Annotated in this window: 54 protein-coding genes, 1 tRNA gene and 1 pseudogene (2 of these 56 only partly in view); 36 read left to right on the top strand and 20 right to left on the bottom strand. The window is 64.8% G+C overall.

Annotated features, from left to right (window positions below):
* The 4 genes from QTI04_RS17200 to QTI04_RS17185 all read left to right on the top strand — a co-directional run.
* Positions 1-211 carry the 3' end of a tripartite tricarboxylate transporter substrate binding protein gene (locus QTI04_RS17200; protein ID WP_286599869.1) on the top strand. 770 nt of this gene lie to the left of the window's left edge, so the window shows 211 of its 981 coding nt (coding positions 771-981); its start codon lies off the left edge, out of view; its stop codon occupies positions 209-211.
* An 89-nt stretch (positions 212-300) separates the two neighbouring features.
* A complete protein-coding gene (gene kdgD, locus QTI04_RS17195) occupies positions 301-1,212 on the top strand; it encodes a 5-dehydro-4-deoxyglucarate dehydratase (RefSeq protein WP_286616690.1) in 912 nt (303 codons plus the stop codon).
* Positions 1,213-1,255: 43 nt separating this feature from the next.
* Positions 1,256-1,702: a nuclear transport factor 2 family protein gene (locus QTI04_RS17190; RefSeq protein ID WP_286616689.1), complete on the top strand. Its 447-nt coding sequence runs from the start codon at positions 1,256-1,258 to the stop codon at positions 1,700-1,702.
* A 163-nt stretch (positions 1,703-1,865) separates the two neighbouring features.
* Positions 1,866-3,302, top strand: a complete 1,437-nt coding sequence (locus tag QTI04_RS17185; RefSeq protein WP_286616688.1) for an aldehyde dehydrogenase family protein — start codon at positions 1,866-1,868, stop codon at positions 3,300-3,302.
* 1 nt (position 3,303) lies between these two features.
* Here the strand turns inward: QTI04_RS17185 and mog are convergent, their stop codons facing one another.
* Positions 3,304-3,882 (bottom strand): molybdopterin adenylyltransferase, encoded by a 579-nt coding sequence (mog, locus tag QTI04_RS17180; protein ID WP_286616687.1) that lies wholly within the window; start codon positions 3,880-3,882, stop codon positions 3,304-3,306.
* 125 nt (positions 3,883-4,007) lie between these two features.
* Positions 4,008-4,664, bottom strand: coding sequence for a ribosome biogenesis factor YjgA (yjgA, locus tag QTI04_RS17175; protein WP_286599875.1), 657 nt, complete (start codon positions 4,662-4,664; stop codon positions 4,008-4,010).
* 58 nt (positions 4,665-4,722) lie between these two features.
* On the opposite strand from yjgA, the gene pmbA reads away from it, so the two are divergent.
* Genes pmbA through QTI04_RS17155 form a run of 4 tightly spaced genes read left to right on the top strand, consistent with a single transcriptional unit; the run spans position 4,723 to position 8,085 of the window.
* Positions 4,723-6,093 carry a metalloprotease PmbA gene (pmbA, locus tag QTI04_RS17170; RefSeq protein WP_286616686.1) on the top strand — a complete coding sequence of 457 codons (1,371 nt, stop codon included), beginning with the start codon at positions 4,723-4,725 and terminating at the stop codon, positions 6,091-6,093.
* A gap of 41 nt (positions 6,094-6,134) precedes the next feature.
* A complete protein-coding gene (locus QTI04_RS17165; protein ID WP_286616849.1) occupies positions 6,135-6,869 on the top strand; it encodes an energy-coupling factor ABC transporter ATP-binding protein in 735 nt (244 codons plus the stop codon).
* Entirely contained in the window at positions 6,862-7,455 is a 594-nt protein-coding gene (locus QTI04_RS17160; protein WP_286616685.1) for an energy-coupling factor transporter transmembrane protein EcfT, read from the top strand. The genes QTI04_RS17165 and QTI04_RS17160 overlap by 8 nt, the downstream gene beginning before the upstream one ends.
* A gap of 39 nt (positions 7,456-7,494) precedes the next feature.
* Positions 7,495-8,085 carry a biotin transporter BioY gene (locus QTI04_RS17155; protein WP_286616684.1) on the top strand — a complete coding sequence of 197 codons (591 nt, stop codon included), beginning with the start codon at positions 7,495-7,497 and terminating at the stop codon, positions 8,083-8,085.
* A 19-nt stretch (positions 8,086-8,104) separates the two neighbouring features.
* Here QTI04_RS17155 and QTI04_RS17150 read toward each other — a convergent pair whose 3' ends face one another.
* The 10 genes from QTI04_RS17150 to nirB form a co-directional block, all read right to left on the bottom strand.
* Complete coding sequence (locus QTI04_RS17150) at positions 8,105-8,563, bottom strand: DUF6314 family protein (RefSeq protein WP_286616682.1); 459 nt, start codon at positions 8,561-8,563, stop codon at positions 8,105-8,107.
* The gene (locus QTI04_RS17145; RefSeq protein WP_286616681.1) at positions 8,563-9,015 is read right to left on the bottom strand and encodes an NUDIX domain-containing protein; all 453 of its coding nucleotides are present in this window, start codon (positions 9,013-9,015) and stop codon (positions 8,563-8,565) included. Before QTI04_RS17145 ends, QTI04_RS17150 begins: the two co-directional genes overlap by 1 nt.
* A gap of 2 nt (positions 9,016-9,017) precedes the next feature.
* The gene (locus QTI04_RS17140) at positions 9,018-9,467 is read right to left on the bottom strand and encodes a GatB/YqeY domain-containing protein (protein ID WP_286599881.1); all 450 of its coding nucleotides are present in this window, start codon (positions 9,465-9,467) and stop codon (positions 9,018-9,020) included.
* A 107-nt stretch (positions 9,468-9,574) separates the two neighbouring features.
* Positions 9,575-9,787 (bottom strand): 30S ribosomal protein S21, encoded by a 213-nt coding sequence (gene rpsU / locus QTI04_RS17135; protein ID WP_007833691.1) that lies wholly within the window; start codon positions 9,785-9,787, stop codon positions 9,575-9,577.
* Positions 9,788-9,884: 97 nt separating this feature from the next.
* Positions 9,885-11,123: an NAD(P)/FAD-dependent oxidoreductase gene (locus tag QTI04_RS17130; protein WP_286616680.1), complete on the bottom strand. Its 1,239-nt coding sequence runs from the start codon at positions 11,121-11,123 to the stop codon at positions 9,885-9,887.
* A 22-nt stretch (positions 11,124-11,145) separates the two neighbouring features.
* The gene (gene cobA / locus QTI04_RS17125; protein ID WP_286616679.1) at positions 11,146-11,934 is read right to left on the bottom strand and encodes a uroporphyrinogen-III C-methyltransferase; all 789 of its coding nucleotides are present in this window, start codon (positions 11,932-11,934) and stop codon (positions 11,146-11,148) included.
* Entirely contained in the window at positions 11,931-12,863 is a 933-nt protein-coding gene (gene ybiB / locus QTI04_RS17120; protein WP_286616678.1) for a DNA-binding protein YbiB, read from the bottom strand. Before ybiB ends, cobA begins: the two co-directional genes overlap by 4 nt.
* Positions 12,864-12,961: 98 nt before the next feature.
* Positions 12,962-15,763 (bottom strand): nitrate reductase, encoded by a 2,802-nt coding sequence (locus QTI04_RS17115; RefSeq protein ID WP_286616677.1) that lies wholly within the window; start codon positions 15,761-15,763, stop codon positions 12,962-12,964.
* 9 nt (positions 15,764-15,772) lie between these two features.
* A complete protein-coding gene (nirD, locus tag QTI04_RS17110) occupies positions 15,773-16,153 on the bottom strand; it encodes a nitrite reductase small subunit NirD (RefSeq protein WP_286616676.1) in 381 nt (126 codons plus the stop codon).
* Between the two features lie 11 nt (positions 16,154-16,164).
* Complete coding sequence (nirB, locus tag QTI04_RS17105; RefSeq protein ID WP_286616675.1) at positions 16,165-18,624, bottom strand: nitrite reductase large subunit NirB; 2,460 nt, start codon at positions 18,622-18,624, stop codon at positions 16,165-16,167.
* A gap of 64 nt (positions 18,625-18,688) precedes the next feature.
* On the opposite strand from nirB, the gene QTI04_RS17100 reads away from it, so the two are divergent.
* Complete coding sequence (locus tag QTI04_RS17100) at positions 18,689-20,401, top strand: bifunctional protein-serine/threonine kinase/phosphatase (RefSeq protein ID WP_286616674.1); 1,713 nt, start codon at positions 18,689-18,691, stop codon at positions 20,399-20,401.
* A gap of 140 nt (positions 20,402-20,541) precedes the next feature.
* On the opposite strand, the gene QTI04_RS17095 is transcribed toward QTI04_RS17100, so the two are convergent.
* Positions 20,542-21,801, bottom strand: a complete 1,260-nt coding sequence (locus QTI04_RS17095; protein WP_286616673.1) for a nitrate/nitrite transporter — start codon at positions 21,799-21,801, stop codon at positions 20,542-20,544.
* 254 nt (positions 21,802-22,055) lie between these two features.
* Here QTI04_RS17095 and QTI04_RS17090 point away from each other — a divergent pair, with 254 nt between their 5' ends.
* Complete coding sequence (locus tag QTI04_RS17090; RefSeq protein WP_286616672.1) at positions 22,056-23,330, top strand: type IV pili methyl-accepting chemotaxis transducer N-terminal domain-containing protein; 1,275 nt, start codon at positions 22,056-22,058, stop codon at positions 23,328-23,330.
* 33 nt (positions 23,331-23,363) lie between these two features.
* Here QTI04_RS17090 and QTI04_RS17085 read toward each other — a convergent pair whose 3' ends face one another.
* From QTI04_RS17085 to QTI04_RS17070, 4 genes are all read right to left on the bottom strand, one after another.
* A complete protein-coding gene (locus tag QTI04_RS17085; RefSeq protein ID WP_286616671.1) occupies positions 23,364-24,173 on the bottom strand; it encodes an ABC transporter ATP-binding protein in 810 nt (269 codons plus the stop codon).
* Positions 24,170-25,081 carry a nitrate ABC transporter permease gene (gene ntrB, locus QTI04_RS17080; RefSeq protein WP_286599898.1) on the bottom strand — a complete coding sequence of 304 codons (912 nt, stop codon included), beginning with the start codon at positions 25,079-25,081 and terminating at the stop codon, positions 24,170-24,172. Before ntrB ends, QTI04_RS17085 begins: the two co-directional genes overlap by 4 nt.
* 10 nt (positions 25,082-25,091) lie before the next feature.
* Positions 25,092-26,336 (bottom strand): CmpA/NrtA family ABC transporter substrate-binding protein, encoded by a 1,245-nt coding sequence (locus QTI04_RS17075; protein WP_286616670.1) that lies wholly within the window; start codon positions 26,334-26,336, stop codon positions 25,092-25,094.
* A gap of 332 nt (positions 26,337-26,668) precedes the next feature.
* Positions 26,669-27,925, bottom strand: coding sequence for a nitrate regulatory protein (locus tag QTI04_RS17070; RefSeq protein ID WP_286616669.1), 1,257 nt, complete (start codon positions 27,923-27,925; stop codon positions 26,669-26,671).
* Between the two features lie 93 nt (positions 27,926-28,018).
* Here QTI04_RS17070 and tsaD point away from each other — a divergent pair, with 93 nt between their 5' ends.
* Positions 28,019-29,068 (top strand): tRNA (adenosine(37)-N6)-threonylcarbamoyltransferase complex transferase subunit TsaD, encoded by a 1,050-nt coding sequence (gene tsaD, locus QTI04_RS17065; protein ID WP_286599902.1) that lies wholly within the window; start codon positions 28,019-28,021, stop codon positions 29,066-29,068.
* Here the strand turns inward: tsaD and QTI04_RS17060 are convergent.
* Entirely contained in the window at positions 29,016-29,753 is a 738-nt protein-coding gene (locus tag QTI04_RS17060; protein ID WP_286599904.1) for an alpha/beta hydrolase, read from the bottom strand. The genes tsaD and QTI04_RS17060 overlap by 53 nt on opposite strands.
* A 199-nt stretch (positions 29,754-29,952) precedes the next feature.
* Positions 29,953-30,324: an Hsp20/alpha crystallin family protein gene (locus tag QTI04_RS17055; protein WP_286599905.1), complete on the bottom strand. Its 372-nt coding sequence runs from the start codon at positions 30,322-30,324 to the stop codon at positions 29,953-29,955.
* A gap of 125 nt (positions 30,325-30,449) precedes the next feature.
* Between QTI04_RS17055 and QTI04_RS17050 the strand changes: the two genes are divergently transcribed.
* The 25 genes and pseudogenes from QTI04_RS17050 to QTI04_RS16930 all read left to right on the top strand — a co-directional run bounded on the left by QTI04_RS17050 (position 30,450) and on the right by QTI04_RS16930 (position 54,255).
* Entirely contained in the window at positions 30,450-31,730 is a 1,281-nt protein-coding gene (locus QTI04_RS17050; protein ID WP_286616668.1) for a branched-chain amino acid ABC transporter substrate-binding protein, read from the top strand.
* A 13-nt stretch (positions 31,731-31,743) separates the two neighbouring features.
* Positions 31,744-32,916: pseudogene (locus tag QTI04_RS17045) on the top strand (pyridoxal phosphate-dependent aminotransferase); the annotation flags it as partial.
* A 185-nt stretch (positions 32,917-33,101) separates the two neighbouring features.
* Complete coding sequence (gene rpsO, locus QTI04_RS17040) at positions 33,102-33,368, top strand: 30S ribosomal protein S15 (protein WP_007837783.1); 267 nt, start codon at positions 33,102-33,104, stop codon at positions 33,366-33,368.
* Positions 33,369-33,575: 207 nt separating this feature from the next.
* A complete protein-coding gene (pnp, locus tag QTI04_RS17035) occupies positions 33,576-35,885 on the top strand; it encodes a polyribonucleotide nucleotidyltransferase (protein WP_286599907.1) in 2,310 nt (769 codons plus the stop codon).
* Between the two features lie 84 nt (positions 35,886-35,969).
* Complete coding sequence (locus QTI04_RS17030) at positions 35,970-36,968, top strand: NAD(P)H-quinone oxidoreductase (protein WP_286616667.1); 999 nt, start codon at positions 35,970-35,972, stop codon at positions 36,966-36,968.
* 11 nt (positions 36,969-36,979) lie between these two features.
* Positions 36,980-37,729, top strand: coding sequence for a triose-phosphate isomerase (gene tpiA / locus QTI04_RS17025; protein ID WP_286616666.1), 750 nt, complete (start codon positions 36,980-36,982; stop codon positions 37,727-37,729).
* Positions 37,730-37,767: 38 nt separating this feature from the next.
* A complete protein-coding gene (secG, locus tag QTI04_RS17020; protein WP_286616665.1) occupies positions 37,768-38,220 on the top strand; it encodes a preprotein translocase subunit SecG in 453 nt (150 codons plus the stop codon).
* Between the two features lie 120 nt (positions 38,221-38,340).
* A tRNA-Leu gene (locus tag QTI04_RS17015) sits at positions 38,341-38,425 on the top strand.
* A 59-nt stretch (positions 38,426-38,484) separates the two neighbouring features.
* Positions 38,485-38,844 (top strand): NADH-quinone oxidoreductase subunit A, encoded by a 360-nt coding sequence (locus QTI04_RS17010; protein ID WP_028248911.1) that lies wholly within the window; start codon positions 38,485-38,487, stop codon positions 38,842-38,844.
* A 15-nt stretch (positions 38,845-38,859) separates the two neighbouring features.
* Positions 38,860-39,339 (top strand): NADH-quinone oxidoreductase subunit B family protein, encoded by a 480-nt coding sequence (locus QTI04_RS17005; protein ID WP_012748606.1) that lies wholly within the window; start codon positions 38,860-38,862, stop codon positions 39,337-39,339.
* 13 nt (positions 39,340-39,352) lie between these two features.
* The gene (locus QTI04_RS17000) at positions 39,353-39,961 is read left to right on the top strand and encodes an NADH-quinone oxidoreductase subunit C (protein WP_286616664.1); all 609 of its coding nucleotides are present in this window, start codon (positions 39,353-39,355) and stop codon (positions 39,959-39,961) included.
* Positions 39,961-41,214, top strand: coding sequence for an NADH-quinone oxidoreductase subunit D (locus QTI04_RS16995; RefSeq protein WP_286616663.1), 1,254 nt, complete (start codon positions 39,961-39,963; stop codon positions 41,212-41,214). The genes QTI04_RS17000 and QTI04_RS16995 overlap by 1 nt, the downstream gene beginning before the upstream one ends.
* 7 nt (positions 41,215-41,221) lie before the next feature.
* Positions 41,222-41,737 carry an NAD(P)H-dependent oxidoreductase subunit E gene (gene nuoE, locus QTI04_RS16990; RefSeq protein ID WP_286616662.1) on the top strand — a complete coding sequence of 172 codons (516 nt, stop codon included), beginning with the start codon at positions 41,222-41,224 and terminating at the stop codon, positions 41,735-41,737.
* Positions 41,734-43,077 carry an NADH-quinone oxidoreductase subunit NuoF gene (gene nuoF, locus QTI04_RS16985; RefSeq protein ID WP_286616661.1) on the top strand — a complete coding sequence of 448 codons (1,344 nt, stop codon included), beginning with the start codon at positions 41,734-41,736 and terminating at the stop codon, positions 43,075-43,077. Before nuoE ends, nuoF begins: the two co-directional genes overlap by 4 nt.
* Positions 43,078-43,094: 17 nt before the next feature.
* On the top strand, positions 43,095-45,245 hold the full coding sequence (nuoG, locus tag QTI04_RS16980; protein ID WP_286616660.1) for an NADH-quinone oxidoreductase subunit NuoG: 2,151 nt from the start codon (positions 43,095-43,097) through the stop codon (positions 45,243-45,245).
* On the top strand, positions 45,242-46,318 hold the full coding sequence (gene nuoH, locus QTI04_RS16975) for an NADH-quinone oxidoreductase subunit NuoH (protein ID WP_286599916.1): 1,077 nt from the start codon (positions 45,242-45,244) through the stop codon (positions 46,316-46,318). Before nuoG ends, nuoH begins: the two co-directional genes overlap by 4 nt.
* 11 nt (positions 46,319-46,329) lie before the next feature.
* The gene (gene nuoI, locus QTI04_RS16970) at positions 46,330-46,872 is read left to right on the top strand and encodes an NADH-quinone oxidoreductase subunit NuoI (protein WP_286616659.1); all 543 of its coding nucleotides are present in this window, start codon (positions 46,330-46,332) and stop codon (positions 46,870-46,872) included.
* Between the two features lie 23 nt (positions 46,873-46,895).
* The gene (locus QTI04_RS16965; RefSeq protein WP_286599918.1) at positions 46,896-47,543 is read left to right on the top strand and encodes an NADH-quinone oxidoreductase subunit J; all 648 of its coding nucleotides are present in this window, start codon (positions 46,896-46,898) and stop codon (positions 47,541-47,543) included.
* Positions 47,540-47,848 (top strand): NADH-quinone oxidoreductase subunit NuoK, encoded by a 309-nt coding sequence (gene nuoK / locus QTI04_RS16960; RefSeq protein WP_028248920.1) that lies wholly within the window; start codon positions 47,540-47,542, stop codon positions 47,846-47,848. Before QTI04_RS16965 ends, nuoK begins: the two co-directional genes overlap by 4 nt.
* A 10-nt stretch (positions 47,849-47,858) precedes the next feature.
* On the top strand, positions 47,859-49,883 hold the full coding sequence (gene nuoL, locus QTI04_RS16955) for an NADH-quinone oxidoreductase subunit L (RefSeq protein ID WP_286599919.1): 2,025 nt from the start codon (positions 47,859-47,861) through the stop codon (positions 49,881-49,883).
* Positions 49,884-49,909: 26 nt separating this feature from the next.
* Positions 49,910-51,385: an NADH-quinone oxidoreductase subunit M gene (locus tag QTI04_RS16950; RefSeq protein ID WP_286599920.1), complete on the top strand. Its 1,476-nt coding sequence runs from the start codon at positions 49,910-49,912 to the stop codon at positions 51,383-51,385.
* A gap of 24 nt (positions 51,386-51,409) precedes the next feature.
* Entirely contained in the window at positions 51,410-52,897 is a 1,488-nt protein-coding gene (gene nuoN / locus QTI04_RS16945) for an NADH-quinone oxidoreductase subunit NuoN (RefSeq protein WP_286599921.1), read from the top strand.
* A gap of 9 nt (positions 52,898-52,906) precedes the next feature.
* Positions 52,907-53,212, top strand: a complete 306-nt coding sequence (locus QTI04_RS16940) for a DUF2818 family protein (protein WP_286616658.1) — start codon at positions 52,907-52,909, stop codon at positions 53,210-53,212.
* Between the two features lie 4 nt (positions 53,213-53,216).
* Complete coding sequence (locus tag QTI04_RS16935; protein ID WP_286616657.1) at positions 53,217-53,810, top strand: NUDIX domain-containing protein; 594 nt, start codon at positions 53,217-53,219, stop codon at positions 53,808-53,810.
* 7 nt (positions 53,811-53,817) lie between these two features.
* Positions 53,818-54,255, top strand: coding sequence for a DUF1178 family protein (locus QTI04_RS16930; protein WP_286599924.1), 438 nt, complete (start codon positions 53,818-53,820; stop codon positions 54,253-54,255).
* A gap of 34 nt (positions 54,256-54,289) precedes the next feature.
* On the opposite strand, the gene QTI04_RS16925 is transcribed toward QTI04_RS16930, so the two are convergent.
* A protein-coding gene (locus tag QTI04_RS16925) for an ABC transporter transmembrane domain-containing protein (protein ID WP_286616656.1) crosses the window boundary here: on the bottom strand, positions 54,290-55,771 show its 3' portion. It continues 303 nt past the right edge of the window; 1,482 of the gene's 1,785 nt are visible here — the last part of the coding sequence; its start codon lies off the right edge, out of view — the gene reads right to left on this strand; the stop codon is at positions 54,290-54,292.

The following is a 55,771-nucleotide window of genomic DNA, read 5'->3' as shown; positions in this document are numbered from 1 at the left end:
GCTGGCCCCTCGCGGCACGCCGGACGCACTGGTTCAGCGGCTGAACAAGGAGCTGGTCACGATCATCCGTTCCCCCGACATCCGCTCGCGCCTGGCCGGGCAGGGCGCCGAAGTCGTGACCATGACGCCGTCCGAGCAGGAGCAGTTCTTCGAGAAGGAACGCTCGCGCTGGGCCAAGGTCGTCAACGCTGCCCAGATCAAGCTCGACTGAACGCAGGCCCTATCGCGTCTCGCCCTGTCCGGCGCGCGGCGCCGTCTCCCGGACCTTTCTCCCCGTCCCACTGTCCCTCCACTTTCGAAATGAATCCTCAAGAACTCAAATCCATCATGGGCTCCGGCCTGCTTTCGTTCCCGCTCACCGACTTCGATGCCGACGGCACCTTCAACAAGAAGGGCTACATCGAGCGCCTCGAATGGCTGGCTCCCTACGGCGCGAGCGCGTTGTTCGCTGCGGGCGGCACGGGCGAATTCTTCTCGCTGACCGGCGATGAGTACCCAGGCATCATCCAGACCGCGGTCGACACCTGCCGCGGCAAGGTGCCGATCATCGCGGGTGCCGGTGGCCCCACGCGCTTCGCGATCCAGTGCGCGCAAGCGGCCGAAAAGGCGGGCGCGCACGGCGTGCTGCTGCTGCCGCACTACCTCACCGAAGCCGGCCAGGAAGGCCTCGCCGCGCACGTCGAAGCCGTTTGCAAGAGCGTGAAGTTCGGCGTCATCGTCTACAACCGCGGCCAGAGCAAGCTCTACCCCGCCACGCTCGAAAAGCTGGCCGAACGCTGCCCGAACCTCGTCGGCTTCAAGGACGGCATTGGCGACATCGAATTGATGAGTTCCATCCACCTGCGCATGGGCGATCGCTTCGCCTACCTCGGGGGCCTGCCGACGGCGGAGGTCTACGCAGCGGCCTACAAGGCACTGGGCACGCCGGTGTATTCATCGGCCGTGTTCAACTTCATCCCCAAAACCGCGATGGACTTCTATCATGCGGTCGCAAAGGACGACATCGCCACGCAGCACCGCCTGCTCAAGGACTTCTTCATGCCGTACCTGGATATCCGCAACAAGGGCCAGGGCTACGCGGTGAGCATCGTGAAAGCCGGTGCCAAGATCGTCGGCCACGACGCAGGGCCGGTGCGTACGCCGCTGACCGAACTCAAGTCGAACGAATACGAAGCCCTGGCGGTGCTGATCGACAAGCTCGGCCCGCAGTAAGTTCTTTTCGCCGATCCAGAATCACAACAGAAGGAGACAAGGAATGCTGAAGAAACTTATCTTGGTCGCTGCCGCAACCGCGGCTTTCGCGGGCTGCACGACCCTGCGTGCCAAGGACCCGACCGCCGAGCCGGCCGTCGCCGCGGCGGCAGAGAAGCTGCGCGTGGCGATGATCGACCCGACTCCTGCGGCGCTCGACGCCCTGGTCGCCGACGATCTGAGCTACGGCCATTCCGGCGGCAAGGTCGACACCAAGGCGAGTTTCATCAGCGACCTGATGGACGGCAAATCGGACTTCGTGAACATCACGATCACCGAGCAGATCATCAACGTGATCGACAACGTGGCGATCGTCCGGCACACGCTCACGGCCGACACCAACGACTCGGGCAAGCCCGGCAAGGTCAGCATCAAGATCCTCGGCGTCTGGCAGAAGCAGGGCGACAACTGGAAGCTGCTGGCCCGCCAGGCGGTGCGCCCACCACAGTAAGCAAGCAGCGGACGCACCCCCGCGAAAGACTCCCTCCGGGCAACGCTGGGAAGCGGTCCCGCAACCCCTGTCCGGCGGGGTGAACCGTTACCCTTTGCCATTTGCGAGCAGGGCCGCCCATGCGGCCCTGCTCATTTTCCGACCGACTCCAAGGACTCCAGCCATGCAGAACTTCGACAACCTCATCAATGGCGAATGGCTCGCCGGTGTCAGCTACAGCGCCAACACCAACCCGAGCAACCTTTCGGACGTGCTGGGCCAGTACGCCCAGGGCGACGCGAACCAGGTGAATGCCGCGGTCGCGGCCGCCACCGCGGCCTTCCCCGCCTGGTCCACCGGCGGCATCCAGGCGCGATCCGAAGCGCTCGACAAGATCGGCAATGAAATCCTTGCGCGCAAGGAAGAACTCGGCACGCTGCTCGCGCGTGAAGAAGGCAAGACCAAGGCCGAAGGCATCGGCGAGGCCACGCGCGCGGGCCAGATCTTCAAGTTCTTCGCCGGCGAATGCCTGCGGCTTTCGGGCGAAGTCATCCCCTCGGTCCGCCCCGGCATCGGCGTGGAGATCACCCGCGAACCGGTGGGCGTCGTGGGCCTCATCACGCCGTGGAACTTCCCGATCGCGATTCCCGCGTGGAAGATCGCCCCGGCGCTGGCCTTCGGCAATTGCGTGGTGCTGAAGCCCGCCGACCTCGTGCCCGGCTGCGCTTGGGCGCTGGCGGAGATCATCAGCCGCTCGGGCATTCCAGCGGGTGTGTTCAACCTCGTGATGGGCCGTGGCAGCGTCATCGGCGATGCGTTGGTCAGCCACCCAGGCATCCACGCGATCAGTTTCACCGGTTCGGTGGGCGTGGGCCGCAACATCGCGGTGCAATGCGCGACCAATCACAAGAAGGTGCAGTTGGAGATGGGCGGCAAGAACCCGCAGGTGGTGCTGGACGACGCGGACCTGAACCAGGCCGTCGAACTCAGCGTGCAGAGCGCGTTCTATTCGACCGGCCAGCGCTGCACGGCATCGAGCCGGCTGATCGTCACCCAAGGCATCTACCCCAAGTTCATCGAGGCGATGAAGGCGCGCATGGCCAAGATCAAGGTGGGCGACGCGCTTGCACAGGGCACGGACATCGGACCGGTCTCTAGCGAGAGCCAGTTGCAGCAGGACTTGAACTACATCGAGATCGGTCAGGGCGAAGGCGCCACGCTGGCCGCGGGCGGCGAGCGGCTCAAGCTCGACACCGAAGGCTTCTACATGTCGCCTGCGCTGTTCAGCGAATCCGTCGCCAGCATGCGCATCAACAAGGAAGAGATCTTCGGTCCGGTCGCCAGCGTGATCCGGGTGAAGAACTACGAAGAGGCGCTGGCCACGGCCAACGACACGGAGTTCGGACTCTCGGCAGGCATCGCGACCACCAGTCTGAAGTACTCGACGCACTTCAAGCGCCACAGCCAGGCCGGCATGGTGATGGTGAACCTGCCGACGGCGGGGGTCGACTACCACGTGCCCTTCGGCGGCCGCAAGGGATCGAGCTACGGCCCGCGCGAGCAGGGGCGCTACGCGCAGGAGTTCTTCACTGTCGTGAAGACGGCCTACACGCTGGCTTGAGTCACCGGGTGCGGATCGCGGTCTTGGGGCGGAAAGCCTTGCAGACCGCGTCGTCGGTTTCCAGGTAGGGCCCGCCGATCAGGTCGATGCAATAGGGCACTGCAGCAAAAATGCCCTGTACCGTCTGGGTGCCGTCCGCGTTCTTCAGCCCTTCGAGCGTTTCGGCGATCGACTTGGGCTGGCCCGGGAGGTTGATGATCAGGCTCTGGTTCCTGATCACGGCGACCTGCCGCGACAGAATCGCAGTGGGCACGAAGCGCAGGCTGATCTGCCGCATCTGCTCACCGAAGCCCGGCATTTCCTTGTGCGCCACGGCGAGCGTCGCCTCCGGCGTCACGTCGCGCAGCGCCGGCCCGGTGCCGCCGGTCGTCAGCACCAGCGAACAGCCTGCGTCGACCAGTTCGATCAGCGCTGCGCTGATGCCGGCCTGATCGTCAGGGATCAGGCGCGACTCGAAGGTGATCGGATTGCGCAGCGCGCGCTGAAGCCATTCCTGCAGCGCGGGCAGGCCCTTGTCCTCATAAAGGCCGCTCGATGCGCGGTCGCTGATTGACACGATCCCAATACGTACGGATTCCACCGAAGCCTCCTACGCCAGACTAAAAACACCGCGGAACCGGCTTTGCCGGGCCGCTGGTGTTGCCCCCGGTGAGGGGGTGGGCGGCCACACGAAGTGGGCAAGCCTGGGGGAGAGCCCAAGTCCAGTCATGCATCTTCCTCGCGCGACTGAGCGGCGGCTTCGGCCGCGTGGTCGTCCGCGCCATGCACGCCCAGTTGTGCGCGTACGAGCTGGAACACCTCGCGGTAGGCCTTGCCCTGGCGCGGTGCTTCTCCGGGCGGGCCGGCCTTGATGTCCTTGCGCGCCTGCCGGATCAGGGCGCGCAGTTGCTGGGCGTCGGTGCCGGGGTGGGTTTCGATCCAGCCGCCCAGCGCGTCGTCGTCAGCGATGAGGCGATCGCGCCACCGCTCGGCGTCGTGAAGCACGGCGGTTTCCTGCGCGGGGCCGCGGTTCTGCTCGTCGAGCGCCGAGCGGACCGTGTCGAGCGTGGCGGCGTCGAGGCCGCGCATCAGCTTGCCGATGAACTGCATCTGGCGGCGCTTGCCCTCGAAGTTGGTGATGCGTTTGGCTTCTTCGATCGCGTCCTTCAGCTTGTCGCCGAGGTCGAGCTTGTCGAAGAGCCCGGCGCGCAGCGCGAGCAGCGCTTCGCCGAGCGCCTGAAGTTCGGCGCTTTCGCGTTTGAGGTCGGTCTTGCTTGCCGCGTCGGTGCCTTTGAGCTCACGCTTGAGTTCAAGGTCGAGTTCGCTGCCTTCGGCGACGAACTGGCCGCGGACGAAGTAGCCTTTTTTAGGTTTGCGGGACATAGAGGCAATCGTTGGCCGCACCATCGGGAGCTGGGGGCGCAAGTATCATAGCCAACACATGACCACATCTTCCTCGCGCGCCGATTCCGGCTTCGCCTACAGCCGTTCTTTCTTCGAAAACCTGGTCGACTCGGCCTTGGCCCACGCCAGGAAGCTCGGAGCGACCGATGCCGGCGCCGAGGCGTCCGAGGGCTGCGGCCTGAGCGTCTCCGTGCGCAAGGGCGAGCTCGAGAACGTCGAGCGCAACCGCGACAAGTCGCTCGGCGTCACCGTGTACGTCGGCCACCGCCGCGGCAATGCCAGCACTTCCGACTTCTCCGAGGCGGCTGTGGCGCAGACCGTTCAGGCGGCCTACGACATTGCGCGCTTCACGGCCGAGGATCCGGTCAGCGGCCTGCCCGACGAAGCCGATATCGCCAAAGAACAGCCCGATCTGGACCTGTTCCATCCGTGGGACGTCACCAGCGAGCAGGCCGCCGCGATGGCGCTCGAATGCGAAGCGGCCGCTTTGTCGACCGACAAGCGCATCACCAACAGCGAGGGCGCGGGCGTCTCGGCGCAGCAGAGCCACTTCTTCAGCGCTCACACGCGCGGCTTCCGCGGCGGCTATGCCAGCTCACGGCATTCGATCTCGGTGGCGCCGATCGCCGGCAAGGGTGACGAGATGCAGCGTGACGCCTGGTACAGCTCCATGCGTTCGGCCGAAGAGTTGGCGAGCCCGCAAGCCGTCGGCCGCTATGCGGCTGAGCGTGCGCTGAGCCGCCTCAAGTCGCGCAAGATCAAGACGACCGAGTGCCCGGTGCTGTTCGAGTCGCCGCTGGCGGCCGGATTGCTCGGTGGCCTTGTGCAGGCCACGAGCGGTGGCGCGCTCTATCGCAAGAGCAGCTTCCTGCTCGATTCGCTGGGCAAGCCGGTGCTGCCCAAGCACATCGACGTAGTGGAGGATCCGCACGTGCTGCGCGGCAAGGGCAGCTCGCCCTTCGATGACGAAGGCGTGGTCACGCGCAAGCGCAAGGTGGTCGATGGGGGGCGGCTCGAAGGCTATTTCCTGAGCACCTATTCGGCGCGCAAGCTGGGAATGAAGACCACCGGCAATGCCGGCGGCTCGCACAACCTGACGCTGACCTCGCGGCTCACGAAGAAGGGTGACGACCTCGATGCGATGCTCGCCAAGCTCGGCACCGGCCTGCTGGTGATCGAGCTGATGGGGCAGGGCGTCAATTACGTGACGGGCGACTACTCGCGCGGCGCGAGCGGCTTCTGGGTCGAGAAGGGGCGGATCGCGTTCCCGGTGCAGGAGATCACCATCGCCGGCAACCTCAAGGACATGCTGATGGGTATCGAAGCCGTCGGCGCCGATGCGTACAACTACGGCGCAAAGACCACCGGGTCGCTGCTGATCAACCGGATGAAGGTCGCAGGGAGCTGAGCTTGGTTGCGCCGGCCGGCTGCCCGGCGCGGCAGCCGGCCCTGTTCGGGCCTGTCGCGCCACATGGAGTTCGCATCGAGGCGGTGACGCTGGTGCGCGGCAACGAGCGGGTCTTCGACGATCTGACGCTGAACCTCCAGGAGGCGCGGATCGGGCTGATCGGTGACAACGGGGCCGGCAAGAGCAGCTTGTTTCGTCTCATCAGCGGGCTTGATGCGCCACAGCAGGGACGCGTCGTCCTGTCCGCCAACGAATCGCAGGAAGACCGTCGCCGGCGGCCATCGCCGCACGTGGGGCTCATGTTCCAGAACCCCGACGACCAGATCATCTTTCCGACCGTGGCCGAGGAGTTGGCCTTCAGCCTGACGGCGCGCGGGCAAACGCGGGATGTTGCACGGCAACAAGTGCGCGAGTTCCTCGCACGGCGCGGAATGGACGCCTGGGCCGGACGTGCCATCGGCGAGCTGAGCCAAGGCCAGCGGCAGCAGGTGTGCCTTTTGGCCCTGCAGATCAGCGAACCGGCGACGCTGCTGCTCGACGAGCCGTTCGCGAGCCTCGATCTGCCGAGCCAGGCACGGCTGGCCGCGCAACTCGAAGCGACGCAGCAGCAGGTCATCCTGTCGACCCACCTGCTCGAACACGTGCACGGTTTCGAGCGCGTTTTGTGGCTGGAACGCGGCAGCGTGTGCGCCGACGGTCCGGGTCGCGAGGTCTGCGAGGCCTATGCCGAGTACGTGCGCCAGCGTGTGCGGGCCGAACAGGGCAGGCATGCGTAGCCTTTATTCGGCGCAGCGCACCTGGCTCCACGCGATCCCGGCGTGGATCAAGCTCGTGCTCCTGTCCGTGTGCGGCACGCTCCTGGTGCTGGTCGACCGGCCGATGTACCTGGTCGTCGCCTGCGTCGCGGTGCTGCTGGTCTTCGTCTCTCTCGGGCCGGCCGCATGGCGACGCCTGCGCATGCTGGGTGGCGTGGCCATCGCCGGCGGACTGATCCTCGTCTTTCACTGGGCACTGGGCACCACCTGGCTCGGCGCGGCGAGCGCCCTGCGGCTCGCCAGCGCGGCCACGCTGGCCCTGATGCTCACGTTGAGCACGCGCTTCGAGGACCTGCTGGCTGTTCTCGAGGCCATCCTGCATCCGTTGCAGCGCATCGGCGTTCCGACCGAACGGATCGCGCTCGGGCTGGGGCTGATGCTGCGCTTCGCCGAGAACTTCTATGTCCAGTGGCAGCGGCTCGACGACGCCTACCGTGCCCGCACGGGCCGCGGTGGCGGTCTGCGGCTGTTGGCGCCGCTGACGATCCGCACCCTCCAGACTGCCGAGCGCGTGGCCGATGCGCTGGCCGCGCGGCTGGGCCGATGAACCCCTGGTCTCCCGCCCCGATTCACGACTGACCTTTCCATGACCTCGAACTCAACCCTCGCTTCATCCCGATCCCTTTCCTACATCGCGCTGTTCGCGGCCTTGATGGCCGTGTTCGGCCTGATCCCGAAGGTCGACCTGCCCTTCGGCGTGCCCATCACTCTGCAGTCGCTGGGTGTGATGCTGGCGGGCTGCCTGTTAGGGCCGCGCCGCGGTTTCCTCGCCATCGCGTTGTTCCTGCTCGCGGTGGCGCTGGGCCTGCCCCTGCTGCCCGGCGGCCGCGGTGGGCTGAGTGTGTTTGTCGGGCCGACTGCGGGATTTCTGCTCGGATGGATGTTCGGCGCCTTCGCCTGCGGCCTGACGATGCGCCTGCTGGCGCATCGCCTCGACGGTGCGACCGGCGCGGGCCTGCTGGCGTCGGCCTTCCTGTCCTGTGCGGTCGGCGGAATCGTCGTGGTCTATGCCTTCGGTATCGTCGGGCTCTCGTGGGTCGCCAGCATGCCGCTGTCGAAAGCGGCGCTGGCGATGCTGGTCTTCATCCCCGGCGACTTGATCAAGTGCGGCATCTGCGCGATGGTCGTGCAGACCGTGATGCGAGGCATGCCGGGCTGGCGTCTGGGACGCGATTGACGCGACGTTGCAGACGGAGCTATGGCGCCCGGCGACGCCTGAAAACCGTCGCCGAAACGTAGTCCTTGCGCGGCCCGCGTACCGTGTGCCGGATGGTGAAGCTGCCGTCGACGAGGAAGCGGTAGGCGCTGTCATAGGTGTCGGGCGTGCACAGGTGGGTGGCCGAGCCGGCCAGTGCGTCCGCGTCGCGCACGATCCTGATGCGATGGAAGAGGCGGGGCGGCTCCTCCTCGAAGTAGACCGCGAAGCCGCCAGCGGCGCGCTCGAAGCGGTATTGGCGATGAGCGTCGAGCTCCTTGCCGTCGGCCAGCCGGATTCGGCCGTCTTCACGGTACTTCAGCATCGTGGCGTGCTGTGGTGTGAACACCGCGATACCGGCCATGGTGGCCTGCTTCTCGATGGTCCGGACCAGGTCCCAGGTGCCTTCGAGCCCATTGAAGACCTCATCGGCGCTGCCCCACGGGGAGATGCGGGGCATCAGTCCGCGAGGGCTTCCCGAACCTTGCCGATGGCCCGGACGTAGGGGTCGGCAAAGGCGTCCAGCGGGGCATCCGGATCCAGCCAGCTAAAGCTGAAGACGAGACCGTCTTCTTCGGGGCTGCCCATGGCCACATGGTCGAACGCCTCGGGCAAAGGTGCTTGGTGGTGCATCAGGAACAGGTGCCACAACTGCGGATGGCGGTACTTGTTGCCTTCGATGCCAGCCTCGCAGTAGCGATCGATGGTGCCGAGCGGCACCAGTTCTCCGGTGAAGTGGATACCCGACTCCTCCTGCAACTCGCGGCGCACCGCGTCCTCAGGTGCTTCGCCGTGCTCGATGGTGCCTTTCGGCAACTGCATGCCTTTGTCCTCGGGATGGTGGAACACCAGAAGGCGGCCGTTGGCGTCCACCAGGCAGGCACAGGCCTTGAGGACAGGGCTTGGCGTCACGCTCAGCTGCCCGAGAGCGCGGCCTTGACGGCGGCGCTGACCTGGCCCATGTCGGCCTTGCCGGCCAGGCGCGTCTTGACCACGCCCATGACCTTGCCCATGTCGCCCGGGCCCTTGGCGCCGAGCTCGGCGACGATCGCCTTGACTTCGACAGCCACTTCGTCGGAGCTCATGCGCTGCGGCAGATAGACCTCCAGCACCTTGATCTCGGCGGCTTCCTTGTCCGCCAGATCGGTGCGGCCGCCCTGAGTGAACGCGGTCACCGAGTCCTTGCGCTGCTTGACCAGCTTGTCGACGATGGCCACCACCGCGGCGTCGTCGAGCACGATGCGCTCATCGACCTCTTTCTGCTTGAGGGCGGCGAGCAGCAGGCGGATAGTGCCCAGGCGCTCCGAGTCCTTGGCGCGCATCGCGGTCTTCATGTCTTCGGTGATCTGGTCCTTGAGACTCATGGCTGGCTTTCGTAGGCGGTCAAAAAACAAAAGCCGCGGCAGGTATTCCTGGCGCGGCTCGGAAGCTGCTGAACCGGGCGTTGGCCTGAAGCCAACGCGGCAGGTGCTTAGTACAGCTTCTTGGGGAGCTGCATGCTGCGCACGCGCTTGTAGTGGCGCTTGACGGCTGCTGCCTTCTTGCGCTTGCGCTCGGCGGTCGGCTTTTCGTAGAACTCGCGGGCACGCAGGTCGGTCAGCAGGCCGAGCTTTTCGATGGTGCGCTTGAAGCGGCGCAGCGCGACGTCGAACGGCTCGTTTTCTTTTACGCGGATGGTGGTCATTTAAGAATCGGTTGGTTGAATTTGGCCTGGGGAAGATCGGGCCCCGGGCCGGGGTTCCTCAACTGAAATGGAGTAGGCCGTTGAGGGGAGGCCAAAGTTAGCCAGACATTATAGCGTCAGCTTTGGAGTCGAGCGCCAGCGCCTGGGCGCACGCATTGGCACTGGCCCAGGCCCACTGGAAGTTGTAACCGCCCAGCCAGCCGGTGACGTCCACCACCTCGCCGATGAAATACAGGCCCGGTTGGTTGGATTCCATGGTTTGCGACGACAAGTCGCGCGTGTCGACGCCGCCCGCCGTGACCTCGGCCTTCTTGTAACCCTCTGTACCGCTGGGCGTGATCTGCCAACGCGTGATGCGCTCGGCCAAAGCGGCTAGCGCGCGGTCGGCGGCCTCGTTGATCGGGCGCTGCAGGGCGGCGTCCTGTCCGACCCAGGCGTCGGCGAGCCGCGATGGCACCAGTCCCGAAAGTTCGTTGCCGATCCGCTTGCGCGAACGCTGTTTGGCCTCGCCGAGCGAGGTGGCGACATCGGTCCCGGGTGCGAAATCGATCGTGAGCGGTGCGCCCGGCCGCCAGTAGCTCGAGATTTGCAGCACGGCCGGGCCCGACAGGCCGCGGTGCGTGAAAAGCAGGTCCTCGAGGAAGCTCATTCGCTCTTTCTTGCCTCCAGTCTCGATGTGCACTGGCAGGGCCAGCCCCGCCAGCCCGGCGTACGGTTCCCAGGCCTCGCCGCCGAAAGTCAATGGCACGAGCGCCGGGCGCGGCGTGACGACGCGCAATCCGAACTGGGTGGCGATCCGGTAGCCGAAGTCGCTGGCGCCAATCTGCGGGATGGAGAGCCCTCCAGTGGCAATCACGAGGCGCGGCGCCTTGACGCTGCCGCGGCTGGTTTCCATCTGGTAGCCACCCTGCTCCGAGAACGCGATGTCGCCCACGCTGCACGGCTGCCAATGAGCGACGTGGCCCGCCGCGCATTCGGCCAGCAGCATGTCGATGATCTGCTGCGAGGGGCCGTCGCAGAACAACTGGCCCTTGTGCTTTTCGTGGAAGGCGATTCCGTGGCGCTGGACCAGTTCGATGAATTGCTGCGGCATGTAGCGCGACAGGGCCGAGCGGCAGAAGTTCGGGTTGTCGCCAATGAAATGCCGCTGCGGCGCGCGTACGTCCAGGTCGCGATTGGTGAAGTTGGCGCGCCCGCCGCCAGAAATGCGGATCTTCTCGGCGATGCGCTCGTTGTGGTCGAGCAGCAGCACCTTCAGCCCACGCTGGCCTGCGAGGGCTGCACAGTACAGGCCCGCGGCGCCCGCTCCAATGACGACGACGTCGAAGCTGCTCAACGTGCCATGTCCATCAGCCGCATCAGGTGCCGAAGCGCGTTGCCGGCACACCGGCGGCAGCCAGGCCGCGCAGCACGTCGCCCACGATGATCACCGAAGGGCTTGCCAGCCCTGCGGCAGCGATATCGCGGCGCAGTCGGGAAAGCGTGGTTGCAATGTGACGCTGTTGCGGCAGGGTCGCGTGCTGGATCACGGCCACCGGCGTGTCGCCCGGCAATCCGTGAAGCAACTGGTCCTGGATGTGCGCGACGCCGGAGACGCCCATGTAGATGACGAGCGTGAGCCGCGCGTCGCGTGCCGTTGCGGCAAGTTGTTGCCAGTCGGTCGGATGCTCCTCGGCCGAATGCCCCGTCTTGGCGTGGCCGGTGACGAACACGACGCCCTGCGCGTGGTCGCGGTGCGTGAGCGGCACGCCCAGCGCCGTGACGGCCGCCAGCCCGGCCGTGATGCCGTTGACGACGCGCGCCTCGATGCCGGCTTCGCGCAGGTGCTCGACCTCTTCGCCGCCCCGTCCGAAGATGAAGGGGTCGCCGCCCTTCAGGCGCACGACGGTCTCGCCTTCGTGCACCGCGGTGATCATCAGGCGCTCGATGAAAGCCTGCGGTGTGCTGCGGCAGCCGCCGCGCTTGCCCACGTGCACGATGCGCGCGCCGGGGCGGGCATAGGCCAGGATCTCATCGCTGACGAGGTCGTCGACGAACAGCACCGTCGCGGCCTGGATGGCCTTCACGGCCTTGATGGTGAGCAGTTCCGGGTCGCCGGGACCGGCGCCGACCAGAGTGCAGCTGCCTTGATGTGAGAGGTTGCTCATTCGGTTTCCACCTGTTGCGCTTCTTGGGCCAGTTGCGCCAATTGCAGGATCTGCGCCACCTGCTGGGCGATCGCGTCGGGCACCGGGGTCTCGCCCGCGAGCACACGCCGCGTGTAGTCGGCCGTTGTCGCGATGTCGATTTGCCTGGGCAAGCCCGGAACCTCGGTCTGGGTGCCGGGTTGCTGGGCCTGCAGTTCCACGCGCCGGCCGTTCACGAAGCCGTCGACCTGCGCGATGCGGCGGGGGTCGGCCGCGCTCTCGCCTTCGAGGCCGCGCGACAGCAGGGCAGTCATGCCCATCAACTCGAAGGTTGCAGCCATCGATTCGGCGTAGGCCGGATGCGTGTAGCTGCCGATTACCACGCAGGTGCCTGCACTTGGCAGCATCAGCTTGACGACGCTGTGCCCCGGATTGCGCAGGCCGACCACGCGGCGGACGTCCAGCAGGCGCTTGAGACCAGGGCTCAACAACTCCGTGGGTGCGAAGACGACTTCGCCGTCCTGGATGGGCCGGACGGCGGCGAGCGCCGGCACACCCAGCGCGGCAAGCACATTGGAGGCCAGCACCCGTGTCGACTCCGTGGCCGTGCCATGCACCAGCACCGGCAGCCCTTCGCGGGCGAGCAGGAACGCCAGCAGTGGCGTGAGCACCGGCAGCCGACGCGCTCCGTTGTAGCTGGGCACCACGATCAGCGGGCGAACGGTGGCGGGAAAACGGGTCAGCCGCGCATGCGTCGCATCGAGGAACCCGGCCATTTCTTCGGGCGTTTCGCCCTTGATGCGCATCGCCAGGCAGAAGGCGCCGATCTCCAGATCGGTGACGGAGCCGTCCAGCACCTGGCCGAACAGGTCGAGCGCCTGCTCGCGGTTGAGTGGCTTCGCGCCGCGCGCGCCGCGGCCGATTTCCTTGATGTACTGGCTGATTCCCATGGGTGCCTGGATTGTCCCGCATGACTTATGCCGCAAATCGGGCGTGCTTATGCCCCGAAGCGCAGGAGGGTCGGCGGTGAGAGCGTTGGACGGAGAGTTCACGGCGCCTCCGCCAGCGCCGGCGCCGCACCGGAGCGCACCATCCGCTTGAGTTCGGGCAGGCAGGAGCCGCAATTGGTGCCGCACTTGAGCGTGGCCTGGAGCTTGGCAAGGCGTTCGTCGTCGGTGCCTCGAATCAGGACGACCTGTTCGCTGATCGCCGTTTGCGTCACGCCAAAGCAGCTGCAGATCACCTTGCCGCGCGCGGCCACGCCGCTGGGAGCCGAGGCACCGGGACGCAGGAGTTGGCGACCGAAGGCCTGGGCCGGCAAGCGGTCTTGCAGCAATGCCTTGATCCAGGCCTCGGCTCGGGTGTCGCCTCCCAGCAGGAAACCTTCCAGGTGGGCATCCGCGCCGTCGCGCACCAGGCGGACGGCGCGACGTTGTCCGCGTTTGACGTCGGCATAGCGCAGGGTATCCGCGCCGTCCAGTGCGAGCAGTCCTTCGATCTGCGCGAGCAATGCGTCGTCCGCTGCCTCGTGCGCCGCCGCGCGGAAGAGGATGCCCGTGCGATCCGCGCCGCTGCCTGCCAATGCGCCGCCGGTACCGAAAGGCACGCAGCTCGCAAAGGGAAAGCTCTGCATCAGCTTGCGAAGTGCCGCCACGGTATGCAAGGCCGCTTCCTGAGGCAACCAGGCCGCGGCGAGCAGCGACCAGGGCAGCTCGGCCTTGAGGATCTTCACGGCGGCATGCTTGAGCTCGGGCTGCTTCGAGTCGGGGCAGAAGCTCGGCGTCGTCAGCGCGTTGACGCCCGCCAGCAGCGTGCCCGTGCTGGACGAGCCGCTCAGGTATTCGCCGCCCCAGTGCATCGCGATGAATGCCTGGCTCAGGCCGACCTCGCTGCTTGCCGCGACGGGCACCACGATCGAGCCGCGGCGCGATGTCACGTGCACGAGATCGCCTTCGGCGATCTGGCGGCGCGCCATGTCCTGCGGGTGCATCTGCACCGTGGGTTCAGCGGCGTGGCCGAACAGGCGGCCCAGTGTGCCGGTGCGGCTCATGCCGTGCCACTGGTCGCGCAGGCGGCCCGTGTTGAGAGAGAAGGGGTACCGCGCCTCCCGCGCCTCCGTCACCGGCTTGTAAGGCGTGTCGACGAAGCGGGCGCGGCCGTCGGGCGTCGGGAAGATTCCATCTTCGTAGAGGCGCGCGCGGCCGGTGGATTCGCCTTCGCGCAGCGGCCATTGCTGCGGCGCGGCTTCGATCATCGCGTAGCTCATGCCCGTGATGTCGAGGTCGCGGCCGCGGGTCGATTCGCGGTGCTCGTTCCAGACCGACTCGGCATCGGGGTAGGGGAAGAGGGTGTTCGTGCGGCCCAGCTCTTCTTCGAGCCGGCGCGCGAAGGCCACGCCAATCGTCCAGTCGTCGCGGGCTTCGCCGGGTGCGGGCACGGCCGGCCGCACGCGCGAGATCCGACGTTCGCTGTTGGTGACGGTGCCTTCCTTCTCGCCCCAGGTGGTGGCGGGAAGCAGCAGGTCGGCGAAGTCGCAGGTGGCGGTGGTCGAAAAGGCTTCCTGCACCACGACGAACTCGCAGCGTTGAAGCGCGCGTCGCACGGTGGCCTGGTCGGGCATCGACTGCGCCGGATTGGTGCAGGCGATCCAGAGCGCACGGATTTCGCCGTCGGCGGCGGCCTGGAACATCTCGACCGCCGTCTTGCCCGGCTGCTGTGGAACGTCCGGCACACCCCACAGCGCCGCGACTTCGGCGCGATGCTGCGGATTCGCGAGGTCGCGATGCGCCGAGAGCAGGTTGGCAAGACCGCCCACTTCGCGACCGCCCATCGCGTTCGGCTGCCCGGTGAGCGAGAAGGGCCCGGCGCCGGGTTTGCCGATCTGGGCGGTCGCCAGATGCAGGTTGATCAGCGCCGCGTTCTTGGCAGTGCCGGAAGAGGACTGGTTGAGTCCCTGGCAATAGAGGCTCAGCGTCGCGCCCGAGGTCGCGAAGAGGCGCGCTGCCTGCAACAGGTCGTCCTTCGAGATGCCGCAGACTTGCGCCACATGATCGGGCGTGCAGTCGCGCACCGTGGCCTTGAGCGCGTCGAAGCCGCTGGTGTGCTCGGCGATGTAGCGCGCATCGGTCCATCCTTCCCACAGCATCAGGTGCAGCATGCCATTGAAGAGCATCACGTCGGTGCCCGGCTGGATGGGCAGGAACAGGTCGGCGATCTCCACCGTGTCGGTGCGCCGCGGATCGGCCACGATGATCTTCATCGCCGGATTGGCCGCCTTCGCGTCCTCGATGCGCCGGAACAGGATCGGATGCGCCCAGGCCGTGTTGCTGCCCACGATGAAGAGGCACTCGGCATGCTTCAGGTCGTCGTAGCAGGCGGGCGGGGCGTCGGCGCCGAGCGTCTTCTTGTAGCCCGCGACTGCGCTGCTCATGCACAGTCGCGAGTTGGTGTCGATGTTGTTGGTGCCGACGAGGCCCTTGGCGAGCTTGTTGAAGACGTAGTAGTCCTCGGTCAGCAACTGACCGGAGACATAGAAGCCCACCGCGTCCGGGCCGTGGTCGCGGATGACCTGCGAGAACTTCTCGACAGCCACGTCCAGCGCGCCATCCCAGCTGATCGCTGCGGGTGCGGAGCCGCGCGTGGCCCGCTGCATCGGCTGCAGCAGTCGCGTCTGCATCGTGACCGCGGCGCTGGCCGTCAGATGCAGCGTCGAGCCCTTGGTGCACAGGCGGCCGAAGTTGGCGGGGTGCTCGGGATCGCCGCGCACGCCGGTGATTTGCGCGCCATCGGACTCGATGATCACGCCGCAGCCCACACCACAGTACGGGCAGGTCGAGCGTGTTTCCTTCATGGCTTTCCCTCAGGCCGCAACGGTGCGCTTCGGTCCGGCGACGGGCCGGGGGAGATCGATGGCGTGCGACGCCAGTTCGACGGCATCGAGGTGCACCACGCCATCCGCCACCTTGACCGCGAAGCGCGGCGTGCAGCCTTCATCGGGCGATTTCGCGCAGCCGTCGTCGAGGCCGATGGCCCAGTTGTGCAGCGGGCAGGCCACGCTGGTGCCGAAGACGATGCCCTGGCTCAGGGGACCGCCCTTGTGCGGGCAGCGGTCGAGTAGCGCGAAGACCTGATTCTCGGCATTGCGGAACACCGCGACATCGACGCCCGCTGGCCGGGTCACGCGGCGTGCGCCGAGCACCGGGATGTCGTCGACGCGGCAGATGACTTTCCATTCGCTCATCGCGTTTCCTTTCAAGCGACCTGCGCAGCGCTGTCGGTGACCACGGCGACAGGGGTGAACTGGCGCACGTCGACGGAGGCCTGGCTCGACTCGAACCACGGATCGGGCTCGCCATCGAGTGCGAACTGGAGACGTTCCCAGAGTGCCTTGCGGCCTTCCGCGTCTTCGAGGATCTTCTTCTTCACGTAGTCGAGGCCGACACGCCCGACGTAGTGCACCGTGCGCTCCAGATACCAGCCTTCCTCGCGGTAAAGCTGCAGGAACGCGCCCGCGTACTCCATCACTTCCTCGGAGGTCTTCAGCTTCACGAGGAACTGCGCGACCTCGGTCTTGATGCCGCCGTTGCCGCCGACATAGATTTCCCAGCCCGAGTCGACGCCGATCACGCCCACGTCCTTGATGCCGGCCTCGGCGCAGTTGCGCGGGCAGCCCGAGACGGCGAGCTTGACCTTGTGCGGCGAGTACATCGCCCACAACGCGCGCTCCAGGTCCTTGCCCATCTGCGTCGAGTCCTGCGTGCCGAAGCGGCACCACTCGCTGCCCACGCAGGTCTTCACCGTGCGCAGCGACTTGGCGTAGGCAAAGCCCGAAGGCATGCCGATGTCCTTCCAGACGCCTTCCAGGTCTTCCTTCTTCACGCCGAGCAGGTCGATGCGCTGGCCGCCCGTGACCTTGACCGTCGGGATCTTGTACTTGTCGGCCGCGTCCGCGATGCGCCGCAGCTCGTCGGGCGTGGTGTGGCCGCCCCACATGCGCGGGATCACCGAATAGGTCCCGTCCTTCTGGATGTTGGCGTGGCTGCGCTCGTTGATGAAGCGGCTCTGCGGATCGTCCTTCGCCTCCTTGGGCCAGGTCGAGATCAGGTAGTAGTTGATGGCCGGCCTGCAGGACGAACAGCCGTTGGGCGTGCGCCAGCCGAGGTTGCGGTACACCTCGTCGTGCGTGAGGTAGTGCTCCTTGCGGATCGCGTCGCGCACGTCCTTGTGGCTCACGTCGGTGCACCCGCAGACGGCCTTCTTCTTCGGCGTCGCGGAGTAGTCGCCGCCTGCCGTGAACATCAGGATCTGCTCGACCAGACCGGTGCACGAACCGCAGGACGCGCTGGCCTTGGTGTGCTTCTTGACTTCTTCGAGGGTGAACAGTCCCTTGTCCTTGATCGCCTTGCAGATGGTGCCCTTGTTGACGCCGTTACAGCCGCAGACCTCGGCATCGTCCGGCATCGACGCGGCCTTGCTATGGCCTTCGTGGCCGGTGTCGCCGATGTTCGATTCGCCGAACATCAGCTTGTCGCGGATGTCGTGCACGCTGCGGCCGTCGCGCAGCAGCTTGAAGTACCAGCTGCCGTCGACCGTGTCGCCGTAGAGGCAAGCGCCGACGAGCTTGTCGTCCTTGATCACCAGCTTCTTGTAGACCCCGCCGAAAGGGTCGCTCATCACGATCTCCTCGGTGCCTTCGCCACCCATGAATTCGCCGGCCGAAAAGAGGTCGATGCCGGTGACCTTGAGCTTGGTCGAGGTCAGGGAGCCCATGTAGCGGCCGATGCCGAACTGCGCCAGATGGTTGGCCGCCACCTTGGCCTGTTCGAAAAGCGGCGCCACGAGGCCATAGGCGATGCCGCGATGCGCCGCGCATTCGCCAACCGAATAGATGCGCGCGTCGGTCACGGTCTGCATGGTGTCGGTGACGACGATGCCGCGGTTGACGTGCAGCCGGGCCTTCTCGGCCAGTTCGGTGTTGGGCCGGATGCCGACCGCCATGACGACCAGGTCGGCCGCCACCTCGATGCCGTCCTTGAAGCGGATGGCCTTCACCCGACCGTCCTCGCCGCCGACCAGTTCCTGCGTCTGGGCCCCCAGGAGGAACTTGAGCCCGCGGTCTTCGAGTGACTTCTGCAGCAGCTTGCCGGCGACGTCGTCGAGCTGGCGCTCCATCAGCCATGGCATGACGTGCACCACGGTGACGTTCATGCCGCGCAGCATCAGGCCGTTGGCCGCTTCGAGGCCCAGCAGGCCGCCGCCGATGACCACCGCGTTCTTGTGCGTGCGGGCGGTCTCGATCATGTAGTCGGTGTCGGCGATGTCGCGGTAGGCAATCACGCCCTTCAGGTCCTTGCCCGGGACCGGCAGCATGAATGGGTTGGAGCCGGTGCACATCAGCAGGCGGTCGTACGCGGCCTCGGTGCCGTCCTCGGCACGCACGATGCGCTTGACGCGGTCGATCTCGACCACCTTCTTGCCGGCGTGCAAGGTGATGTGATTCTCGGCGTACCACTCCCAGCTGTTGAGCACGATCTCATCGATCGTCTGCTCGCCCGCGAGCACAGGCGACAGCAGGATGCGGTTGTAGTTCGGGTGCGGCTCGGCGCCGAACACGGTGATGTCGTAGAGGTCGGGCTCGATCTTGAGGAGCTCTTCGATCGTGCGCACGCCGGCCATGCCGTTGCCGACCATCACGAGTTTCATCTTCTTCATGGGGCTGGACCTTTCGTCGATTCAATCAAGCGGGCTGCCCGGGACGCGCGTGGAGAATCGCGCCATGAGCTTTGAAGTGGACATCGGCTACAGCAGCCAGCGCGGGCCGCGCGACGTCAACGAGGACTTCGCCGGTGCCGTGCACGCGCCGCGCGGCGAAGAGGCGCGCGGGCTGATCGCCGCCATTGCCGACGGTGTGTCGACCGGTGGGCGCGGCCTGGAAGCTGCGCAGACCACGGTGATGGGGCTGCTGGGCGACTACTTCGCCACGCCCGACACCTGGGAGCCCACCGCGGCGCTGGACCGCCTGATCGGCGCGCAGAACGCCTGGCTGGCCGATCACAACCGTCGACGCCAAGGCGAGGGCACTGCGCTCACCACGCTGACCGCGCTGGTGTTGCACGGGCAGAGCTACACGCTCGCGCACGTCGGAGACACCCGTGCCTGGCGCGTGCGGCAGGATGGCGAGCCCGCCGTGCCGCTGACCCATGACCATGCCTTCGAGCAGCCCGACTTTCGCAGCCGCCTGACACGCGCCATCGGCCTCGACGACCAGGTGCGGGTCGACTACGTGCAAGGTGACGTGCGCGTCGGCGACTGCTTCGTGCTCAGCTCCGACGGCGTGCACGGTGTGCTCAAGGCGCAGCAACTCGCCGCGATCGCGCTGCAAGGCACGGCGGGCGAGGCCAGCGACGCGCTGGTGAATGCGGCGCTGGGCGCAGGAACCCGCGACAACGCGACCGCGCTGGTGATCCGTGTCATCGGTCTCGATGCCCGACAACTGGACGACGAGATGGGCGATGTCCGCCGCCTGGCGCCGCCGCCCCTGTTGAAGGTCGGCGACGTGCTGGACGGTTACCTCGTCACCGCGCTGGTGGCGAACAGCGGCGTGCACCTGCTCTACCAGGCGCGCCATCCCGTGACGCGAGCGCTGGTCGCGCTCAAGACCTTGCACCCGTCCCGGGCCGGTGACCCTCAGGAGCGCGCGATGCTCGCGCACGAAGCCTGGCTGGGCCTGCGCGTCAGCGCACGACCCGACAGCGGCTTCGTGCGCGTCCATGAGCGAGCGGCCGATGCGAGCGCGCTCTACACCGTGTTCGATTGGCATGGCGGCCGGACGCTCGAGCAGATGCAGAAGTCCGGCGGGCGCGGGGCGGTCGCCGAAGTCGTGGCCGCGGCCATCGAAGTGAGCCGCGCACTGGGACGGCTGCACCGCCACGGTGTGGTGCATCGGGACATCAAGCCTGGCAACCTGCACCTCGGAGACGATGGATGCTGGCGCATCCTCGACTTGGGCGTGGCGTTGTCCGGGCGCGAGGGTGCGGCGCAACGCGAGCTGCACGCCGGCACGCCGAGCTACATCAATCCTGAGCAATGGGAAGGCGGCGTTGCCGATGCGGCGAGCGATCTTTTCGCATTGGGGGTCACGCTCTACCAGTGGCTCTCCGGGCGCTTGCCCTATGGCGAGATCGAGCCCTACCAGGCGTCGCGCTACCGGCGCGATCCGGCCGCGCTCTCGCGCATCCGGCCCGATGTGCCGATATGGCTGGACCACCTGGTGCGCAAGGCCGTCGCGCGCGACCCGCGACAACGCTTCGAGACTGCCGAGGAGTTGCTGCTGGCGCTGGAGCGCGGCGCTTCGCGTCCCGTCAGCGCTCCGAGCGCCACGCCGCTGGTTCGCCGTGACCCGGCGGCGCTGTACAAGATCGCGCTCGGCATTTCCTTGTTGCTCAACATGCTGCTGGTGTTCTGGCTGCTGTTCTTGCCCCGGACATAGGCACACCCCCAGGCTCGTAGTCTTTGCGCACACCCCCAGGCTCGCGCATTTCATGTCGCTCTCCACCCCCTTGCAGGGGGCAATACCGGCGGACCGGCTAAGCCGGGTCCGCGGTATTCCTGGAATGGGGTTGTGCGGGTTCATGCGTTGCGGGCTTTGGTGAAGTTGGCGGTGCTCTCGGGTGCTGTCGCCACGCGGGCGCGGCCGCCTTTTTCGGCCCAGGTGCGGGTCCAGCGGATCTGCATCACGCGCATGACGCCGAGCATCACGAGGGAGAGGGCGGCGAAGAAGACGAAGCCCCAGAGATAGCTGCCGAGGTATTGCTTGGAGAGGCCCATCGCGTTGGGAACGAGGCCCCCGCCGAGGGCGCCGATCTCGCCGATCATCGAACCCGCGACGGCCGTGCTTGTCGGCCAGCGCAGCGGCACGAGTTGAAATAGCGCGCCGTTGCCCGCGCCCAGTGCGGCGAAGCAGGTGATCAGCAGCAGCGTGGTGAGGGTGAGCGACGACGATGCGAACCCCACCAGCGTCAACCCGACCGCCACTACCAGCAGCACCAGCGTCAGCGTGTTGACGCCCCCCCAGCGGTCGGAGATCCAGCCTCCGATCACGCGAACGGCAGCGCCCATGAATGCGGCGAGCATGGTGAGCTGACCGGCCTGCACCTTGCTCACCCCGAACTGGTCGTAGTAGTAGGACGGCAGGAAGGTCGTCAGCCCGATGAAGCCGCCGAATGTCACGCCGTAGATCAGGCTGAACACCCACCCGTCCTTCTCGAACAGGCAGGCGATGTGCTCGCGGAAGCTGGCGTGGCTGTCGATGTCGGGAGGCTCTTTCGCGTACACGATCATCACGATCATCGGCAGCAGGATCGCCACGGCCGCGACGCCGTACACGCTCTGCCAGCCCAGCCATTGCGCGAGCGGCGGCGCCACCAGCACCGACACCGCAGTCCCGACGTTGCCCGCGCCCACCAGACCCATTGCGAGCCCCTTGTGCTGCGGCGGAAACCAGCCCGAACCGAGCGAGAGTGCCACGCCGAAGCTGGCGCCGGCGATGCCCAGCAGCACGCCCATGGCGAGCAGGTCGTTGAAGCTGTGCACCATGAAGAAGCCGAACAGCATCGCCACGGCGATCAGGCCCATCTCGACCAGCGTCGCCTTCTTGCGACCGATGTACTGCGACAGGATGCCCAGGGGAAAACGCATCAGTGCGCCCGCAATGATCGGCACCGACAGCATCAGGCCCTTTTGCGCCGGCGAGAGGTCGAAGGTTTCGCCGATGAATGGCGCCATGGCGCCGTTGAGGACCCAGATGCAGCACGAGAACGCGAAGTACAGGAAGGACGCGAACAACGTCGGGCCGTGGCCTGAGTTCAGGAAAGACTTGAAGCTGGACATGGCTTTCAGTGCGAAATGCCGCGGCGCGGCCGTTGTCGGGCCGTGTCGTCGGTCGTGTTGGGGATGCAGTGCCGGCAGCGGATGCTGGCGGCGTGACGGAGGTGCCCGGCCTGTGCGTTCCCGGGCTGCGTGCAGGAGCCTGCCGCTTCACCAATGCGGTGCTTCGTTACACCACGCGCAATGTCACGCAAGAGATATGCCAGCGAATGTGACCGTGCGTGACCTATGCTTTCGCCTCCAGCTTGAAGTCTGTCGTGAATCCACTTCTTGTCGTTCTGCCCCACGAAGCCACCGATCTTCCCGAAGTCCTGCAGCGCGCCTTCGTTGGCGCCCATGCCGCGGAGGTCGCACGTGCGAGTTGCCGCACGATGGCGACGCGGGCGCAGTCGCTCGCGCCTCGCGAAATCCTGATCTGCGTGCCGGCGGTGACACCGGATCTCGTCGATGCGCTGGAGGCGTGGTCGGGCGTGCCGCCCTGTGCGTTGAGCCTGGTCTCCGCACCATTGAATCGGGAGGCGCATGAAGAGGTCGCGGCGCTGGGCGTGCATGCGTGGGCGTCGATCGAGGGACTCGACGCGCGATCGCTCGATGCGCTGCTGGGCCGCGCGCGGGCGCGCTGGCAGCGGGAGACTTCCCTGCGCACCGAACTGGAATCCTTGCGCACCCGTCTGGACGAGCGCAAATGGGTCGGTCGCGCCAAGGGATTGCTGATGTCGGCGCGCGGCATCGGTGAAGACGAGGCCTTCGGCCTGCTTCGCGGCGCTGCGATGCATGCCAATCTGCGACTGGGCGAGGTCTCGCGCTCCGTGGTGGAGGCGTCCCGGTGGGCCGATGCGATCAATCGCGCCGGACAGTTGCGCATGCTGTCGCAGCGCTTGGTCCGGGTCGCTGCGCAGGCACTGGCTGGCATCGACGCGCGGCGTGCGCGCGTCCTGCGCACGCAATCGACCGAACGGGTGCAGGACAACCTGAATCATCTGGCAGCCTTCGAACTCGATGAATCCGGCGCGCAGGCTCTGGCCGATGTACGCCTGGCGTGGCAGAGCCTGGAGACAGCGCTCGCGACGAGGCTCGGACCGAAGGCGCTGATCGATATCGATGCGCGCGCCGACATTTTGCTGTCGGCCGCCGAAGCTCTGACAGGTGCACTGGAGGCATCGGGCGCGCGACGGGCGCTCCGCATCGTCAACATCTGCGGGCGCCAACGCATGCGTGCGCAGCGGCTGGCGAAGGACGCGCTGCTGGCGTCGACCTTGTCGGCCGATGCCTCGCGCGCACGCCTGGCGCCGACCATGGACGAGTTCGAGTCCGCATTGCTGGAACTCGAACGCGCACCCCTGAGCTCACCGGAGATTCGCACCGCGTTGGCAGGCGCACGGGACGAATGGCTGCAACTCGTGCACGGCGTGCGGGAGGCCGATAGCGCCGAAGGCCGCTCCGCGCTGGTGCGTTCCAGCGATGCGCTGGTCGACACCTTCGACCATCTCACTGCGTCGTACGAACACAGCCTGCAGGTCATCATGTCCTGACTCCGGTCGCGCGCGTCGTCGGCGCGGGTCGCCTCAGGCGGCGACTTTCTCCACGTGCGCCTGGCGCGTGTAGAGAAAGTCGATCACCGCCTTGCGCGCGTGCACGTAGACCGGATCCTCGGCGAGCTCGACGCGATTGCGCGGGCGCGGAATGTCGACCGCCAGCACCTCGCCGATCGTGGCGGCCGGGCCGTTGGTCAGCATCACGATGCGGTCCGAGAGCAGCACTGCCTCGTCCACATCGTGCGTCACCATGACGACGGTGCTGTGCGTCTTCTGCACGATGGCGAGCAGTTCGTCCTGCAGCTTGGCGCGGGTGAGCGCATCGAGGGCGCCGAAGGGCTCATCCATCAGCAACACCTTCGGTTCCATCGACAGTGCGCGTGCGATGCCCACGCGCTGCTTCATGCCGCCCGAGATCTCGCCGGGGCGCTTCTGCGCGGCGGCCGTGAGGCCGACCAATGCCAGCGCCGCGTCGGTGCGTGCCTTGAGTTGCGCCTTGCCTTCGGTCGGTGCGAACACGCGCTCGACCGCGAGGTACACGTTCTCTTGGCAGGTGAGCCAGGGCAGCAGCGAATGGTTCTGGAACACGACTGCTCGTTCCGGGCCGGGGCCCTTGATCTCGCGGTTGGCGCAGAGCAGGGCGCCTTGCGTCGGCGTGGTGAGGCCTGCGATCAGGTTCAGCAGGGTCGACTTGCCGCAGCCCGAGTGCCCGATCAGGGTGATGAACTCGCCCTTTGCCACGTTGAGGTTCACGTCACGCAGCGCGAGGAAACTGCCCTTGGCCGTCTTGAAGCGCTGCTCCACGCCCTGGATCTGGATGTACTTGCTGTCGTCGTTCATGACTTGACCTCTTCGAACGTGAATGCCGTGGCAATCCTGATCAGCGCAAACTCGAGCACGAGTCCGACGATGCCGATGACGAAGATCGCGATGATGATGTTAGCGACGTTGAGGTTGTTCCACTCGTCCCACACCCAGAAGCCGATGCCCACGCCGCCGGTCAGCATCTCGGCCGCGACGATCACGAGCCAGGCAGTGCCGACCGCGAGGCGCACGCCGGTCAGCATGTAGGGCAGCACGGCAGGAAAGAGGATCTTGGTGAAGATCTTCCATTCGCTGAGGTTCAGCACCTTGGCAACGTTCATGTAGTCGCTCGGCACGCGCTGCACGCCGACGGCGGTGTTGATGATCATCGGCCAGATCGAGCAGATGAAGATGGTCCAGATGGCTGCAGGATTCGCGCCCTTGAACACCAGCAGCCCGATCGGCAGCCAGGCCAGCGGCGATACCGGACGCAACAGGCTGATCAGCGGATTGAACATGCGCGAGAGGAACTCGAAGCGCCCGATCGCGAAGCCTGCGGGAATGCCCACCGCCGCCGCGAGCCCGAAGCCGAGCCCCACGCGCTGCAGCGACGAGAGGACGTTCCAGCCCACGCCCTGGTCGTTCGGCCCCTTGCTGTAGAACGGATCGCTGAACACGATCAGCGCCTGCTTCCATGTCGTCAGCGGTGAGGGGAAGCCGGTGGTGCTCTTCATCGCGACCAGTTCCCAGATCAGGATCAGGAGCGCAAAGCCCAGTACGGGCGGTAGCACGCGCAGCCACAGCGCGCTGAAATCACGAGGCGGGCGCGGCTCGGATTCGACCTGCCTGGCCGGAGCCACGGGCCTGGCGGCGGCAACGGTCTTCGCAGCGGCCGGCATGACCGGAGTCGCGTCGAGCGGGGAGTGAAAGACGGCACTGACCATGGTGCGCTCCTCAGACGTGGACCTTGAACGAATCGGCGTACTGCTTCGGGTTCTTGCCGTCCCAGACGACGCCGTCGAACAGCTTGCTGGTGCGCATCGCTTCCTTCGGAACGGAAGTCTTCGTGGCCGCGGCGGCCTGCTTGTAGATGTCGATCTGGTTGATCTGTGTCGCCACTTGCAGGTAGTCCGGATGCTCCTTCAGCAGGCCCCAGCGCTTGTGCTGCGTGAGAAACCACATGCCGTCCGACAGGTACGGGAAAGTGACCGCGCCGTCGTTGTAGAACTTCATGAAGTTGGGGTCGTCCCAGTTCTTGCCGAGGCCGTTGGTGTAGCGGCCGAGGATGCGCTGGTTGATTGCATCCACGCTGGTGTTGACGTAGCTCTTGTCCGCTATGGTCTCGGCCATCTTGTTCTTGTTCTGCAGGCCGGCGTCGATCCATTTGCCGGCTTCGAGGATGGCGGCGGTCACGGCGCGCGCGGTGTTGGGGTACTTCTTGACGAAGTCACCGGTGGTGCCGAGCACCTTTTCCGGGTGGTCCTTCCAGATGTCCTGCGTCGTGATGGCGGTGATGCCGATGCCATCCATGATCGCGCGCTGGCCCCAGGGTTCGCCCACGCAGTAGCCGTCCATGTTGCCGACGCGCATGTTCGCGACCATCTGCGGCGGCGGCACGGTGATGACCTTGGCGTCCTTCAGCGGATCGATCCCGTTGGCGGCCATCCAGTAGTAGAGCCACATCGCGTGGGTGCCGGTGGGGAAGGTCTGCGCGAAGGTGTATTCGGCCTTGTTGCCGGCCATCACCTTGGCCAGCGAGGCGCCATCCACCGCGCCCTTGTCGGCGAGCTTCTTCGACAACGTGATCGCCTGGCCGTTGTTGTTGAGCGTCATCAGCACGGCCATGTCCTTTTTCGGGCCGCCGATGCCGAGGTGCACGCCGTAGACCAGGCCGTAGAGCACATGGGCGAAGTCGAGTTCGCCGTTGACGAGCTTGTCGCGCACGCCGGCCCAGCTTGCTTCCTTGCTCGGCACGATCTTCACGCCGTACTTCTTGTCGATGCCCAGCACGGAGGCCATCACGACGCTGGCGCAGTCGGTGAGCGGAATGAAGCCGATCTTGACTTCCTCCTTCTCCGGCTTGTCCGAGCCCTGGGCCCAGACGGCCGCGCGCAGGGCGGGGTCGAGCCCGACAACTCCGGCCGCTGCGGCCTGCAGCACACGTCGGCGACTCAGTTTGGATGGCAGCGAATCGGTCATGGGGCGAACTCCGAAGTGGAAATAGGACAAAGCAGAAAACAAAAAAGGCGTCCTCACCGCGCAGGGCTGCTCGAAAACGAGCCCTTGCGGGTGGGGACGCCTTTGTCCGGTTGAGTGGGCTGCACCCGCCGTTGGATGCCGCCTGCCTACAGACCTTCGTTGGTCTATGGGCAGGTTGATTGCAAGCTACGTGCCAGCGATTTCGAGCGGCCGATTGCTATGAAAAACATAGCTTCAAATCGACGCCTGCATTGGGCTGGGAAGAGATTTTCTTTCGAAGCCGAACGAAGCGCGATTGTTGTGCAGCGCACCATTCCGGCTTGGCGGCGCGCTCAAGACGACGCATCCTTGGGCAGGTACTCGGCCATGGCCAGCACCGATTCGGCGACATCGATCAGCCTTCGGTTCTGGTTCATGGCGGTCTGGCGCAGCATCTTGTGCGCCTCCTGTTCGCTGATCCGGCGGTGCGCCATCAGGAGACCCTTGGCGCGCTCGACCAGCTTGCGCTCGTTGAGCGCCGCGCGCACGGTGTCGAGTTCGTCGCTCATCGCCTGAAGCCGGTGCGATTGCTCCTGGACCATGTCGAGAATCGATCGTTCAAGCTGTCGGCCGTACGGTGCGGGGTCCAGCGTTGCCGGCCCGTCGAAGTACGCGGCAGCCGTCGCATCGGGCTGGCCGCTGACCTTTGCCAGCAGTGCCTGGTGAGTCTGCAACTCCGCGCGGGCTTGCGCAGTCTTCTGCTGGCAGATCCGGTGGAGGTCGTCGGCAAGGCGTTCCTCGATGGACCGCATGGCGTCGATTCGCCGCGTGCAGCAATCGAACCATGTCTGGCTCAAGTCGGTATCGAGCACCACGCCCGCCGGTGCCGCGCAGGCGATGCGGCGAAGCCGCTCCAGTTCGGCCATCTGCGTGGTGGGCAGGCTCGCACGCCAGATATCGACGAGCTCCTGCGCCGAAAACTCGGTGAAGACCTGAAAGCACCGCTCCTGCGAATCGATGAGGTGCAGCCACTGTTGTTGCCGGTTGCTGTCGTTGCGGCCCGAGGCAAAGGCGGCGGCACCGCAGGCGCGTTCCTGCCCCGCGAACTCCTTGCCTTGCATGAAATTGAAGAGCGCCACGAGTGCGCGCGAGACCTCCGGATCCGTCGCGCCGTCAGCCGCCTCGAACACGACGGCGAGAAGGCCCGCGATCAGCTTGACGAAGGCAGCGGTCGATTCGGCCGAGTCCACCTCCAGCGCACCGATGCGACGACGCAATTCCGGCAGCGCATCCAGCCCCGGCAGCACCCAGGCAATGCGGCTGAACAGCCGCGCACCGTTGCCGATGCGGGCAGTTTCCATCTCCAACTGCTCGAAACCGAGGCGCGCCGCTTCTTCCATTCGCAGGCACTCGGCGATCTGCTCGTCACGCTGAGCGCCGAAGCGCTGGCCTCGCGACGCCAGGAGCACGTTCGAAATTCCCCGCTCGCGCTGCAAGGCATGCACCAGCCGGCTGATCGTTCCGACCAGTTGACTGGTTCGGTCGAGCTGCTCCAACCCCTCGATCTCGCATCGAAGAGCCGCAACCAAAAAGCTCAAGCCAGATTTCATCGTCGTTTTCGAGTCTCTATGCATACACCTTTGCGCATGAGCCTATCCAGCAACATCCGTGCCCCGAAATCGGGCGCAACCTACACTCGCTGGATGTTTGTACTGGGAATCGAATCGTCTTGCGACGAAACCGGGGTCGCCCTCGTCGAGGCAGGGGAGAGCGGTCTGCCGCGCCTGGCCGCGCACGCGCTGCACAGCCAGATCGCCATGCACCAGGCCTATGGCGGCGTCGTCCCCGAGCTGGCGAGCCGCGATCACATCCGCCGTGTTCTTCCGTTGGCGCAGGCCGTGTTCGCCGAAGCCGGGCGGAAGCTCGCGGATGTGGACGTCGTGGCGTACACGCGCGGGCCGGGCCTGGCGGGTGCCTTGCTGGTCGGCGCCGGTGTGGCTTGCGCGCTGGGAGCGGCGCTCGGCAAGCCCGTGCTCGGCGTGCACCACCTGGAGGGCCATCTGCTGTCGCCCTTCCTGAGCGCGGACGCGCCGGAATTTCCCTTCGTGGCCTTGCTGGTGTCAGGCGGACATACGCAACTGATGCGCGTCGACGGCGTCGGGCGCTACGAGCTACTGGGCGAAACCATCGATGACGCCGCCGGCGAAGCCTTCGACAAGAGCGCCAAGCTGATGGGCCTGCCTTATCCGGGCGGTCCCTGGCTTGCCAAGCTGGCGGAAGGCGGCGACGCGGCGGCGTTCAAATTGCCGCGCCCCCTGCTGCACAGCGGCGACCTCGACTTCTCGTTTGCCGGCCTCAAGACGGCAGTGCTCACCCAGGCCAAGAAACTGGGCAGCGAGCTGGAGGCGCGCAAGGCCGATCTCGCCGCATCGACCCAGGCTGCGATCGTGGAAGTGCTGCTGAAGAAATCGCTGGGCGCCATCGAACAGACAGGCCTGAATCGGCTGGTGGTCGCCGGCGGCGTAGGCGCCAATCGGGCGTTGCGCGAGCAACTGAACGCGGCATGTGCGAAACGCGGGGTTCGCGTGCACTATCCGGAGCTGCACCTGTGCACCGACAACGGCGCCATGATCGCCATGGCTGCCGCGATGCGTCTTCAGGCCGGCATGCAGTCGCCGACCGAGCGCTACGCCTTCGACGTCAAGCCGCGATGGCCGCTGGCGTCGTTGACCGAGGCGTCACCGCTCGCCTAGAGCCCTTCATGGTGCGCGATGGAAGCGGGAGCACATCGAGCACCTTGCGCCAGAGTTGCGACCATTGGGGCCAATCGTGCCCGCCTTCCGTGGTGAACACGCGGCCGTCCGGCAGCGCATCCGCCAGCAGTTGATGGTTGGCCGCGAAACGGTCGCTGAGCCCGAATCCCAAATACAGCGGCGGCAGGTTCTCCGCACGCTTCGGCGACGAATATTGCTGGAGCCAGGGCCAGAGCTTGCGATCGACTTCCTCGTCGGGCGGCGGTCCTTCGGGCGCCTTCCAGGCACGCAGGCCACCGGCCTTGTGGATTTCCGCGGCGATGGGGCGGCGCCCGAGATAGGGCGCCAGCGCCACGATGCCGTCGACGGCGCCTGGCTTTGCCAGTTCGTGGATCAGCGCGCCGAAGCCGCCGATGGAAATGCCGACCAGCCAGATCGACTTGTAGCCCAGGGAGCGCTGCGGCTGGATGACGTCGTCGTGCAGCCGCTCGATGAAGGTCTGGTCGTAGAAGTACGACACATCGGCATCGACGAGCAGGGCGTCCGCGGCCAGCTCGCGCTCCCTCACGGCATGGACGAAACCTTCGCGCTCGAATTCTTCAGGCTTGAGGAAGGCCCCCGGGAGGAACACCAACAGGGTGTCCGAACGGGCGTCGTCGTCTGCAAGCTTCAAGTGCGTTTTCATGGTGCTTCGTCGGGGCGCCTCGCGTCTGCTGCCACCGCAGTCCCGTTCGCTTCCAGCGCAAATTAAGAGGAAGGCATTGAAAAAATCGTCACAGAACGTGACGAAATACGCACCGATTGTGAGTCAAAAACGCATCGGGCCGGCAACTGAAAGTTACCGGCCCGTGTATTGCGTTTTTTGAGTTCGAAGCGACAGGTTGTCAGTTGATGGCGAGCTGAGCGACATTGCTGACCGGAACCAGCTTGCCCAGCTTGAGCGTCAGAACGCCGTTTTCGAGCTTGGCTTGGCTCGCGGCCACGTCGATGTCCTGTGGCAGTTCGTACGCGGCCTTGAGCTGGCGCTTGGCCTCCGCCTTGCTCTCGATGCGAACCACGGCGCCTTCGATGCCGATCGTGAGGTCATCACGCGACAGGCCGGGCACGTCCAGCGTCAAGGTCCAGGTCTTGTCGTCCTGTTCGACATTGAGCGAGCGTTGCGCTCCGGAGAATGCCTCGTTGACGAAGCGCTCCAGGCTCCGGTCGTACGAACGCGGAACGAAGCGGGCGGTGCGAACGGCGGGTGCGAAAAACATGGTGAGAACTCCTGAGCGATGAGAATGGGGACAAGAAATGTGTGTCCCGTACACTGCGCGGCGGTTTCAACAAGACAAGTGCCGCATGCCCCTCAACTAGGAGCGGCCCCAGGGACTTTCAAGCAATGAATGCAAGCTTTATTTGCCGTCGCGCCGCCTTGAAATTCGGCGCCTCGGCACTATGCGCATCGGTGTTGGGCCTGGCGCATGCGCAGCCCGCGCCTCCCATCCGTATCGCGCTCATCGAGAGCATGAGCGGCCCCTTCGCCAACACCGGCGAGGCGGTGTTCCGCAATCTGCTGTGGGCGGTGGAGCGCGTCAATGCGCGCGGTGGGGTCAAGCTGCCGGGCGGCGCTCGCTTTCTGCAGCTGGACCGCTACGACAGCAAGGGGCAGAACGAGGAGGCGCTGTCCGCCTTGCGCGCGGCGATGGACGACGGCGCGCGCATCGTGCTGCAGGGCAACTCGTCGGCCACGGCGGCCGCGCTGATCGATGCGATCGAGAAGAACAACGAGCGCGATCCGGCCCGGCGGGTGCTCTTCCTCAACTACTCGGCGGTCGATCCGGCGCTCACCAACGAGCGCTGCAGCTTCTGGCACTTCCGCTTCGATGCGCACGCCGACATGCGCGTCACCGCGCTGATGGATGTCCTGAAGGACGACAAGGCGCTCCAACGCGTCTACCTGTTCGGCCAGGACTACAGCTTCGGACAGGCGGTGTTGCGTGAGTCCAGACGGCAGCTCGGCGTGCTGCGCCCGGACGTGAAGATCGTGGGCGACGAGTTGCACCCGATGGGGCGGGTCAAGGATTTCGCGCCCTATGCGAGCAAGATCCTTGCGAGTGGCGCGCAGGCGGTCATCACCGGCAACTGGGGCAACGATCTCACCTTGCTCGTGAAGGCGGCGCGAGAAGCCGGTTTCAACGGCACCTTCTACACCTTCTACGGCAACGCCCTCGGTGCGCCGGCGGCCATCGGCGACGCCGGCATCGGGCGCGTGATCGCGGTGGCCGACTGGCTGCCGAACGTGCAGACGCCGCAGTCCGAGGCCTTCTACCGGTCTTTCCGCGAGCGCTTTCCGAAAGCCGCCGACGACTACGTCCACATGCGCATGCAACTGATGATCGAGGCGCTGGCGCAGGCGATCGAGCGCGCGGGGAGCGTTGATACCGTGGCCGTGGCGCGCGCGCTCGAGAAGGCCAACGTCACGCTGTCGGGTCAGAGCGGCCACATGCGCGCTGCTGACCATCAGTTCCAGCAGAGCCTCGTCGTCGGCGTCATGGACAAGCAGGGCGCGCCCGGCGTGAAGTTCGACGTCGAAGGCTCCGGCTACGGCTTCCGTGTCGTGAAGACGATCCCGGCCAGCCGCGCCGAAATGCCCACCAGCTGCCAGATGCAGCGCCCCTGAATCCCCAAGGAAAAATCCGATGCGCGAAGCCATCCACAACCTCGAAGCCTCCAAGATCCGTGAAGTCGCCAACGCCGGCCTGGGCCGCAGCGACGTGCTGGCCTTCTGGTTCGGCGAGAGCGACGAAGTCACGCCCGAGGTCATCCGCCAGGCGGCCATCGAGTCGCTGCAGCGTGGCGAAACCTTCTATGCGCACAACCTGGGTCTGCCCGAACTGCGCGAGGCCGTCGCTGGATACATGAGCGGCCTGCACCCGAAGATCGAGTCGTCGCGCATTGCGATCACCTCCGGCGGCGTCAGCGCGCTGATGCTGGCCGTGCAGGCGCTCGTCGATGCGGGTGACGAGGTCGTCGCCATCACCCCGGTATGGCCCAACCTCACCGCGCAACCGGCAATCCTCGGCGCAAGGGTGCGCTGCGTGCCCCTGGTTCCCACGGGAGGGCAGTGGACCCTCGACCTCGCAGCGCTGCGCGCCGCAGTGACGCCATCGACCAAGCTGCTCATCGTCAACGCGCCGAACAATCCGACCGGCTGGACGCTGACGCGGGCCGAGCAGCAGGCGATCCTCGACCATTGCCGCGCCACCGGCACCTGGATCCTCGCCGACGAGGTCTACGAGCGCCTGTATTACGAACCGACGCCCAACCGCTGCGCGCCCAGCTTCCTCGACGTCGCGTCGCCCGACGACCGCTTGGTGGTCGCCCACAGTTTCTCCAAAAGCTTCCTGATGACGGGTTGGCGACTCGGCTGGCTGGTTCTGCCCCCCGCGCTGATGGACGGTATGGGCAAGCTGATCGAGTTCAACACCTCGTGCGCCAGCGTCTTCACCCAGCGCGCCGGCGTCGCCGCACTGGCCCACACCGAGGAAATCACCCCCAAGATCGTCGCGCACCTGAAATCCTGCCGCGACACCCTGGTCCCCTTGCTGTCGGACATTCCCGGCGTCGAGGTGGCTCCCGCGCGCGGCGGCATGTACGCCTTCTTCAAGCTCGACGGCTTTGACGATTCCCTGGAAGTCGCCAAGCGCCTGGTGGCCGAAGCCGGCCTGGGCCTGGCCCCCGGCAACGCCTTCGCGCCGGAGGCGCAAGGCTGGCTCCGCTGGTGCTTCGCATCCAAGGACAAGCAGCGCCTGGTGGAGGGCGTCAATCGCCTCAAACGCTGGCTGGCCGCGCAACAAAAGACGTGAAACACCGCGGATCCGGCTCCGCCGGTCCGCAGGTGTTGCCCCCGGAAGGGGAAGGCGAAGCGGCACGAAGTGCGCGCAGCCTGGGGGCGAGCTATAATCCCAAAGCTTTGCATGCCGCAAGGCGCACGGTGCGCGCAGTTCCAGCATACACCGCAAGTCAAACATCCCGGAACTAGGAAAATCAAATGATCGCAGCCTCTATCAAGGCCGAAGTTGTCAAGGACAACGCCCGCGCCGCCAACGATACCGGCAGTCCCGAAGTGCAAGTCGCACTACTGACCGCCCGCATCAACGAACTCACCCCGCACTTCAAGACGCACGCCAAGGACCACCACGGTCGTCGCGGCCTGCTGCGCATGGTGAGCCGCCGCCGCAAGCTGCTGGACTACCTCAAGTCCAAGGACGCCGACCGCTACACCGCGCTGATCGCCAAGCTGGGTCTGCGCAAGTAAGCCGAATCGCATGCAAGAACGCCTGGGTTAGTCCGCTAGCTCAGGCGTTTTTTACTTCGGAGCCGCCAAACAGAGCGAAGCTGTGTCATTCCAACGAGGTTCCCGGCGAGCTTCTCTGGAATGGCATCGTGTTCTGGAAAGCGCTCCGGCCCCGCGGGGCCTGTGACTATCACGGGTCGAGCCGCTATCAAAAAACAGGAGCTGAACATGAGCCTCTTCAACAAAGTCACCAAGTCCTTTCAGTGGGGCGACAAGACTGTCGTCCTGGAAACCGGCGAAATCGCGCGCCAGGCCAGCGGCGCCGTCAAGGTGGACATCGAGGGCACCGTGGTCCTGGCGACCGTAGTCGCTTCCAAATCCGCCAAGCCCGGCCAGGACTTCTTCCCCCTGACCGTTGACTACATCGAGAAGACCTATGCCGCAGGCAAGATCCCCGGTAGCTTCTTCAAGCGCGAAGCCAAGCCCAGCGAACACGAAACGCTGACCAGCCGCCTGATCGACCGTCCGATCCGCCCGCTGTTCCCCGAAGGCTTCCTGAACGAAGTGCACGTGGTCATCCACACCCTGTCGCTCAACCCCGAAGTCGATGCAGACATCGCCGCCATGATCGGCACGAGCGCCGCGCTGTCGATTTCCGGCATTCCGTTCAGTGGCCCGATCGGCGCCGCCCGCGTGGGCTACATCAACGGCCAGTACGTGCTGAACCCGGGTCAGACCGCGCGCAAGGATTCGCAGATGGATCTGGTCGTGGCCGGCACCGAAGCCGCCGTGCTGATGGTCGAGTCCGAAGCCCTGCAACTGAGCGAAGAAATCATGCTCGGCGGCGTGGTGTTCGGCCATGAGCAAGCCGCCATCGCGATCAACGCGATCCATGAACTCGTCCGCGACGCCGGCAAGCCGGTGTGGGACTGGCAGCCGCCGGCCGAAGACGAAGCCTTCGTCGCCAAGGTCAAGGGCCTGGCAGAGGAAAAGCTGCGCGCCGTCTACCAGATCCGCAGCAAGCAAGCGCGCACGCAGGCCCTGCGCGAAGCCAACGCCAGCGTGATGAACGCGCTGAAGGAAAGCGGCGAGCCCTTCGATGCAGGCAAGGTCAACGACCTGCTTTTTTCGATCGAATCGAAGATCGTTCGCAGCCAGATCCTGTCGGGCGAGCCCCGCATCGACGGCCGCGACACGCGCACCGTGCGCCCGATCGAAATCCGCAACGGCGTGCTGCCGCGCACCCACGGTTCGGCCCTGTTCACGCGCGGTGAAACCCAGGCGCTGGTCGTGACCACCCTCGGCACCGAACGCGATGCGCAGCGCATCGACGCGCTGGCCGGCGAATACGAAGACCGTTTCCTGTTCCACTACAACATGCCTCCCTTCGCCACCGGCGAAGTCGGCCGCATGGGCTCCACCAAGCGCCGCGAAGTCGGTCACGGCCGCCTCGCCAAGCGCGCGCTCGTCGCTTGCCTGCCGAGCAAGGAAGAATTCCCGTACACGATTCGCGTCGTGTCGGAAATCACCGAGTCGAACGGCTCCTCGTCGATGGCTTCGGTCTGCGGCGGCTGCCTCTCGATGATGGACGCCGGCGTGCCGATGAAGGCCCACGTGGCCGGTATCGCCATGGGCCTGATCAAGGAAGACAACCGCTTCGCGGTGCTGACCGACATCCTGGGCGACGAAGATCACCTCGGTGACATGGACTTCAAGGTGGCCGGCACGACCAACGGCATTACGGCGTTGCAGATGGACATCAAGATCCAGGGCATCACCAAGGAAATCATGCAGGTCGCTCTGGCGCAGGCCAAGGAAGCCCGCATGCACATCCTCGGCAAGATGCAGGAAGCCATGGGCGAGGCCAAGGCCGAAGTCTCGAGCTTCGCGCCGCGCCTGTTCACGATGAAGATCAACCCCGAGAAGATCCGCGACGTGATCGGCAAGGGCGGCTCCGTGATCCGCGCGCTGACCGAAGAGACTGGCACGCAGATCAACATCGACGAAGACGGCACCATCACCATCGCCTCGACCGACCCGGAAAAGGCTGAAGCGGCCAAGAAGCGCATCGAGCAGATCACCGCGGAAGTGGAAATCGGCAAGGTCTACGAAGGCCCGGTCACCAAGATTCTCGATTTCGGCGCGCTCATCAACCTGCTGCCCGGCAAGGACGGCCTGCTGCACATCAGCCAGATTGCGCACGAGCGCGTCGAGAAGGTGACCGACTACCTGAGCGAAGGCCAGATCGTGAAGGTCAAGGTGCTCGAGACCGACGAAAAGGGTCGCGTCAAGCTGTCCATGAAGGCCCTGGCCGAGCGTCCGGCCGGCATGGAGTTCAACGAGCGTCCTCCGCGCGAAGACCGTGGCGATCGTGGCGATCGCCGTGAGCGCTCGGACCGTGGTGACCGTGGCGATCGTCCGCCGCGCACCGAACGTGCACCGCGCTTCGAGAACAACGAACGTGGCGGCGAGCAGGGCGAGCAAGTGGTCGAGCAATTGCCGCTGCAAGAGGCGAACCGCGGCGACCATCAGGCCTGAAGAGGAGCGGTGGCGGAGACGTCGCCGCACTTGTGGATCGAGCAATGCCCGCCTGACTGCGGGCATTGCAGCCTAGAGAAGACCATGAAAGCCATAGAGATCACATCGTTCGGCCCCCCCGAGGTGCTGCGCATGGTGGAGCGTCCCACACCCGTCGCGGGCGAGGGAGAACTGCTGATTCGCGTGGCCGCAAGCGGCGTGAATCGCCCTGACGTGCTTCAGCGGATGGGCCACTACCCGGTGCCGCCGGGAGCGTCGGACTTGCCCGGCCTTGAAGTAGCGGGCGAGATCGTGTCGGGCGACGGGAAGGCGTTGGCCGATGCCGGTTTCAAGATCGGCGACCACGTCTGCGCGCTGGTCGCGGGCGGCGGCTATGCCGAGTTGTGCGTCGCCCCCGTCGCGCAATGCCTGCCGGTGCCCAAGACGTGGAGCGACGTCGAGGCGGCCACGCTGCCCGAGACCTTCTTCACCGTCTGGAGCAACGTGTTCGAGCGCGGCCGCCTGCAGAAGGGCGAAACCTTGCTGATCCAGGGCGGTTCGAGCGGTATCGGCGTCACGGCCATCCAACTCGGCAAGGCGCTCGGCGCCACCGTGATCGTGACGGCGGGCAGCGACGAAAAGTGCGAAGCGTGCCTGAAGCTCGGTGCCGACCACGCAATCAACTACAAGACTGCCGATTTCGTCGAGGAGGCCAAACGCCTCACCGGCGGAAAGGGTGTCGACGTGGTGCTCGACATGGTGGCCGGCGCCTATGTGGCGCGTGAGATCGAATCCCTGGCCGAGGACGGCCGGCTGGTGATCATCGCGGTGCAGGGCGGCGTCAAGAGTGAAATCAATGCAGGACTGGTGCTGCGCAGGCGGCTCACCATCACCGGCTCGACGCTGCGTCCGCGGCCGGTCGCCTTCAAGGGGGCGATCGCCAAGGCATTGCGCGAGAAGGTGTGGCCGCTGCTCGAGAGCGGCGCGGTCAAGCCGGTCATTCACAGTAGCTTCGCTGCAGAGGGTGATCCGAGCGGCGCCGCGCAGGCGCACGTCCTCATGGAATCGAATCAGCACATCGGCAAGATCGTGCTGACCTGGTGAACAAGACAGACATGACGAAGAAAAAGCTGATCGCGGGTAACTGGAAGATGAACGGCAGCCTCGCCGCTAACGAGGCGCTGGTGAAGGCCCTGGTGGCAGGCGTTGGTACCCCGGCTTGCGCCATCGCGGTGTGCGTGCCCGCGCCTTATCTTGCGCAGGTGCAAACGCTGGTCGCGGGATCTCCGATCGAATTGGGTGCGCAGGATGTGTCGGCGCAGGCGCAAGGCGCTTTCACTGGCGAGCAGTCGGCGGCAATGCTGAAGGAATTCGGCGTGCACTACGCGATCGTGGGGCATTCGGAGCGGCGTCAGTATCACGGCGAGACCGACGAGGTCGTGGCCGCGAAGACGGCTGCTGCGCTGGCCAATGGCATCACGCCGATCGTCTGCGTTGGCGAAACGCTGGCTCAGCGCGAAGCAGGGCAGACGGAAGAGATCGTCAAGCGCCAACTCGCAGCGGTGATTCACGTCAATGGCCATTGCATCAGCGAGATTGTCGTGGCCTACGAACCCGTATGGGCCATCGGCACCGGCAAGACGGCAACGCCTGAGCAGGCGCAGGCCGTGCATGCGGTGCTGCGCGCGCAACTGCACCACGCCGCGAGCGACCATGCCGCCGGCATCCGGATTCTTTACGGCGGCAGCATGAACGCTGCGAATGCAGCAGAACTGCTCGCGCAAGCCGATATAGACGGCGGGTTGATCGGCGGCGCGTCCCTCAAGGCCCCCGACTTCCTGCAGATCATCGCCGCGGCCAGCTGATACAGCGCGGCTGCCAACCAATTTAGGAGTTAGAACGAATGAACGTGGTCCTCAATATTCTCGTGGGCGTGCAGATGCTCACCGCACTCGCGATGATCGGCCTGATCCTGATCCAGCACGGCAAGGGTGCCGACATGGGCGCGGCCTTCGGCAGCGGTAGCGCCGGCAGCCTGTTCGGCGCCAGCGGCAGTGCGAATTTTCTTTCGCGTACGACGGCGGTTCTCGCTGCCGTCTTCTTCGCTTGCACGCTGCTGCTGGCCTACTTCGGCCATTCGCGGCCTGCGGGCGGCGGCAGCTTGCTCGAACGCGCCGCAGTCGGCGCGCCTGCACCGGCACCGACGCCGGCACCTGCGACTTCGGGTTCGGGTTCGGGTTCGGGTTCGGCTGCGGAGATTCCGTCGGGTCCCGCGCCTGCCGCCCCTGCGTCGAATGCGCCGGCTTCGGCCCCGGCCGCGCCTGCTTCGGGCGCCGGGCAGATCCCGGCCAAGTAATCCTGCTATCTTCTCTTCAGTCGTCCAGTGAAAACGGCTGTTTTTCAGGGTAAACTCTAAAGCTGTTCCGGAAAGCCAAAACCTCTCGAGGTTCCTCATGCCATCCGGACAGAAAAAACCGCGGTCGTGGTGAAATTGGTAGACACGCTATCTTGAGGGGGTAGTGGCGAAAGCTGTGCGAGTTCGAGTCTCGCCGACCGCACCAAATCTCACCGGCAGGAATCTATGCTTCCTGCCGGTGGCAAGCGGTGATAGAACCCCCTGATGAACCTCGATTCCTACCTCCCCGTCCTGTTGTTCATCCTGGTCGGTGTCGGAGTCGGCGTCGCACCCCAGGTTCTGGGTTACATCCTCGGTCCTAACCGGCCCGACGCGCAAAAAAATTCCCCTTACGAATGCGGCTTCGAGGCCTTCGAAGACGCGCGCATGAAGTTCGACGTCCGGTACTACCTCGTCGCGATTCTCTTCATCCTGTTCGACCTCGAAATTGCTTTTCTCTTTCCGTGGGCCATCGCGCTCAAGGAAATCGGCCCCGTCGGGTTCTGGGCAATGATGATTTTTCTCGCCATCCTCGTCGTGGGCTTCGTCTACGAGTGGAAAAAAGGCGCCCTCGACTGGGAATGACAAGGAATCCGAAAAATGGCCATTGAAGGCGTCATGAAGGAAGGCTTCGTCACCACGACCTACGATTCGGTGGTGAACTGGGCCAAGACCGGATCACTGTGGCCCATGACCTTTGGGCTGGCTTGCTGCGCGGTGGAGATGATGCATGCGGGCGCGGCGCGCTACGACATCGACCGCTTCGGCATGTTGTTCCGGCCCAGCCCGCGCCAGTCCGACCTGATGATCGTCGCCGGCACCCTCTGCAACAAGATGGCTCCGGCGCTGCGCAAGGTCTACGACCAGATGCCGGAGCCTCGCTGGGTGCTCTCGATGGGCTCGTGCGCGAACGGCGGCGGCTACTACCACTACAGCTATTCGGTCGTGCGCGGATGCGATCGCATCGTGCCGGTCGATGTCTATGTTCCGGGCTGTCCGCCGACCGCCGAGGCGCTTCTGTATGGGGTGATCCAACTCCAGCAGAAGATTCGCCGTACCAACACGATTGCGCGCGCCTGAAGAGCAAGAGACGATGACCGACTTTGCCATTTCTCCCGAGGCGCTGCAGACCCAGATCACCGAAACGCTTGGCTCCAAGGCGAAGAGCGTCACGCTCGCGCTGGGCGAGGTGACGGTGGTGGTGAGTGCAACTGACTACCGGGCGGTTGCGACCTTGCTGCGCGATGCGCCGGGTTGCCGCTTCGAGCAACTCATCGACCTCTGTGGCATGGACTATTCCGGCTATCGTGAAGGCGAGTGGGAGGGCGAGCGTTTCTGCGTCGTGTCCCATCTGCTTTCCGTGAGCCTCAACCAGCGTGTCCGCCTCAAGGTGTTCGTGCCGAACGAAGACCTGCCGGTCGTCGATTCGCTGACCAGCGTCTGGAATGCCGCGGGATGGTTCGAGCGCGAAGCCTTCGATCTGTACGGTATCGTCTTCGAAGGCCATGACGACCTGCGCCGCATCCTGACCGATTACGGCTTCATCGGGCATCCGTTCCGCAAGGACTTTCCCGTGTCGGGTCACGTCGAGATGCGCTATGACCCGGACCAGAAGCGCGTGATCTATCAGCCCGTCTCCATCGAGCCGCGCGAAATCACGCCGCGGGTGATCCGCGAAGACAACTACGGCGGACTCCACTGATGGCCGAAATCAAGAACTACACGCTGAACTTCGGTCCCCAGCACCCGGCAGCGCACGGCGTGCTGCGCCTCGTGCTGGAGTTGGATGGCGAAGTCATCCAGCGCGCCGACCCGCATATCGGCCTGCTGCACCGCGCGACCGAGAAGCTCGCGGAGTCGCGCACCTACATCCAGTCGCTGCCGTACATGGACCGTCTCGACTACGTGTCGATGATGAGCAACGAGCACGCGTACTGTCTCGCCATCGAGCGGCTCATGGGCCTCGATGTGCCGATCCGCGCGCAATACATCCGGGTGATGTTCGCCGAGATCACGCGCCTGCTGAACCACCTCCTGTGGCTTGGCGCGCATGGCCTCGACTGCGGCGCGATGAACATGCTCATCTACTGCTTCCGCGAGCGTGAAGACCTGTTCGACCTGTACGAAGCGGTGTCCGGTGCGCGCATGCATGCGGCATACTTCCGTCCGGGCGGCGTCTATCGTGACCTGCCCGACGCGATGCCGCAGTACAAGGCCAGCAAGATCAAGAACGCGAAGGCGATCGAGCGGCTCAACGAAAACCGCCAGGGTTCGATGCTGGACTTCGTCGACGATTTCTGCAAGCGCTTCCCGAAGATGGTCGACGAGTACGAGACGCTGCTCACCGACAACCGGATCTGGAAGCAGCGCACGGTCGGTATCGGCGTGGTCACTCCAGAGCGCGCCCTTAACCTCGGCTTCACCGGTCCGATGCTGCGCGGTTCCGGCGTCGAATGGGATCTGCGCAAGAAGCAGCCCTACGACGTCTACGACCGCATGGACTTCGACGTACCCGTCGGCAAGACCGGTGACTGCTACGACCGTTATCTGGTCCGCGTCGAGGAAATGCGCCAGGCCAATCGCATCATCCAGCAGTGCTCGGCATGGCTGCGTGCGAATCAGGGGCCGGTCATCACCAGCAACCACAAGGTGGCCGCTCCTGCGCGCGAGTCGATGAAGACAAACATGGAGGAGTTGATCCACCATTTCAAGCTCTTCACCGAAGGTTTTCATGTGCCCGAAGGCGAAGCATATGCCGCCGTCGAGCACCCGAAGGGCGAATTCGGCATCTATCTGGTGAGCGACGGTGCCAACAAGCCCTACCGTCTGAAGATCCGCGCACCCGGCTTCCCGCATCTTGCGGCGCTCGACGAGATGGCGCGCGGGCACATGATTGCCGACGCAGTGGCCGTGATCGGCACGATGGACATCGTGTTCGGTGAGATTGACAGGTAAAGAGCCCATGAATTCCGACACCACCCACAGCCCCCAGGCGTCGCTGTCGGCCGCGACGCTGGAGCGCTTTGCGCGAGAGGTTGCCAAGTATCCGCCGGCAGGTAAGCAGTCCGCAGTGATGGCCTGCCTGACGATCGTGCAGCAGGACGAAGGCTTCGTCAGCGAGCAGCGCGAACGCGAGATCGCCGCCTACCTGGGGATGGCGCCGATCGCGGTGCATGAAGTCACGACCTTCTACAACATGTACAACCAGCGGCCGGTGGGCAAGTTCAAGCTCAACGTCTGTACCAACCTGCCGTGCCAGTTGCGCGACGGCGCCGTGGCGCTGAAACATCTCGAGAAGAAGCTGGGCATCGCAATGGGCGAGACCACGCCCGACGGCATGTTCACTCTTCAGCAGAGCGAATGCCTGGGTGCCTGCGCCGATTCGCCGGTGATGCTGGTCAACGACCGCACGATGTGCAGCTTCATGAGCAATGAAAAGCTCGATCAGCTGATCGACGGCTTGAAGGGAGCGCAATGATGTCGCCCGAGCAAGTGCTTTTGCAGTTCCAGGCGACCGGCGTCCAGACCTGCTTTCACGATCGCCACATCGAGCCGCAGATCTACGCCGGCCTGAACGGCACCAACTGGCGGCTGGCCGATTATGAGGCGCGTGGTGGCTACAAGGCGCTGCGCAAGATCCTGAGTGAAGGGCTGACGCCCGACCAGGTGATCGCCGAAGTCAAATCGTCTGGCTTGAGGGGCCGCGGCGGCGCGGGCTTTCCGACCGGTCTCAAGTGGAGCTTCATGCCCCGCCAGTTCCCGGGCCAGAAGTACCTCGTCTGCAATTCCGACGAAGGCGAGCCGGGTACATGCAAGGACCGGGACATCCTGCACTACAACCCGCACATCGTGATCGAAGGCATGGCCATCGCGGCCTACGCGATGGGCATCAGCGTGGGCTACAACTACATCCACGGCGAAATCTTCCAGACCTACGACCGCTTCGAGGCAGCGCTGGAAGAAGCGCGCGCGGCCGGTTACCTGGGCGACGGCATCCTGGGCAGCAGCTACAACTTCCAGCTTCACGCTGCACACGGCTTTGGCGCCTACATCTGCGGCGAGGAAACCGCGCTGCTCGAATCGCTCGAAGGCAAAAAGGGCCAGCCACGATTCAAGCCGCCATTTCCGGCGAGCTTCGGCCTCTATGGCAAGCCGACCACGATCAACAACACCGAGACCTTTGCCGCGGTGCCTTGGATCATCAACAACGGCGGCGTGGCCTATCTCGAGTGCGGCAAGCCGAACAATGGCGGCACCAAGATCTACTCGGTCAGCGGCGACGTCGAACTGCCGGGCAACTACGAAGTGCCGATGGGCACGCCGTTCTCGAAGCTGCTCGAACTGGCCGGCGGAGTGCGCAAGGGGCGCCAGTTGAAGGCGGTGATTCCCGGCGGCTCGTCGGCTCCAGTCCTGCCGGCATCCATCATGATGGAATGCACGATGGACTACGACTCCATCGCCAAGGCGGGATCGATGCTGGGCTCCGGCGCCGTGATCGTCATGGACGACAGCCGCTCGATGGTCGAATCGCTCAAGCGCCTCTCGTACTTCTACATGCACGAGTCGTGCGGCCAGTGCACCCCGTGCCGCGAAGGCACGGGCTGGCTGTGGCGCGTGGTGGATCGCATCCACAACGGCCATGGCAAGGCCACCGACATGGACCTGCTGAATTCTGTCGCCGACAACATCCAGGGCCGCACCATCTGCGCGCTGGGCGATGCCGCCGCGATGCCGGTCAGAGCCATGATCAAGCACTTCCGCCACGAGTTCGAGGCATTGATCCCCGGCTACGTCCCGAAGGCACCGGCCAAGGCCTGAGCGCAAGAAGAACACATATGGTTGAAATCGAACTCGACGGCAAGAAGGTCGACATCGTCGAAGGCAGCATGATCATGCATGCGGCCGATAAGGCGGGCACCTACATCCCGCACTTCTGCTATCACAAGAAGCTCAGCATCGCGGCCAACTGCCGCATGTGCCTGGTCGATGTGGAGAAGGCGCCGAAGCCGATGCCGGCCTGTGCCACGCCCGTCACCCAGGGCATGATTGTCCGCACCAAGAGCGAAAAGGCCATCAAGGCCCAGCAGTCGGTGATGGAGTTCCTGCTGATCAACCATCCGCTCGACTGCCCGATCTGCGACCAGGGTGGCGAGTGCCAGTTGCAGGATTTGGCCGTGGGCTACGGCGGTTCGTCTTCGCGCTACGAGGAAGAAAAGCGCGTCGTGTTCCACAAGGACGTCGGCCCGCTCATCAGCATGGAAGAAATGAGCCGCTGCATTCATTGCACGCGCTGCGTCCGCTTCGGCCAGGAAGTGGCCGGCGTGATGGAGCTCGGCATGTCGAACCGCGGCGAACACTCCGAGATCGAGACCTTCCTCGGCGACTCGGTCGATTCCGAACTGTCGGGCAACATGATCGACATCTGCCCGGTCGGCGCGCTGACGAGCAAGCCCTTCCGCTACAGCGCTCGCACCTGGGAACTGTCGCGCCGCAAATCGGTGAGTCCACACGACTCGACCGGTGCAAATCTGATCGTCCAGGTCAAGAACAATCGCGTGATGCGCGTGGTGCCACTCGAAAACGAAGACGTGAACGAGTGCTGGATCGCCGACCGCGACCGCTTCTCCTACGAGGCATTGAACGGCCCCGAGCGCCTGACGCAGCCGATGCTGAAGCAGGGCGGCCAGTGGCAACAAGTCGATTGGCAAACTGCGCTGGAATACGTTGCCAATGGCCTGAAGCAGATCAAGGCCGACCACGGTGCGCAAAGCATCGGCACGCTCGTCAGCCCGCACAGCACGCTCGAAGAGCTACACCTCGCCAACTTGCTGACGCATGGTCTGGGCAGCAACAACATCGACTACCGCCTGCGCAACGCCGAGTTCGCCGAGGTCGAAGGCGTCCGTTGGCTCGGCACCTCGATCGCATCGCTGTCGCAGCTGCAACGCACGTTCGTGATCGGCTCAAACCTGCGCAAGGACCATCCGCTGTTCGCGCAGCGTATTCGTCAATCGATTCGCAAGGGCGGCGTGCTCAGTGCACTGACTTCGCCGGAACTGCTGGCCGATGCCGACGCCTGGGCGATGCCCGTGGCGAACGCCGTTCGCGTTCCGGCTCAACAGTGGGTCGACTCTTTGGTCGACATCGCTGCTGCGATTGCTGAAAGCACCGGCGCCACGGCTCCTGTGACGAGGAATGCCGCTGCAAGCGACTCGGCGAAGGCAATGGCGGCATCGTTGCTCGGCGGCGAACGCAAGGCCGTCCTGCTTGGCAACGCGGCGGCGCATCATGCCGAGGCCAGCACCTTGCTGGCACTGGCCAACTGGATCGGTGCGCAAACCGGTGCCAGCGTCGGCTACCTGACCGAGGCGGCCAATACCGTCGGCGCGCAAGTCGTCGGCGCACTGCCGAAGGCCGGCGGTCTGAATGCAGGCCAGATGCTCGGCGGCGGGCTCAAGGCTGTATTGCTGCTCAACACCGAACCCGTATTCGATTCGGCAGCCGGTGCTGCTGCCGTCGAAGGACTCGCGCACGCGCAAATGGTCGTGACGCTGAGTCCGTTCAAGTCCAACCTCGAATTCAGCGACGTGCTGCTGCCTGTCGCTCCGTTCACCGAGACGCCGGGTACCTTCGTCAATGCCGAAGGCCGCGCGCAAAGTTTCCACGCCGTCGTGAGGCCGCTGGGTGAAACACGTCCGGCCTGGAAGGTTCTGCGTGTGCTGGCCAATTTGCTCGGCCTCTCGGGCTTCGCGTTCGAATCGACGGCTGACGTACTGGCCGAGATCGGCTCGCCCGGCCAGGTGCTGGCCGACCGGCTGAGCAACGCCACCGCGGCGCCCATCCAGTCTGGCAACGCCTCGGGCGCGTCGCCGGCCGTCGCGAGCATCTACCAGCTCGACTCGATCGTGCGTCGCGCACCTTCCCTGCAACTCACGGCCGACGCGCGCCTGGCGCAGCCCTCTGTGGCACAGGAGGTGCTCGCATGATCGACGCGCTGCATGGCTTCGGCCTGGGCTTGATCTCCGCGGGCTGGTGGACCAGCGTGGCCTGGCCGGTGATCTGGACGCTGATCAAGATCGTCGTGGTGGTGCTGCCGCTGATGGGCGCAGTTGCCTATCTCACGCTGTGGGAGCGCAAGGCCATCGGCTTCACGCAGATTCGCATCGGCCCCAACCGCATCGGCCCACTGGGCTTGCTGCAGCCGATCGCCGACGCGCTCAAGCTGCTGACCAAGGAAATCATCCTGCCGACCGTCGCCAACAAGGGCTTGTTCCTGTTGGGGCCGATCATGACCATCATGCCGGCGCTGGCCGCCTGGGCGGTCATTCCCTTCGGACCTGAAGTCGCGCTCGCCAACATCAATGCCGGCTTGCTGTTCGTGATGGCCATCACCTCGCTCGAGGTGTACGGCGTGATCATTGCCGGCTGGGCGTCCAACTCCAAGTACGCCTTCCTCGGTGCACTGCGCGCTTCGGCCCAGATGGTCAGCTACGAAATCGCGATGGGCTTCTGCTTCGTCGTGGTGCTGATGGTGTCCGCCAGCCTGAACATGACCGACATCGTGATGGGGCAGGGCAAGGGCCACTTCGCTTCGATGGGCATCGGGTTTCTGTCGTGGAACTGGTTGTCGCTGCTGCCGATCTTCGTCGTCTACTTCATCTCGGGCCTGGCTGAAACCAATCGCCACCCCTTCGACGTTGTGGAAGGCGAATCGGAAATCGTCGCCGGTCACATGATCGAGTACTCTGGCATGAGCTTCGCGATGTTCTTCCTGGCCGAGTACGCCAACATGTGGCTCGTCTCGATCCTGTGCGCGGTGCTGTTCCTCGGCGGCTGGTTGCCTCCGTTCGACTTCCTCGCATTCATCCCGGGCTGGATCTGGCTGGGCATCAAGACCTTCGTGGTCGTCACGATGTTCCTTTGGGTTCGTTCGACCTTCCCGCGCTTCCGCTATGACCAGATCATGCGGCTCGGCTGGAAGATCTTTATTCCGGTCACGTTGGTGTGGCTGGTGGTGGTCGGCGCCTGGATGCAGACCCCGTTCAACATCTGGAAATAACTGGAACTGCCATGACTGCGCCCTCCGCCAGCGCGCTTGCGCGCTCCTCCTCATTCGCGTCCCCGCCTTTCTCGCTCAAGGACTTCTTGCGCAGCTTCATGCTGTTCGAGTTGTTCAAGGGTCTGGCCATCACCGGCAAGTACGCGTTCAGCCGGAAGATCACCATTCAGTTCCCGGAAGAGAAGACGCCGCTGTCGCCGCGCTTCCGTGGACTGCATGCGTTGCGCCGCTATGAAAACGGCGAAGAGCGCTGCATTGCCTGCAAGCTTTGCGAGGCCGTGTGCCCGGCGCTCGCCATCACCATCGAATCCGACGTGCGCGACGACGGCTCCCGCCGTACCACGCGCTACGACATCGACCTCACCAAGTGCATCTTCTGCGGCTTTTGCGAGGAGAGCTGCCCGGTCGATTCGATCGTCGAGACGCACATCTTCGAGTACCACGGTGAGAAGCGCGGCGACCTCTACTTCACCAAGGACATGCTGCTCGCCGTCGGCGACCGCTACGAAAAAGAAATTGCCGCCAACAAGGCGGCTGACGCCAAGTACCGCTGAGCGGGAAAAAACAAATTCGATCCATGGACGTCAAGACCGGTCTGTTCTATCTGTTTTCCGCGGTGCTGCTGTTTGCAGCCTTCCGCGTGATCACCGCGCGCAACCCTGTGTATGCCGCGCTTTACCTGGTGCTGGCGTTTTTCCAGGCATCGGCCATCTGGCTGCTTCTGCGCGCCGAATTTCTGGCGATCGCACTGGTCCTCGTCTACGTGGGGGCGGTGATGGTGCTGTTCCTCTTCGTGGTGATGATGCTGGACATCGACGTCGAAGGGCTTCGCGAGGGCTTCTGGAAGCACTTCCCGCTTGCTGCCGCCGTCGGCGCGCTGATCGCGCTCGAGATGGCAGCGGTGCTGATGGGCGGTTTCCGCCTGAGCGCGCCGAAGAGCCCGCTCGCGACCGGCCCCGACACGTCCAACACGCTCGAACTCGGCAAGCTTCTCTACACCGACTATCTCTATCCGCTTGAGATCGCGGCCGTGATCCTGCTGGTCGCCATGTTTGCGGCCATCGCCCTCACGCTGCGCGCCCGCAAGGACAGCAAGTACGTGAATCCGGCAGACCAGGTCCGCGTGAAGGCGCGGGACCGTGTGCGCATCGTGCAGATGCCCGTGACGCGTGCGGCTGAACCTGCCGCTGAACAACCCTCGGCAGCAGCGGAGACCAAGGCATGACGCTCACGCTCGGACACTTTCTTTCGCTGGGCGCGATGCTGTTCGCGCTCTCGGTCATCGGCATCTTCCTGAACCGCAAAAACCTGATCGTGCTGTTGATGTGCATCGAGCTGATGCTCCTGGCCGTCAACATGAACTTCGTCGCCTTCTCGTACTTCCTTGGCGACATGCACGGACAGATCTTCGTGTTCTTCATCCTGACAGTTGCCGCGGCCGAGTCGGCGATCGGGCTGGCGCTGCTGGTCCTCTTGTTCCGCAACAAGTCGAACATCAACGTCGACGAACTCAACGCGCTCAAGGGCTGAAGGTTTTCTCATGAGCGCAACACTTTCCGCATCCACACTGCTGGCCGTACCGCTGGCTCCCTTGATCGGCGCCGTCGTGACCGGCCTGTTCGGCACGAAATTGGGCGGCAACCTCATCGGCCGCCGCGCCACGCATTCGCTGACGATCCTCGGCGTGCTGATCTCCTTCATCCTCTCGGCGATGACGCTCAACAGCGTGGTGTCGGACGGCGCCCGCTTCAATGCCACGATCTACGAGTGGATGACGGTCGGCGGCCTGAAGATGGAAATCGGCTTCCTGGTCGACGGCCTCACGGCCCTGATGATGTGCGTGGTGACCTTCGTGTCGCTGATGGTGCACATCTACACCATCGGCTACATGGAAGAAGACGAAGGCTACAACCGCTTCTTCGCCTACATCTCCCTCTTCACGTTCTCGATGCTGATGCTCGTGATGAGCAACAACATGCTCCAGCTGTTCTTCGGCTGGGAGGCGGTGGGCGTTGTGTCCTACCTGCTGATCGGCTTCTGGTACAACCGGCCGACCGCGATCTTCGCCAACCTGAAGGCCTTCCTGGTCAACCGTGTGGGCGACTTCGGTTTCATCCTGGGCATCGGCCTGGTGGCTGCCTATGCGGGCACATTGAACTACGGCGAGACCTTTGCCAAGGCCAACGAGCTGGCGAAGTTGAGCTTCCCAGGTACCGAGTGGATGCTGATCACCGTGATCTGCATCTGCCTGTTCATCGGTGCGATGGGCAAGAGCGCGCAGTTCCCATTGCACGTGTGGCTTCCGGATTCGATGGAAGGCCCGACCCCGATCTCGGCGCTGATCCATGCTGCGACCATGGTCACGGCAGGCATTTTCATGGTGGCGCGCATGTCGCCGTTGTTCGAACTGAGCGATACGGCCCTGAGCTTCGTGCTCGTGATCGGCGGGATCACTGCACTGTTCATGGGCTTCCTGGGCGTCATTCAAAATGACATCAAGCGCGTGGTCGCCTACTCCACGCTCTCGCAGCTCGGCTACATGACGGTGGCGCTCGGCGCGTCGGCATACTCAGTTGCCATCTTCCACCTGATGACGCACGCGTTCTTCAAGGCGCTGCTGTTTCTCGGCGCCGGCTCGGTCATCATCGGCATGCACCACAACCAGGACATGCGGTGGATGGGGGCCTTGCGCAAGTACATGCCGATCACCTGGATCACGTCTCTGGTGGGCTCGTTGGCGTTGATCGGCACGCCATGGTTCTCGGGTTTCTACTCCAAGGACAGCATCATCGAAGCGGTGCGCGAGAGCCATCTCTGGGGCTCGGGCTTCGCGTACTTCGCGGTGCTGGCGAGCGTGTTCGTCACGGCCCTGTATTCGTTCCGCATGTACTTCATGGTTTTCCATGGCAAGGAGCGCTACGACCAGAATCCCGATGCGCATCACGATGGTGACCACGGTCATGGTCATCATGACGACCACCACGAGCCGCATGAGTCGCCGTGGGTCGTGTGGGTGCCTCTGGTGTTGCTGGCCATCCCGTCGGTCGTCATTGGCTACATGACCATCGAGCCCTTGCTCTTCGGTGATCTCTTCAAGGGCGCGATCTTCGTCGACGAAACCAAACACGAGGCGATGAAGGAGTTGGCCGAAGCCTTTCACGGCCCGATGGCCATGGCCCTGCACGGCTTCACCGCCGCGCCGTTCTGGCTGGCGCTTGCCGGCGTCGTGACGGCCTGGTACTTGTACTTGGTGAAACCGGCGCTGCCTGCTGCGATCAAGCGCGCGTTCGGCCCGATCTACCGCCTGCTCGACAACAAGTACTACATGGACTGGTTCAACGAGAACGTGATCGCGCGCGCAACGCGTGCACTGGGCACCGGCCTGTGGAAGGGTGGTGACCAGGGGATCATCGACGGCGCGATCGTCAACGGTTCCTGGAAACTGGTCGGCCGCATTTCCGGCGTCGTGCGCTGGATGCAGTCCGGCTACATCTATCACTACGCTTTCGCGATGCTGTTGGGCATCTTCGTCCTCATGTCGTACTTCGTCTGGTTTAAACGGTAAGCGGCTCTCGCTGGAGAAAAACAAAAATGGGTTTGTTGAGCCTTGCCATCTGGATGCCGATCGTCTTCGGCGTCGTGTTGCTGGCGTTTGGTCGTGACGAGCACGCAAAGGGCGTGCGCTGGGTGGCGCTCGTCGGGTCGATCGCGAGCTTCCTGGTCACGTTGCCGCTCTACACGCGTTTCCAGACCGGAACCGCGGCGATGCAATTCGTCGAAAAGGAAAGCTGGATCGAACGCTTCAACATCAGCTATCACATCGGGCTGGACGGCATTTCGTTCTGGCTGGTGCTGCTGACGGCGTTCATTACGGTCGTCGTCGTGATCTCGGCGTGGGTAGTGATCACCGAACGCGTGAACCAGTACATGGGCGCGTTCCTGATCCTGTCGGGCCTGATGATCGGGTCGTTCTCGGCGCTCGACGGCGTGCTGTTCTACGTCTTCTTCGAGGCCACGCTGATTCCGATGTACCTCATCATCGGTATCTGGGGCGGTCCCAACAAGATCTACGCGGCCTTCAAGTTCTTCATCTATACGCTGCTCGGTTCGCTGCTGATGCTGGTCGCGCTGATCTACCTGTTCAACAGGTCGGGTGGCAGCTTCGACATCCTGACCTGGCACAAGCTGCCGTTGACCGCGAGCGAGCAGACTTTCCTGTTCTTCGCCTTCTTCGCCGCTTTCGCGGTGAAGGTTCCCATGTGGCCGGTCCACACGTGGTTGCCGGACGTGCACGTCGAGGCACCCACGGGTGGTTCTGCCGTGCTGGCGGCCATCATGCTGAAGCTCGGCGCCTACGGCTTCCTCCGATTCTCGATGCCCATCGCTCCAGATGCCTCGCACGAGTGGGCCTGGCTCATGATCGCGCTGTCGCTGATCGCGGTGATCTACGTCGGCCTGGTTGCACTGGTGCAGCAGGACATGAAGAAGCTCGTGGCTTATTCGTCGGTGGCTCACATGGGCTTCGTGACGCTCGGCTTCTTCATCTTCAATGACCTCGGCATTGCCGGCGGCATCGTGCAGATGATTGCGCACGGTTTCGTTTCGGGCGCGATGTTCCTGTGCATCGGCGTGCTGTACGACCGCGTGCATTCGCGCCAGATCGCGGACTACGGCGGCGTGGTCAACACCATGCCCAAGTTCGCGGCGTTCGCGCTGCTGTTCGCGATGGCCAACTGCGGACTTCCCGCCACCGCCGGTTTCGTCGGCGAGTGGATGGTGATCCTGGGTGCGGTCAAGGCCAACTTCTGGCTCGGCCTCGGTGCCGCCACGGCGCTGATTTTCGGCGCGGCTTACACGCTGTGGATGTACAAGCGCGTCTATCTCGGTCCCGTGGGCAACGACCACGTGAAGGAACTGAGCGACATCGACGCGCGCGAATTCCTGATGCTGGCACTGCTGGCGATCGCGGTGCTGTGGATGGGGCTCTATCCCAAGCCGTTCACCGACGTGATGAACGCATCCGTGGCCGAACTGCTGAACCACATGGCGATTTCCAAGCTGCCTTGAGTCCAGGCTGAACAAGAGAACGAGATGATTGACAAACTCAGCTGGATGACGATCTACCCCGAGGTGGTGCTGCTGGTCGCGACCTGCATCATCGCGCTGCTGGATCTGTCCACCACCAGCCCCCGCCGCACGGCCACCTACATCCTGACCCTGATGACGCTCGCCGTCGTGGCGGTGCTTTGCGGCTTCAATGCCTCCTCGGGCAAGACCATCTATGGCTTCGGCGGCATGGTGGTGAGCGATCCGATGGGCAACTGGCTCAAGTGCTTTGCCACCGTCGCACTGATGGTCACGCTGGTCTATGGCCGGCCCTACGCGGCCGACCGCGGGATGCTCCGCGGCGGCGAGATGTTCACGATCAGCATGCTCTCCTTGCTCGGCATGTTCGTGATGATCTCCGGGAGCAATTTCCTGGTGATCTACCTTGGCCTGGAATTGCTCACGCTCTCGAGCTATGCGCTGGTGGCGCTGCGCCGCGACAACGCGGTGGCGAGCGAAGCGGCGATGAAGTACTTCGTGCTCGGCGCGATGGCGAGCGGGTTCCTGCTGTACGGGCTCTCCATGATGTACGGCGCCACCGGTTCGCTCGACATCAACGAAGTGTTCAAGGCCATTGCCAGCCGCAAGGTGAACCACCAGGTGCTGGTGTTCGGCTTGGTGTTCATCGTGGCCGGTCTGGCATTCAAGGTTGGCGCGGCGCCCTTCCACATGTGGGTGCCTGACGTGTATCAGGGCGCGCCGACCGCGGTCACGCTGATGATTGGTGCGGCTCCGGAACTCGCGGCCTTTGCGATCATCATCCGCCTGCTGGTCGAAGGTCTGCTTCCGCTCGCAATCGACTGGCAGCAGATGCTCGCCTTGTTGGCGATAGCGTCCCTGCTGGTCGGCAATCTCGCCGCCATTGCGCAGACCAACCTCAAGCGGATGTTGGCCTATTCGACGATCGCGCAGATGGGCTTCATGCTGCTCGGTCTCGTGGCAGGTGTCGGCAACGACACCACCTACAACGCGCAGTTCGCGTACAGCGCCTCGATGTTCTACATCGTGACCTACGTACTGACCACGCTGGCGAGCTTCGGCATCATCCTGCTGTTGGCACGTGAAGGGTTCGAAAGCGAGGAGATCACCGACCTCGCAGGCCTCAACCAGCGCAGTCCGCTCTATGCCGCCGTGATGGCGATCGCGATGTTCTCGCTGGCCGGCGTGCCGCCCCTGGTAGGCTTCTACGCGAAGCTGGCCGTTTTGCAGGCGCTGATCTACTCGGGTCAGGCGATGTACATCGCCCTGGCGGTGTTCGCCGTCGTGATGTCGCTGATTGGCGCCTTCTACTACCTGCGCGTCGTGAAGGTCATGTACTTCGATGCGCCCGTGACGGCGACCACGGTGTCGGCGCCGATCGACGTGCGCGCGGTGCTGACGCTCAATGGCGCCCTGATCTTGATCCTCGGGATCTTGCCCGGCGGCCTCATGACGCTCTGCGCGCAGGCGATCGTGGCCACCCTGGCCACCTGATCACGCCCCGTGTCGCAAAGCGCGTCGGTCTGGATGGTGCTGCTGGTCGCCCTGGTGGCTGCCAACCTGCCATTCGTGACCGATCGCCTGCTGGGACTGGTGCCGCTGTCGCCGGGCACCAAGACGCTGGCCGTTCGACTGGGCGAGCTGGTGTTTCTCTATTTCGTCGCGGGTGGCATCGGACTGCTGTTCGAAAGCCGAGTCGGTCAGATTTCCCCTCAAGGATGGGAGTTCTATGCGGTTACCGGTGCCTTGTTCATCGTGCTCGCGTTTCCAGGATTCACCTGGCGCTACCTGCTCAAGCATCGGAGCTAGCTGAATGGATGACGCACATCTGAAGGAAGAACTCACCGCGAGCGAACTGCTCTTCAAGGGCAGCTTCCTGCAGGCGAAACGTGACACCGTCCGCCTCCCCGATGGCCACACCGCGACCCGCGAATACATCGTTCATCCTGGGGCGGTTGTGGTCGTGCCCCTGCTCGACGATGGTCGCGTGGTGCTCGAGCGCCAGTTCCGTTACCCCGTTGGCCATGTGATGACCGAGTTTCCTGCCGGCAAGCTGGATGCGGGTGAAGATCCTTTGCTGTGCGGCCAGCGCGAATTGCTCGAGGAAACGGGCTACACCGCCAACGAGTGGGCGCACGCAGGCGCGATGCACCTCGCGGTGGCGTATTCGACGGAGATCATCCATATCTACTTCGCGCGTGGCCTGTCGCTCGGCGCACGGCAGCTCGACCATGGCGAGTTTCTCGACGTGATCACCGCGACGCCGGAAGAGCTGACGGGCTGGTGCCGAGACGGAACCGTGTCCGACGCCAAGACGCTGACTTGCACGCTGTGGCTGCAAAACGTCCTGTCGGGCGCATGGACGCTCGACTGGAAGCGCGGCGCCTTGTCCGATCGCGCCGGATAATCCGTGCATGAAGGTCCTCAACCTCCAGTGCGCGCATGGCCATGGCTTTGAAGGGTGGTTCGCGTCGCACGACGCTTTCGACACCCAGCTGGCGGCCGGGCTGGTGGAGTGCCCCATTTGCGGCGACACGGCAATCACCAAGATGCTGGCCGCACCACGGCTGAATCTGGGCGGGCCGAAGCCATCCCCTGATGTCCCCGCAGCCGCACCGGAGAACAATTCGCCCGAGGCGCGCTGGTTGCGTGCCGTGCGCGAGGTGATCGCGCAGACCGAAGACGTCGGCGATCGCTTCGCCGACGAAGCCCGCAAGATGCACTACGGCGAAGCCGAGGAGCGTGGCATTCGCGGCCAGGCCACGCGTGAGCAAGCCCAGACCTTGATCGACGAAGGTATCTCGGTGTTTTCGCTGCCGCTGCCGGCGGCGCTCAAGGAAACGCTGCAGTAGTCGCGGCTTCCGGTAAGGCCGGCTCTACGGTTCTTCAGGCCGCGAATTGCAAGGCCGCCAATCGCGCGTAAACGCCGCTCTGCGCCACCAGCGCCGCATGGGTTCCCTGCTCGACGATGCCACCGTGATCCAGCACCACGATGCGATCGGCCTTCTGGACCGTGGCCAGCCGGTGAGCGATGACGATCGTCGTGCGGCCGGACATCGCGGATTCGAGCGCAGCTTGCACCATGCGCTCGCTTTCGGCGTCGAGGGCGCTCGTCGCCTCGTCGAGCAGCAACAAGGGCGGATTCTTGAGCATGGCGCGCGCAATGGCGATGCGTTGGCGCTGGCCCCCCGAAAGCCGCACGCCGCGTTCACCCAGGAAGGTGTCGTAGCCCTCCGGCAGTGCCCTCAGAAAACCGTCCGCGAACGCTGCCTTGGCGGCGGCGTGGACTTCGTCAGCGCTTGCGTCCGGACGGCCGTAGCGGATGTTCTCGAAGGCGCTGGCCGAAAAGATGACGGCATCCTGTGGCACCAGGCCAATGCGCGTGCGCAGTTCGTCGAGCGACAGCGATGCGAGTGGCGTGCCGTCGAGCCTGATGTGTCCTGATTGAGGATCGTAATAGCGCAGCAGCAGCTGAAAGACCGTACTCTTACCGGCGCCGCTCGACCCGACCAGCGCCACAGTTTCGCCCGGCGCCACCGCCAGGTTGAAGTCGCGCAGAGCAGGGATGCCGGGGCGCGAGGGATAGTGGAAGCTCACCGATTCGAAGCTGACGGCGCTCCCGGCCTCGGGAATGGGCGCCTGGGCCGGTTGGGCGGGCGACAGGATGACCGGCTTGGCGTGCAGCAGTTCCATCAGTCTCTCGGTGGCGCCCGCGGCTCGCAGCAGATCGCCATAGACCTCGCCGAGGACCGCTGCAGCGCTAGCCAGGATGATGACGTAGACGACGGTCTGGCCGAGGTGCCCGGCCGTGATGTCGCCGTGCAGCACCGCCTGCGTTCCCTGATAGAGCCCCCAGAGCAACGCCGCCGACGTCGCGATGATGATGAAGGCGACCAATACCGAGCGCGCCTTGGTGCGGCGGACGGCGGTGCGGAAAGCGCTGTCGGTCGAGGCGTCGAAGCGGGCAGCCTCGCGGCTTTCGGCGGTGTAGCTCTGCACCACCGGAATGGCGTTCAGCACCTCGGCGGCGATGGCGCTCGAATCGGCGACGCGGTCCTGGCTGGCGCGCGAGAGCTTGCGCACGCGCCGGCCGAACCACATGCTGGGCAATACCACCAGCACCAGAATGCCAAGCACCTGCACCATCACGTAAGGGTTGGTCCAGATCAGCATCGCCAGGGCGCCGACGCCCATCACCGCATTGCGCAATCCCATGCTGAGCGAGGACCCGACCACCGTCTGGACCAGCGTGGTGTCCGCCGTCAGGCGCGACAGCACCTCGCCGGTTTGCGTGGTTTCGAAGAAGACAGGGCTTTGGCGCAGGACATGTGCGTAGACGGCGTTGCGGAGGTCGGCCGTGACCCGCTC

This window comes from Variovorax sp. J22R115 (assembly GCF_030317005.1).
GTDB lineage: Bacteria > Pseudomonadota > Gammaproteobacteria > Burkholderiales > Burkholderiaceae_C > Variovorax.
Note: the sequence above shows the minus strand (reverse complement) of the source record. Positions and strands in the feature narration are given on the sequence as shown.

What these genes read in the sequence shown, in the direction of transcription:
- rpsO (WP_007837783.1), top strand. Translation starts at nt 33,102, where the DNA reads ATGATCGCAGCCTCTATCAAGGCCGAAGTTGTCAAGGACAACGCCCGC.
- kdgD (WP_286616690.1), top strand. Translation starts at nt 301, where the DNA reads ATGAATCCTCAAGAACTCAAATCCATCATGGGCTCCGGCCTGCTTTCG.
- QTI04_RS17005 (WP_012748606.1), top strand. Translation starts at nt 38,860, where the DNA reads ATGGCCATTGAAGGCGTCATGAAGGAAGGCTTCGTCACCACGACCTAC.
- pmbA (WP_286616686.1), top strand. Translation starts at nt 4,723, where the DNA reads ATGACCACATCTTCCTCGCGCGCCGATTCCGGCTTCGCCTACAGCCGT.
- QTI04_RS16930 (WP_286599924.1), top strand. Translation starts at nt 53,818, where the DNA reads ATGAAGGTCCTCAACCTCCAGTGCGCGCATGGCCATGGCTTTGAAGGG.
- pnp (WP_286599907.1), top strand. Translation starts at nt 33,576, where the DNA reads ATGAGCCTCTTCAACAAAGTCACCAAGTCCTTTCAGTGGGGCGACAAG.
- nirD (WP_286616676.1), bottom strand. Translation starts at nt 16,153, where the DNA reads ATGAGCGAATGGAAAGTCATCTGCCGCGTCGACGACATCCCGGTGCTC.
- ybiB (WP_286616678.1), bottom strand. Translation starts at nt 12,863, where the DNA reads ATGGGAATCAGCCAGTACATCAAGGAAATCGGCCGCGGCGCGCGCGGC.
- QTI04_RS17075 (WP_286616670.1), bottom strand. Translation starts at nt 26,336, where the DNA reads ATGACCGATTCGCTGCCATCCAAACTGAGTCGCCGACGTGTGCTGCAG.
- nirB (WP_286616675.1), bottom strand. Translation starts at nt 18,624, where the DNA reads ATGAAGAAGATGAAACTCGTGATGGTCGGCAACGGCATGGCCGGCGTG.
- nuoE (WP_286616662.1), top strand. Translation starts at nt 41,222, where the DNA reads ATGAATTCCGACACCACCCACAGCCCCCAGGCGTCGCTGTCGGCCGCG.
- QTI04_RS17060 (WP_286599904.1), bottom strand. Translation starts at nt 29,753, where the DNA reads ATGAAAACGCACTTGAAGCTTGCAGACGACGACGCCCGTTCGGACACC.
- QTI04_RS17185 (WP_286616688.1), top strand. Translation starts at nt 1,866, where the DNA reads ATGCAGAACTTCGACAACCTCATCAATGGCGAATGGCTCGCCGGTGTC.
- secG (WP_286616665.1), top strand. Translation starts at nt 37,768, where the DNA reads ATGAACGTGGTCCTCAATATTCTCGTGGGCGTGCAGATGCTCACCGCA.
- nuoI (WP_286616659.1), top strand. Translation starts at nt 46,330, where the DNA reads ATGACTGCGCCCTCCGCCAGCGCGCTTGCGCGCTCCTCCTCATTCGCG.
- nuoL (WP_286599919.1), top strand. Translation starts at nt 47,859, where the DNA reads ATGAGCGCAACACTTTCCGCATCCACACTGCTGGCCGTACCGCTGGCT.
- cobA (WP_286616679.1), bottom strand. Translation starts at nt 11,934, where the DNA reads ATGAGCAACCTCTCACATCAAGGCAGCTGCACTCTGGTCGGCGCCGGT.
- QTI04_RS17115 (WP_286616677.1), bottom strand. Translation starts at nt 15,763, where the DNA reads ATGAAGGAAACACGCTCGACCTGCCCGTACTGTGGTGTGGGCTGCGGC.
- QTI04_RS16950 (WP_286599920.1), top strand. Translation starts at nt 49,910, where the DNA reads ATGGGTTTGTTGAGCCTTGCCATCTGGATGCCGATCGTCTTCGGCGTC.
- QTI04_RS17095 (WP_286616673.1), bottom strand. Translation starts at nt 21,801, where the DNA reads ATGTCCAGCTTCAAGTCTTTCCTGAACTCAGGCCACGGCCCGACGTTG.
- QTI04_RS17190 (WP_286616689.1), top strand. Translation starts at nt 1,256, where the DNA reads ATGCTGAAGAAACTTATCTTGGTCGCTGCCGCAACCGCGGCTTTCGCG.
- nuoN (WP_286599921.1), top strand. Translation starts at nt 51,410, where the DNA reads ATGATTGACAAACTCAGCTGGATGACGATCTACCCCGAGGTGGTGCTG.
- nuoK (WP_028248920.1), top strand. Translation starts at nt 47,540, where the DNA reads ATGACGCTCACGCTCGGACACTTTCTTTCGCTGGGCGCGATGCTGTTC.
- QTI04_RS17055 (WP_286599905.1), bottom strand. Translation starts at nt 30,324, where the DNA reads ATGTTTTTCGCACCCGCCGTTCGCACCGCCCGCTTCGTTCCGCGTTCG.
- QTI04_RS16935 (WP_286616657.1), top strand. Translation starts at nt 53,217, where the DNA reads ATGGATGACGCACATCTGAAGGAAGAACTCACCGCGAGCGAACTGCTC.
- nuoF (WP_286616661.1), top strand. Translation starts at nt 41,734, where the DNA reads ATGATGTCGCCCGAGCAAGTGCTTTTGCAGTTCCAGGCGACCGGCGTC.
- tpiA (WP_286616666.1), top strand. Translation starts at nt 36,980, where the DNA reads ATGACGAAGAAAAAGCTGATCGCGGGTAACTGGAAGATGAACGGCAGC.
- QTI04_RS17030 (WP_286616667.1), top strand. Translation starts at nt 35,970, where the DNA reads ATGAAAGCCATAGAGATCACATCGTTCGGCCCCCCCGAGGTGCTGCGC.
- QTI04_RS17070 (WP_286616669.1), bottom strand. Translation starts at nt 27,925, where the DNA reads ATGAAATCTGGCTTGAGCTTTTTGGTTGCGGCTCTTCGATGCGAGATC.
- rpsU (WP_007833691.1), bottom strand. Translation starts at nt 9,787, where the DNA reads ATGACCACCATCCGCGTAAAAGAAAACGAGCCGTTCGACGTCGCGCTG.
- QTI04_RS17140 (WP_286599881.1), bottom strand. Translation starts at nt 9,467, where the DNA reads ATGAGTCTCAAGGACCAGATCACCGAAGACATGAAGACCGCGATGCGC.
- QTI04_RS17100 (WP_286616674.1), top strand. Translation starts at nt 18,689, where the DNA reads ATGAGCTTTGAAGTGGACATCGGCTACAGCAGCCAGCGCGGGCCGCGC.
- QTI04_RS17160 (WP_286616685.1), top strand. Translation starts at nt 6,862, where the DNA reads ATGCGTAGCCTTTATTCGGCGCAGCGCACCTGGCTCCACGCGATCCCG.
- QTI04_RS17050 (WP_286616668.1), top strand. Translation starts at nt 30,450, where the DNA reads ATGAATGCAAGCTTTATTTGCCGTCGCGCCGCCTTGAAATTCGGCGCC.
- QTI04_RS17150 (WP_286616682.1), bottom strand. Translation starts at nt 8,563, where the DNA reads ATGCCCCGCATCTCCCCGTGGGGCAGCGCCGATGAGGTCTTCAATGGG.
- QTI04_RS16995 (WP_286616663.1), top strand. Translation starts at nt 39,961, where the DNA reads ATGGCCGAAATCAAGAACTACACGCTGAACTTCGGTCCCCAGCACCCG.
- ntrB (WP_286599898.1), bottom strand. Translation starts at nt 25,081, where the DNA reads ATGGTCAGTGCCGTCTTTCACTCCCCGCTCGACGCGACTCCGGTCATG.
- QTI04_RS16965 (WP_286599918.1), top strand. Translation starts at nt 46,896, where the DNA reads ATGGACGTCAAGACCGGTCTGTTCTATCTGTTTTCCGCGGTGCTGCTG.
- nuoG (WP_286616660.1), top strand. Translation starts at nt 43,095, where the DNA reads ATGGTTGAAATCGAACTCGACGGCAAGAAGGTCGACATCGTCGAAGGC.
- QTI04_RS17085 (WP_286616671.1), bottom strand. Translation starts at nt 24,173, where the DNA reads ATGAACGACGACAGCAAGTACATCCAGATCCAGGGCGTGGAGCAGCGC.
- nuoH (WP_286599916.1), top strand. Translation starts at nt 45,242, where the DNA reads ATGATCGACGCGCTGCATGGCTTCGGCCTGGGCTTGATCTCCGCGGGC.
- QTI04_RS17010 (WP_028248911.1), top strand. Translation starts at nt 38,485, where the DNA reads ATGAACCTCGATTCCTACCTCCCCGTCCTGTTGTTCATCCTGGTCGGT.
- QTI04_RS17155 (WP_286616684.1), top strand. Translation starts at nt 7,495, where the DNA reads ATGACCTCGAACTCAACCCTCGCTTCATCCCGATCCCTTTCCTACATC.
- QTI04_RS17000 (WP_286616664.1), top strand. Translation starts at nt 39,353, where the DNA reads ATGACCGACTTTGCCATTTCTCCCGAGGCGCTGCAGACCCAGATCACC.
- yjgA (WP_286599875.1), bottom strand. Translation starts at nt 4,664, where the DNA reads ATGTCCCGCAAACCTAAAAAAGGCTACTTCGTCCGCGGCCAGTTCGTC.
- tsaD (WP_286599902.1), top strand. Translation starts at nt 28,019, where the DNA reads ATGTTTGTACTGGGAATCGAATCGTCTTGCGACGAAACCGGGGTCGCC.